The 57272-nt window shown below is 57.0% G+C and carries 52 protein-coding genes (2 of these 52 cut by a window edge); 19 read left to right on the top strand and 33 right to left on the bottom strand.

Annotated features, from left to right (window positions below):
• The 13 genes from ACU6HM_RS01555 to ACU6HM_RS01495 form a co-directional block, all read right to left on the bottom strand.
• A protein-coding gene (locus ACU6HM_RS01555; RefSeq protein WP_009456573.1) for a DegQ family serine endoprotease crosses the window boundary here: on the bottom strand, nucleotides 1-1366 show its 5' portion. Its footprint begins 143 nt before the window's first position; only the first 1366 of its 1509 coding nucleotides appear in the window; its start codon is at nucleotides 1364-1366; its stop codon lies beyond the left edge, outside the window.
• Between the two features lie 24 nt (nucleotides 1367-1390).
• Nucleotides 1391-2416 carry a MucB/RseB C-terminal domain-containing protein gene (locus ACU6HM_RS01550; protein ID WP_230940648.1) on the bottom strand — a complete coding sequence of 342 codons (1026 nt, stop codon included), beginning with the start codon at nucleotides 2414-2416 and terminating at the stop codon, nucleotides 1391-1393.
• A complete protein-coding gene (locus ACU6HM_RS01545; protein WP_446763274.1) occupies nucleotides 2413-2910 on the bottom strand; it encodes a sigma-E factor negative regulatory protein in 498 nt (165 codons plus the stop codon). Before ACU6HM_RS01545 ends, ACU6HM_RS01550 begins: the two co-directional genes overlap by 4 nt.
• A gap of 6 nt (nucleotides 2911-2916) precedes the next feature.
• Nucleotides 2917-3519: an RNA polymerase sigma factor RpoE gene (rpoE, locus tag ACU6HM_RS01540; protein WP_009456579.1), complete on the bottom strand. Its 603-nt coding sequence runs from the start codon at nucleotides 3517-3519 to the stop codon at nucleotides 2917-2919.
• Nucleotides 3519-3704, bottom strand: coding sequence for a hypothetical protein (locus ACU6HM_RS01535; protein ID WP_235484275.1), 186 nt, complete (start codon nucleotides 3702-3704; stop codon nucleotides 3519-3521). Before ACU6HM_RS01535 ends, rpoE begins: the two co-directional genes overlap by 1 nt.
• 274 nt (nucleotides 3705-3978) lie before the next feature.
• Nucleotides 3979-5211, bottom strand: coding sequence for a beta-ketoacyl-ACP synthase II (gene fabF, locus ACU6HM_RS01530; RefSeq protein ID WP_021446869.1), 1233 nt, complete (start codon nucleotides 5209-5211; stop codon nucleotides 3979-3981).
• Between the two features lie 140 nt (nucleotides 5212-5351).
• Nucleotides 5352-5591 (bottom strand): acyl carrier protein, encoded by a 240-nt coding sequence (acpP, locus tag ACU6HM_RS01525; protein ID WP_003800961.1) that lies wholly within the window; start codon nucleotides 5589-5591, stop codon nucleotides 5352-5354.
• A gap of 184 nt (nucleotides 5592-5775) precedes the next feature.
• Nucleotides 5776-6519, bottom strand: a complete 744-nt coding sequence (gene fabG / locus ACU6HM_RS01520) for a 3-oxoacyl-ACP reductase FabG (protein ID WP_021446870.1) — start codon at nucleotides 6517-6519, stop codon at nucleotides 5776-5778.
• Nucleotides 6520-7458, bottom strand: a complete 939-nt coding sequence (gene fabD, locus ACU6HM_RS01515; protein ID WP_446763273.1) for an ACP S-malonyltransferase — start codon at nucleotides 7456-7458, stop codon at nucleotides 6520-6522.
• 46 nt (nucleotides 7459-7504) lie between these two features.
• The gene (locus tag ACU6HM_RS01510; protein WP_009456588.1) at nucleotides 7505-8482 is read right to left on the bottom strand and encodes a beta-ketoacyl-ACP synthase III; all 978 of its coding nucleotides are present in this window, start codon (nucleotides 8480-8482) and stop codon (nucleotides 7505-7507) included.
• A gap of 25 nt (nucleotides 8483-8507) precedes the next feature.
• Nucleotides 8508-9596, bottom strand: coding sequence for a phosphate acyltransferase PlsX (plsX, locus tag ACU6HM_RS01505; protein WP_009456590.1), 1089 nt, complete (start codon nucleotides 9594-9596; stop codon nucleotides 8508-8510).
• Between the two features lie 41 nt (nucleotides 9597-9637).
• A complete protein-coding gene (gene rpmF / locus ACU6HM_RS01500; protein WP_003800968.1) occupies nucleotides 9638-9820 on the bottom strand; it encodes a 50S ribosomal protein L32 in 183 nt (60 codons plus the stop codon).
• A gap of 74 nt (nucleotides 9821-9894) precedes the next feature.
• Nucleotides 9895-10416: a YceD family protein gene (locus ACU6HM_RS01495; protein ID WP_009456592.1), complete on the bottom strand. Its 522-nt coding sequence runs from the start codon at nucleotides 10414-10416 to the stop codon at nucleotides 9895-9897.
• A gap of 340 nt (nucleotides 10417-10756) precedes the next feature.
• On the opposite strand from ACU6HM_RS01495, the gene ACU6HM_RS01490 reads away from it, so the two are divergent.
• From ACU6HM_RS01490 to ACU6HM_RS01480, 3 genes are read left to right on the top strand one after another with little or no spacing between them, the layout of a single operon-like run.
• Nucleotides 10757-11311, top strand: a complete 555-nt coding sequence (locus ACU6HM_RS01490; RefSeq protein WP_254002104.1) for a Maf family protein — start codon at nucleotides 10757-10759, stop codon at nucleotides 11309-11311.
• Nucleotides 11312-11323: 12 nt separating this feature from the next.
• Complete coding sequence (locus tag ACU6HM_RS01485; RefSeq protein WP_137431422.1) at nucleotides 11324-12046, top strand: SAM-dependent methyltransferase; 723 nt, start codon at nucleotides 11324-11326, stop codon at nucleotides 12044-12046.
• Nucleotide 12047: 1 nt separating this feature from the next.
• Complete coding sequence (locus ACU6HM_RS01480; RefSeq protein WP_446763272.1) at nucleotides 12048-12857, top strand: N-acetylmuramoyl-L-alanine amidase; 810 nt, start codon at nucleotides 12048-12050, stop codon at nucleotides 12855-12857.
• Nucleotides 12858-12899: 42 nt separating this feature from the next.
• On the opposite strand, the gene ACU6HM_RS01475 is transcribed toward ACU6HM_RS01480, so the two are convergent.
• The 4 genes from ACU6HM_RS01475 to ACU6HM_RS01460 are packed head-to-tail and all read right to left on the bottom strand — an operon-like array spanning nucleotide 12900 to nucleotide 16134.
• Nucleotides 12900-13508 (bottom strand): sulfite oxidase heme-binding subunit YedZ, encoded by a 609-nt coding sequence (locus ACU6HM_RS01475; protein WP_009456603.1) that lies wholly within the window; start codon nucleotides 13506-13508, stop codon nucleotides 12900-12902.
• Nucleotides 13508-14461, bottom strand: coding sequence for a protein-methionine-sulfoxide reductase catalytic subunit MsrP (gene msrP / locus ACU6HM_RS01470; RefSeq protein ID WP_254498973.1), 954 nt, complete (start codon nucleotides 14459-14461; stop codon nucleotides 13508-13510). The genes ACU6HM_RS01475 and msrP overlap by 1 nt, the downstream gene beginning before the upstream one ends.
• Nucleotides 14462-14515: 54 nt before the next feature.
• Entirely contained in the window at nucleotides 14516-15169 is a 654-nt protein-coding gene (locus ACU6HM_RS01465) for an HAD family hydrolase (RefSeq protein WP_009456607.1), read from the bottom strand.
• A 2-nt stretch (nucleotides 15170-15171) separates the two neighbouring features.
• Nucleotides 15172-16134: an RluA family pseudouridine synthase gene (locus tag ACU6HM_RS01460; RefSeq protein WP_446763271.1), complete on the bottom strand. Its 963-nt coding sequence runs from the start codon at nucleotides 16132-16134 to the stop codon at nucleotides 15172-15174.
• 488 nt (nucleotides 16135-16622) lie between these two features.
• Between ACU6HM_RS01460 and ACU6HM_RS01455 the strand changes: the two genes are divergently transcribed.
• Nucleotides 16623-19964 (top strand): Rne/Rng family ribonuclease, encoded by a 3342-nt coding sequence (locus ACU6HM_RS01455; RefSeq protein ID WP_446763270.1) that lies wholly within the window; start codon nucleotides 16623-16625, stop codon nucleotides 19962-19964.
• Nucleotides 19965-20457: 493 nt separating this feature from the next.
• Here the strand turns inward: ACU6HM_RS01455 and accD are convergent, their stop codons facing one another.
• The 4 genes from accD to ACU6HM_RS01435 form a co-directional block, all read right to left on the bottom strand.
• Nucleotides 20458-21336: an acetyl-CoA carboxylase, carboxyltransferase subunit beta gene (gene accD / locus ACU6HM_RS01450; protein ID WP_026483112.1), complete on the bottom strand. Its 879-nt coding sequence runs from the start codon at nucleotides 21334-21336 to the stop codon at nucleotides 20458-20460.
• Nucleotides 21337-21453: 117 nt separating this feature from the next.
• Nucleotides 21454-22287, bottom strand: coding sequence for a tryptophan synthase subunit alpha (trpA, locus tag ACU6HM_RS01445; RefSeq protein ID WP_009456611.1), 834 nt, complete (start codon nucleotides 22285-22287; stop codon nucleotides 21454-21456).
• A gap of 16 nt (nucleotides 22288-22303) precedes the next feature.
• A complete protein-coding gene (trpB, locus tag ACU6HM_RS01440; protein ID WP_009456612.1) occupies nucleotides 22304-23503 on the bottom strand; it encodes a tryptophan synthase subunit beta in 1200 nt (399 codons plus the stop codon).
• 75 nt (nucleotides 23504-23578) lie between these two features.
• Nucleotides 23579-25873: a RelA/SpoT family protein gene (locus ACU6HM_RS01435; RefSeq protein ID WP_031232614.1), complete on the bottom strand. Its 2295-nt coding sequence runs from the start codon at nucleotides 25871-25873 to the stop codon at nucleotides 23579-23581.
• 83 nt (nucleotides 25874-25956) lie between these two features.
• Between ACU6HM_RS01435 and ACU6HM_RS01430 the strand changes: the two genes are divergently transcribed.
• Complete coding sequence (locus ACU6HM_RS01430; protein WP_250755920.1) at nucleotides 25957-26475, top strand: flavodoxin family protein; 519 nt, start codon at nucleotides 25957-25959, stop codon at nucleotides 26473-26475.
• A 180-nt stretch (nucleotides 26476-26655) separates the two neighbouring features.
• Here the strand turns inward: ACU6HM_RS01430 and pncB are convergent, their stop codons facing one another.
• Nucleotides 26656-27831, bottom strand: coding sequence for a nicotinate phosphoribosyltransferase (gene pncB / locus ACU6HM_RS01425; protein ID WP_035272486.1), 1176 nt, complete (start codon nucleotides 27829-27831; stop codon nucleotides 26656-26658).
• 240 nt (nucleotides 27832-28071) lie between these two features.
• On the opposite strand from pncB, the gene fdxA reads away from it, so the two are divergent.
• The 6 genes from fdxA (at nucleotide 28072) to ACU6HM_RS01395 (ending at nucleotide 33088) form a co-directional block, all read left to right on the top strand.
• The gene (gene fdxA / locus ACU6HM_RS01420; protein WP_009456619.1) at nucleotides 28072-28395 is read left to right on the top strand and encodes a ferredoxin FdxA; all 324 of its coding nucleotides are present in this window, start codon (nucleotides 28072-28074) and stop codon (nucleotides 28393-28395) included.
• A 212-nt stretch (nucleotides 28396-28607) separates the two neighbouring features.
• On the top strand, nucleotides 28608-29831 hold the full coding sequence (locus ACU6HM_RS01415; protein WP_009456621.1) for a polyhydroxyalkanoate depolymerase: 1224 nt from the start codon (nucleotides 28608-28610) through the stop codon (nucleotides 29829-29831).
• A gap of 52 nt (nucleotides 29832-29883) precedes the next feature.
• The gene (locus tag ACU6HM_RS01410; protein WP_321216674.1) at nucleotides 29884-30525 is read left to right on the top strand and encodes an RnfABCDGE type electron transport complex subunit B; all 642 of its coding nucleotides are present in this window, start codon (nucleotides 29884-29886) and stop codon (nucleotides 30523-30525) included.
• Nucleotides 30522-31160 carry an endonuclease III gene (gene nth, locus ACU6HM_RS01405; RefSeq protein WP_446763269.1) on the top strand — a complete coding sequence of 213 codons (639 nt, stop codon included), beginning with the start codon at nucleotides 30522-30524 and terminating at the stop codon, nucleotides 31158-31160. Before ACU6HM_RS01410 ends, nth begins: the two co-directional genes overlap by 4 nt.
• A 244-nt stretch (nucleotides 31161-31404) precedes the next feature.
• Nucleotides 31405-32118: an ATP-binding cassette domain-containing protein gene (locus ACU6HM_RS01400; protein WP_009456627.1), complete on the top strand. Its 714-nt coding sequence runs from the start codon at nucleotides 31405-31407 to the stop codon at nucleotides 32116-32118.
• A gap of 328 nt (nucleotides 32119-32446) precedes the next feature.
• Nucleotides 32447-33088: an OmpW/AlkL family protein gene (locus ACU6HM_RS01395; RefSeq protein WP_009456629.1), complete on the top strand. Its 642-nt coding sequence runs from the start codon at nucleotides 32447-32449 to the stop codon at nucleotides 33086-33088.
• Here ACU6HM_RS01395 and ACU6HM_RS01390 read toward each other — a convergent pair.
• From ACU6HM_RS01390 to ACU6HM_RS01375, 4 genes are all read right to left on the bottom strand, one after another.
• Nucleotides 33085-33867: an ABC transporter ATP-binding protein gene (locus tag ACU6HM_RS01390; RefSeq protein ID WP_250755921.1), complete on the bottom strand. Its 783-nt coding sequence runs from the start codon at nucleotides 33865-33867 to the stop codon at nucleotides 33085-33087. The two genes, ACU6HM_RS01395 and ACU6HM_RS01390, sit on opposite strands and share 4 nt — an antisense overlap.
• Nucleotides 33864-35696, bottom strand: coding sequence for a branched-chain amino acid ABC transporter ATP-binding protein/permease (locus tag ACU6HM_RS01385; RefSeq protein WP_021446877.1), 1833 nt, complete (start codon nucleotides 35694-35696; stop codon nucleotides 33864-33866). The genes ACU6HM_RS01390 and ACU6HM_RS01385 overlap by 4 nt, the downstream gene beginning before the upstream one ends.
• A gap of 5 nt (nucleotides 35697-35701) precedes the next feature.
• A complete protein-coding gene (locus tag ACU6HM_RS01380) occupies nucleotides 35702-36739 on the bottom strand; it encodes a branched-chain amino acid ABC transporter permease (RefSeq protein ID WP_035272757.1) in 1038 nt (345 codons plus the stop codon).
• A 138-nt stretch (nucleotides 36740-36877) separates the two neighbouring features.
• The gene (locus tag ACU6HM_RS01375; RefSeq protein WP_009456635.1) at nucleotides 36878-38047 is read right to left on the bottom strand and encodes an ABC transporter substrate-binding protein; all 1170 of its coding nucleotides are present in this window, start codon (nucleotides 38045-38047) and stop codon (nucleotides 36878-36880) included.
• A 339-nt stretch (nucleotides 38048-38386) separates the two neighbouring features.
• On the opposite strand from ACU6HM_RS01375, the gene msrB reads away from it, so the two are divergent.
• The 4 genes from msrB to ACU6HM_RS01355 are packed head-to-tail and all read left to right on the top strand — an operon-like array spanning nucleotide 38387 to nucleotide 40401.
• On the top strand, nucleotides 38387-38782 hold the full coding sequence (gene msrB, locus ACU6HM_RS01370; RefSeq protein WP_009456637.1) for a peptide-methionine (R)-S-oxide reductase MsrB: 396 nt from the start codon (nucleotides 38387-38389) through the stop codon (nucleotides 38780-38782).
• The gene (locus tag ACU6HM_RS01365) at nucleotides 38779-39345 is read left to right on the top strand and encodes a septation protein A (protein WP_266107980.1); all 567 of its coding nucleotides are present in this window, start codon (nucleotides 38779-38781) and stop codon (nucleotides 39343-39345) included. The genes msrB and ACU6HM_RS01365 overlap by 4 nt, the downstream gene beginning before the upstream one ends.
• A gap of 7 nt (nucleotides 39346-39352) precedes the next feature.
• Nucleotides 39353-39616, top strand: a complete 264-nt coding sequence (locus ACU6HM_RS01360) for a BolA family protein (RefSeq protein WP_009456641.1) — start codon at nucleotides 39353-39355, stop codon at nucleotides 39614-39616.
• An 8-nt stretch (nucleotides 39617-39624) separates the two neighbouring features.
• On the top strand, nucleotides 39625-40401 hold the full coding sequence (locus ACU6HM_RS01355) for a peptidylprolyl isomerase (protein ID WP_026483124.1): 777 nt from the start codon (nucleotides 39625-39627) through the stop codon (nucleotides 40399-40401).
• Nucleotides 40402-40702: 301 nt separating this feature from the next.
• On the opposite strand, the gene ligA is transcribed toward ACU6HM_RS01355, so the two are convergent.
• Genes ligA through smc form a run of 3 tightly spaced genes read right to left on the bottom strand, consistent with a single transcriptional unit; the run spans nucleotide 40703 to nucleotide 47379 of the window.
• Nucleotides 40703-42790, bottom strand: a complete 2088-nt coding sequence (gene ligA, locus ACU6HM_RS01350; RefSeq protein WP_446763268.1) for an NAD-dependent DNA ligase LigA — start codon at nucleotides 42788-42790, stop codon at nucleotides 40703-40705.
• Complete coding sequence (locus tag ACU6HM_RS01345; protein WP_021446882.1) at nucleotides 42787-43809, bottom strand: cell division protein ZipA C-terminal FtsZ-binding domain-containing protein; 1023 nt, start codon at nucleotides 43807-43809, stop codon at nucleotides 42787-42789. The genes ligA and ACU6HM_RS01345 overlap by 4 nt, the downstream gene beginning before the upstream one ends.
• A 45-nt stretch (nucleotides 43810-43854) precedes the next feature.
• Entirely contained in the window at nucleotides 43855-47379 is a 3525-nt protein-coding gene (gene smc / locus ACU6HM_RS01340; RefSeq protein ID WP_446763267.1) for a chromosome segregation protein SMC, read from the bottom strand.
• A gap of 500 nt (nucleotides 47380-47879) precedes the next feature.
• On the opposite strand from smc, the gene lplT reads away from it, so the two are divergent.
• Nucleotides 47880-49190 carry a lysophospholipid transporter LplT gene (gene lplT / locus ACU6HM_RS01335; protein WP_060186478.1) on the top strand — a complete coding sequence of 437 codons (1311 nt, stop codon included), beginning with the start codon at nucleotides 47880-47882 and terminating at the stop codon, nucleotides 49188-49190.
• Between the two features lie 123 nt (nucleotides 49191-49313).
• On the opposite strand, the gene ACU6HM_RS01330 is transcribed toward lplT, so the two are convergent.
• Both ACU6HM_RS01330 and tsaB read right to left on the bottom strand, forming a co-directional pair.
• Entirely contained in the window at nucleotides 49314-50237 is a 924-nt protein-coding gene (locus tag ACU6HM_RS01330; protein WP_446763266.1) for a uracil-DNA glycosylase, read from the bottom strand.
• On the bottom strand, nucleotides 50234-51466 hold the full coding sequence (gene tsaB, locus ACU6HM_RS01325) for a tRNA (adenosine(37)-N6)-threonylcarbamoyltransferase complex dimerization subunit type 1 TsaB (protein WP_446763265.1): 1233 nt from the start codon (nucleotides 51464-51466) through the stop codon (nucleotides 50234-50236). Before tsaB ends, ACU6HM_RS01330 begins: the two co-directional genes overlap by 4 nt.
• 277 nt (nucleotides 51467-51743) lie before the next feature.
• Here tsaB and ompR point away from each other — a divergent pair, with 277 nt between their 5' ends.
• Together ompR and ACU6HM_RS01315 are read left to right on the top strand one after the other, a co-directional pair.
• Nucleotides 51744-52478 carry an osmolarity response regulator transcription factor OmpR gene (ompR, locus tag ACU6HM_RS01320; protein ID WP_003801024.1) on the top strand — a complete coding sequence of 245 codons (735 nt, stop codon included), beginning with the start codon at nucleotides 51744-51746 and terminating at the stop codon, nucleotides 52476-52478.
• A gap of 119 nt (nucleotides 52479-52597) precedes the next feature.
• Nucleotides 52598-53923 (top strand): sensor histidine kinase, encoded by a 1326-nt coding sequence (locus tag ACU6HM_RS01315; RefSeq protein WP_009456663.1) that lies wholly within the window; start codon nucleotides 52598-52600, stop codon nucleotides 53921-53923.
• Between the two features lie 64 nt (nucleotides 53924-53987).
• On the opposite strand, the gene ispF is transcribed toward ACU6HM_RS01315, so the two are convergent.
• Both ispF and ispD read right to left on the bottom strand, forming a co-directional pair.
• Nucleotides 53988-54473, bottom strand: a complete 486-nt coding sequence (gene ispF / locus ACU6HM_RS01310; RefSeq protein WP_021446886.1) for a 2-C-methyl-D-erythritol 2,4-cyclodiphosphate synthase — start codon at nucleotides 54471-54473, stop codon at nucleotides 53988-53990.
• On the bottom strand, nucleotides 54470-55171 hold the full coding sequence (gene ispD, locus ACU6HM_RS01305) for a 2-C-methyl-D-erythritol 4-phosphate cytidylyltransferase (protein ID WP_446763264.1): 702 nt from the start codon (nucleotides 55169-55171) through the stop codon (nucleotides 54470-54472). Before ispD ends, ispF begins: the two co-directional genes overlap by 4 nt.
• A gap of 17 nt (nucleotides 55172-55188) precedes the next feature.
• Here ispD and mfd point away from each other — a divergent pair, with 17 nt between their 5' ends.
• Nucleotides 55189-57272 carry the 5' portion of a transcription-repair coupling factor gene (gene mfd, locus ACU6HM_RS01300; protein WP_446763263.1) on the top strand. The gene runs 1408 nt beyond the window's last position, so the window shows 2084 of its 3492 coding nt (coding positions 1-2084); the start codon lies at nucleotides 55189-55191; the stop codon falls past the right edge of the window.

Here is a 57272-nt window from a genome sequence, read left to right as displayed (position 1 = left end):
TCAGGTCACCAGGCTGCAGACCGGCTTCGCTGGCAGGGGCCGTGGCCTCTGTTACCTGAACCGCACTTTCAACGCCCAAACGCTTCAGATCAGCAGCAGGAACTGCCGTCACTTTCAAGCCAAAGGCATCGGCCGTGCTGGCAGCAGAACTGTCTTTCTCGTCCTTGGCGGCAGCAGTTGGGCTGCTGGAAGGCATTTCTTCGACATCAATCTTGATGGTCTGCAACTTGCCCTTGCGCCAGATTTCCAGTGTGGAGCTTTGACCTGGTTTGGTGCTTCCCACAATACGGGGCAAGTCTGTCATTTGATCAATGGTGCGACCGTTGAACTTCAGGATCACGTCGCCAGACTGAATACCGGCCTTGGCGGCAGGACCGCCCTCTTCCACGCTGCTGACCAAGGCTCCCTTGCTGTCTTTCAGACCCAGTGCGGTAGCGACATCATCGGCTACCGGAGTGATCTGCACACCGATACGACCGCGAGTCACCTTGCCGTCAGACTTGAGCTGCTCGACCACATTCATGGCTTCGTCGATAGGAATGGCCAGGGAAATACCCATGAAGCCACCGCTACGCGAAATGATCTGGGAGTTCACACCCACTACTTCACCATTCAGATTGATCAGCGGACCACCGGAGTTACCAGGGTTCACAGCCACGTCGGTCTGAATGAAAGGCAGGTAATCGCCGGTTTCACGGTTGATGGCGCTGACAATCCCGGAGGTCACGGTGGATTCCAGACCGAAGGGCGAGCCAATAGCCAGAACCCACTGTCCTTTCTTGAGCTGCTTGGAATCACCGATCACCATGGGCTTCAGGTCTTTGGCTTCGATCTTGATCAGGGCCACGTCGGTGCGCTCGTCCGTCCCGATGATCTTGGCTGGATATTCCTTGCCGTTGCTCAGCGTGACGAAAATGCCATTGGAGTCGGCCACCACATGGTTATTGGTCAGGATGTAGCCGTCAGCAGAGATGATGAAACCCGAACCCACACCACGTGGCACTGTGCGCTCTTGAGGCTGCTGGCCTTCATTGCCACCGCCACGAGGGCGCTGCGGCGCCATGCCGGGCGGCATGAAATCGGGCCCAAAGAACCAGCGGAACATATCATAAGGATCCGAACCCGGACCCATGGCGGGGGAGCGCACCCGGACGGCCTCGGTGGTACGGATATTGACTACTCCATCCTCGGTCTTGGCAACAACGCCAGTAAAGTCAGGCAGCCCCAGCGTCGTGCTCTGGACTTGCTCGGTTGTCGTGACAGGCTGAGCCTGCGCGTAGGCCATAGGCGCACCCGCCGCCAGCATCACGGCCGCCGTCAAGGCCGAGAGAACAGGAATACGCATTTTTTGACTCGATTTTTCCATTCAAAGACTCCTGGTGGACGATAGTCAATGTGTCCGGGATAGAGGGGTGAACTGGGTACCTTCCAGCAAGGCGCGCAAGGTCTGTACAGGTACGGCACCCGTGCTGGTCAAAACATAATCATTAATGCGACTGCGGTACATATTCATGGAGCCACGGTGAAAGGCACCCAGGCTGTTTTCTTCTGCTTCAGGGGTCCCTACCTTCTCCAGAAACACGGAAATGGCAGCCAGACCATCAGACAACATCAAATGGGTAACCTGACGCCCCGCACGCATGGGCCGGAGCATTTCGGACCGCAAGGTAAAACCGGCAGGCATGGCCAGATGCCAACCCAGCTCGTTCAAATCTATTTTTCGTACTTCGGGTTCGACCACTTCCCACTTGCTGGGGTTCCAACTGGTACGCAGTTCCTGCAAATCCACCTGCTCGCCAAAGGCAACAGAGGCAAAAGCGATCTGATCCACTACCTCTTGTTGTGGGTCCAGAGTCTGCATTTTCAATAGCAAATGATGATCGGTATCGGCACACACGCGGTAGCCGTAACGCTGATCATCCTTGGGAACCAGCTCGATCAGGTCGCAAGGGCGACCGGCCACGCGCTCGCGCGATGGCAAGCGGCGCATATCGTAAAAATTGGGTAATTGGCTGACATCACCAACCAGAAAACTGGGAAAGCGTTCGTTTTCACGACGCTCGATCACCACCATTTTCTTTTCGGGAATCAGGCATTGGGTGACTTCGTTCTGACGCAGAAACTCGCGCGGCTCGCCGTCCAGAATCTCCAGACGCTCGCGCTCGCCGGTACCATCAATAATGTGGACCAGTTTCATGGACTGGCTGGCCTGATCCTGGGTGTAAATAATGACCCCGGAATAATCCAGGTCACGCGCCGCTTTATGGACTTTCTGCAACCAGGGCAGATCCAGGGGCTCCAGCCCGCTGGCATCCTGAGCCAGTACAGGTGTGCACAGCACCGCCAGAGAAAGGGCAAACAAGCCCTTATAGAGACGCGCCAAGCCCATCTGCGACGGCATACGTACAGACCTCATTGACCCAGGGCTCCACTTTCAAAGGAAACATGGCGTACCGGACCGGCACCAACAAAGTCGCGGTGCAAATCCGCGTAATCATTCCAGAGCTGATCATCCTGGGCGCTGGCCACCAGCGTGCCTGGCACGGAGTTCACCCCCATATACGGCAGGCCTACCCACAAGGCGGCAGCCACGGCAGCCACCACGGCCAGGCCGCTGACACCATAGCGCTGCACCAAGGGTCGTTTCATGGCATTCGGGGCGAGCACGGTAGGCTCTTCGTCAATTGCTTTGGACAGACGCGCGTAAAAGCGATCCGACGTACGGATCGCCAGCGCATCGGTACGCATGACGTCACCAATCAAATGGTAGGTATCCCAGACTTGACGCCCGTAGGGGGAGTCCAGTTCCTCGGGGCGTATTTCAGCCTCGCCATCCACCCAGGAAGACACGGCGGCCTCCCAGGCATTGAGTTGATCATCATCGGAATGGGATTTCAGGGCTTGCATCATCAATCCTTACCACCGTCGTTCACTATCTTCACCATCGAGTATGGGACGCAATTGCGCAGCAATGGCGTCACGGGCTCGAAAGATGCGTGAGCGTACAGTTCCTATAGGGCAGTCCATGGTCTGAGCAATATCTTCGTAGCTCATACCTTCTATTTCACGTAGCACGATAGCCGTCCGCAACTCTTCGGGCAGTGCCTGGATCGCTGTATTTACCGTTTCAGCAATCTGGCGACTGACCATCATCGATTCTGGCGTGCTTATATCGCTTAGGTTGTCGATTCGGTCAAAAGTTTCACCTTCTTCAGTTTCGACGTTCTGCAAAGTATTGGGACGTCGGGCGGCCGAGGCCTGCCAGTTACGGGCCGTGTTGATCGCAATGCGGTACAGCCAGGTGTAAAAAGCACTCTCGCCCCGGAACTGGGGAAGAGCTCGGTACGCTTTGATGAAGGTTTCCTGAGCCACGTCCTCGACTTCAGACGGGTCACGTACCATGCGGCTGAGCAGACGCATGATCTTGCGCTGGTACTTCAGTACCAGCAGGTCAAAGGCTCGCTTATCCCCACGCTGAACACGTGCAACTAGTTCGGCATCGGTATCGCGTTCACTCATTAAGAATCCTTATTCTGAGCACGGACCTGATGAGACAGTCGGTTGGCACATAAAGACAAGGCCCACCAGTCCTGCTGCGACTGGGCGCGGCGCCATACGGTCACGGTACGGCAAGCCTTGGAGCAATCACGGCGCAAACGCAAGGTCATGAACCAGGCACAACGCCAGATCTGCTCTATTTGCACGGACTCCTTTGCAGCCCCCTCGCACTTCAAGGAGTATAGCCCTGCACGATACGCTAGTGTAGCGCGCTCATCCCATGCCCCACGACTGCGAGCATACAAAAAATAAGCCCACAAAGCACCTGCCAATATTGCCAGGGCCCAGGGCCATTGCCAGCTAGACATTGTCCAGGCCAGGGCTGCTGCAAGCAAGGCACAGACAAAAGCGCCCAGTCGGCGCACCGGAGCCGGAGCTCCGATCGACCAGGACTGGGCGTTACGAGTGGGGCAGTCCAGCTTAGCGAAGACGACGAACCACCATCGAACCGTTAGTGCCGCCAAACCCGAAGGAGTTGGACAGAGCGACATCAATCTTCATGTCACGCGCCTGGTTGGCGCAGTAATCCAGGTCGCAGGCAGGGTCCTGGTTGAAGATGTTGATGGTTGGGGGCGAGATCTGGTTATACACCGCCAAGGTGGTGAACACCGCTTCAATACCACCGGCCGCACCCAGCAGGTGACCCGTCATGGACTTGGTGGAGTTGACCACCAGCTTGTAAGCGTGATCGCCAAAAGCCAGTTTCAATGCTTCGGACTCGTTCACATCGCCCAATGGCGTGGAAGTACCGTGTGCGTTGACGTACTGAACTTCGTCAGCGTTGATGCCACCGTTACGCAAGGCATTCATCACGCCACGACGCGGACCGTCACGGTCGGGCGAAGTGATATGGTGAGCGTCAGAGCTCATGCCGTAGCCGGAGAACTCGCCGTAAATGCGTGCGCCACGTTTTTTGGCGTGTTCGTACTCTTCCAGCACCAGCACACCAGCGCCCTCACCCAGCACAAAGCCGTCGCGGTCCATATCCCAGGGACGCGATGCCGTTTCAGGATCGTCGTTACGGGTGGACAGAGCACGCATGGCAGCAAAACCGCCAATACCCAGCGGGGACACGGTGGACTCGGCACCGCCGGCAATCATCACATCGGCGTCGCCATACTCGATCAAGCGAGCAGCGTCACCAATGGAGTGCAGGCCGGTTGTACATGCCGACACAACAGCGTAGCTAGGACCTTTCAGGCCCAGGCCGATGGACAGCTGTCCCGACACCAGGTTGACCAGGGAGCCAGGCACAAAGAACGGGGAAATCCGACGTGGGCCCCGTTCCAGATAATCTTTTTGGGTTTCTTCAATGCGGGGCAAACCACCAATCCCCGAACCTACGATAACGCCGACACGCTCAGCATTGATGCTGTTGATGTCCAGGCCGCAGTCCTTCCAGGCTTGCATACCTGCCACCACGCCGTAATGGATAAAGGTATCCATCTGCTTGGCTTCTTTGGACGAAATGTATGGTGTTAAATCAAAATCCTTGACCTCACCCGCTATCTGGGCTGTTAGGGCCGAAGGATCGAAACGGGTAATACGCCCGATGCCCGAACGCCCATTGACGATGTTATCCCACGCGGTAGGAATATCGTTGCCGACCGGGGAAACAATACCCAGCCCGGTAATCACGACACGTCGTTTCACGGATGACTCCTAAACACAAAAAAAGCGGTTTAAAGGGAATAACTGCGTCTTGCAAGCTAAAGCCGCCGGGCACAGGCTACTCTCTGGAAACCGCTCTGGAGCGAGGGCGTGCACAATGCCGCCCACCCTCTTAATTGAACTTACTGCTTGCTGTGAGAATTGATGTAGTCCACAGCTTGCTGGACCGTCGTGATTTTCTCAGCTTCTTCGTCTGGTATTTCGGTTTCGAATTCGTCTTCGAGCGCCATCACGAGCTCGACCATGTCGAGCGAGTCGGCACCGAGGTCGTCGAGAAAAGAAGATTCGTTTTTGATCTCGGCTTCGTTAACGCCAAGTTGTTCAGCGACGATCTTCTTGACGCGCTGTTCGATGCTTTCCATGCAGATTCTCCAAGTTGGGAAAAATTCCCGCAAATTATAGCCAATCCATACTGCTAAGAGGGATAAGCTATGACAAAAAACGGCGTTCTTGTATGAGGCCCAACGTTATTCTTACAACGCCGGCTCAAGCAATAGGCCCCAAATAATCCCGCAATTTTACCTCAGCCGGGCGCGATGCCAAGCCTTACATGTGCATACCACCATTCACATGGATGGTGCTGCCCGTAATATATTGCGCTTGCGACCCGGCCAGGAAGGCTACCGCATTAGCGATATCTTCAGCAGCACCCAGTCGTCCCAGGGGGATTTGCGACAAAATTGCCGCCGACTGCTCAGGGGTCAGAGAGCGTGTCATGTCCGTATCAATAAAGCCCGGAGCGACACAATTAACTGTAATGTTACGGCTACCGAGCTCGCGCGCCAAGGCACGGCTCATGCCGGCGACACCGGCTTTGGCAGCTGCGTAGTTGGCTTGACCGGGGTTACCGCTCTCGCCCACCACCGAAGTGATGCTGATGATACGGCCCCAGCGGGCTTTCATCATGGGGCGGATAACGGCACGCGACAGGCGGAACACGGCACTTAGATTGGTCTGGATAACGGCATCCCAGTCTTCATCTTTCAAGCGCATGGCCAGATTGTCACGCGTAATACCGGCATTATTAACCAGAATGTGCGGGCCACCGTCTTCTTTGCTCAAAGCCGAAATCAGCGCTTCGCAAGCAGCCGGGTCGTCCACGTTCAAAACATGGCCGTAGCTGCCATTCTGATCCAGCACAGCGGAAATCGCCTGTGCGCCGGACTCGGAAGTAGCGGTACCAACCACCTTGGCACCACGTGCCATCAACTCTTTAGCAATCGCCTGACCGATACCGCGCGATGCGCCGGTTACCAGGGCAGTCTTGCCGCTTAGATCCAATTCTTGCATTTATGCTCCCTCCAGGGCTTCCAAAGTGGCCTGCAAGGACGCAGGGTCGCTGATCGACAAGGCGACCAGATCACGGTCAATACGCTTGACCAGACCCGTCAGCACTTTGCCTGGACCACACTCGACCACGTGGGTGACTCCCTGGGCCTTCATGGCCTGGATGGTCTCAACCCAGCGCACGGGATGCCAGGCCTGACGGACCAGCGCATCTTTAATCTGTTCGGGGTCGGTAGGCGCGGCTACGTCCACGTTATTGATCACGGAAATAGCAGGAGTTTGCACTTGAACCGAGGCCAGAGCCTGGGCCAGCACAGCAGCTGCCGGTTCCAACAGACTGGAGTGGAAAGGAGCCGATACAGGCAGCACCAAGGCACGCTTGGCACCGGCTTCTTTAGCCAGCGCACATGCACGATCTACCGCTTCCACATTCCCGGCTATCACAACCTGAGCAGGCGCATTGTAGTTAACAGCCTGAACAATCTGCTGTCCCTCAGAGGCACGAGCACACACATCGCGCACTTGATCGTCATCCAGACCCAGCACGGCAGCCATGGTACCGACACCCACAGGTACGGCAGCTTGCATGGCATCGGCACGGATGCGAACCAGCGGAACTGCTTGTTCCAGGCTCAGAGCACCGGCAGCAGTCAGGGCCGAGTATTCACCCAGGCTATGACCGGCCATCACGGCAGGAGCGGGGCCACCGGCCTGAATCCAGGCCTGATACATGGCCACGGCGCTAGCCAGCATGACAGGTTGAGTATTGGTAGTCAGGTTCAGAGCCTCGGCAGGCCCTTGTGCCATCAACTGAGCCAGGTCCTGGCCCAGCGACTGGCTGGCTTGTGCAATGGCTTGCTGTACGACAGCAGACTCGACCCAGGCATCGAGCATGCCTACGGACTGCGAGCCTTGTCCTGGAAAGACAAACGCAATTTTCATGGTAGAAAAACCCAAAGAGATGAGGCGGTAATCCGGATCGCGCTACTTAGCAGCGGACCAGCACCGAACCCCAGGTAAAGCCGCCACCCACGCCTTGCAACAGCGCCAGATCACCGGCACGGATACGACCATCCCGGCGAGCGGCATTCAGGGCCAATGGCACACTGGCTGCCGAGGTGTTGGCATGTTGATCAACCGTGATAACCACCTTCTCGGAGGGGATACCCAGCTTACGACCTAGAAAATTGATGATACGAACGTTGGCCTGGTGCGGCACCAGCCAATCGATATCGGCCAGAGAGACGCCAGCCTGTTCGCAGACTTGATTGGCCGAAGCGGCCAGAGAAGTGACAGCCAGCTTGAACACAGCCTGACCATCCATACGCAGGAAGGGATCGCCCACTACCTGACCGTGCGAGACATTGCCTGCCGCGCACAAAATACCCATTTGACTGCCATCTGCATTGAGCTGGGCAGCCAGAACACCGGGTTCATCGCTGGCTTGCAGAACCACAGCGCCCGCACCGTCGCCAAACAGGACGCAGGTAGAGCGGTCGTTCCAGTCCAGGATGCTGGAGAACACTTCGGCACCGATGACCAGCGCATTGCGCGCACGGCCGGCCTTGATCATGGCGTCGGCAGTCGTCAGTGCATAGACAAAGCCGCTGCACACCGCTTGTACGTCGTACGCGGCAGCGCCCTTGTTGCCCAATTCGGCCTGCACCAGACACGCGGTGCTGGGGAAAACGTAATCGGGAGTGGAAGTAGCCACCACAATCAGGTCCAGATCCTGGGCAGCAATGCCCGCATCTTCCAGCGCCTGACGCGCGGCCTGGGTTGCCAAGTGGCTGGTACGGACACCGGGATCGGCAAGATGACGCTGGTGAATACCGGTACGCTCGACAATCCACTGATCGGAGGTTTCGATACCCTTTTGAGCCAGCTCCACCGCTAGATCATCGTTAGACACAATCCGAGGAGGCAGGTAGCCGCCTGTACCGATAATCTTGGCAAATATCGTCATTTTATGTTCCCGATCAAGCCCGTTCTTATGAGGACGAGGGCTCTGAAGTATGGCGTGTATCTGGTTCGCCGCTTTGCTCTTCATGCAAGTTCACACTTTGCATGATGCGTTCGACTGCCTGGCTGGTACCGCTGAGCAGACCATTGAGCACCGCACCGCGGGCCCGTTGCAAAGCATAACCGAAAGCGTAGGCATCGGCAGAACCATGACTCTTGATAACAATACCGCGTAAACCCAAAAGGGCCGCACCGTTATGACGGCGATTATCCACCCTGTCGCGGAAACGATTCAAGACAGGACGAGCCAGCAAAGCGGACACTTTGCTCAAGGGGTCACGGGTAAATTCGTCGCGCAGCATACTGCCGACCATCTTGGCCAGCCCTTCAATGGATTTAAGGACCACATTGCCCACGAAACCGTCGCACACGACCACGTTGACGGTACCTTTGCAGATATCGTCGCCTTCTACGTTGCCGTAAAAATTCAGTCCGCTGGAGCGCAGCAATTCAGCCGCCTTCTTGACGACCTCGTTGCCCTTGATGACCTCTTCACCAATATTGAGCAAGCCCACGGTGGGACGCTCATGACGATCCACGATACTGGCCAGCGCAGAACCCATGATGGCGAACTGCAACAGGTGTTCTGCGGAACAATCCACATTGGCACCCAGGTCCAGCATGATCGTGGCCCCGCCCTTTTGATTAGGGATGGACGTGGCAATGGCTGGGCGATCAATCCCATCCAGAGTTTTGAGTACGTAGCGCGAAATTGCCATCCATGCGCCGGTATTGCCCGCAGAAATGCAGGCATCAGCTATCCCGTCCTTGACGGACTGGGCAGCCACTCGCATGGAGGAGTCTTTTTTGCGGCGCAGGGCCACCTCGACCGAATCGGCCATGGTGACAACTTCGGATGCGGGAAGAATGTCGTACCAGGAGGTATCGACATTACCTTGCGCACGCAATGTTTGCTCGATGGCCTGAGGCTCGCCAACCAATAAGCAGTGCACATCCGGATAGCGCTTGGCAAAAAGCAGCGCTGCAGGGACAGTGACGGATAAACCGATATCGCCGCCCATGCAATCGATGGCAATACGTATTTTTTTGTTAGACATCAAGCATGCAACCTATGTTGCTTGCAACGACAAAGAGACTATTACTCGTCGTTCTTTGTTTTCAGCACTTTACGGCCACGGTAGATGCCGTTAGGGCTGATGTGGTGACGCAGGTGCAGTTCGCCAGTCGTAGGCTCGATAGCCGTCGAAGGACCAGTAAGCGCGTCGTGCGAACGACGCATGTTACGCCGGGACGGGCTCTTTTTATTCTGCTGAACAGCCATGATGACTCCTGTAGATGGACAACCCCGAATAAATGGGTGCAGCCCGAAAAAATTAACGAATTAGTAACAAACAATCAAGACTTCTTGAGCGAGCCCAATACGGCAAACGGGGACGGCCGCTCAAAGGCGGACTCATCCAGGTCGTCAGACTTGGCTTCCATGGACAGCGACTGCGCATCGGGACAAACCTCATGGCGCGGCACATAAGGCACGCTAAGAATCAGCTCGTCCTCGACCAGTCCCAGGACATCCAACTGGCCTTCACACAAGATGCGATCAGGACCTTCCGTATCGTCATCATCCAGCTCAAGTTCGTCCTCGGTTGCCACAATCTGTACTTCGTTGGAAATATCGATGGGCCACTCAAAAGGCTTCACACAGCGCTGGCATTCCAAAATGACACTACCTTTGGCCTGCACATGCACAAAACGACGCCGGGCAGAATCTTCCCGACCCGACACACTCCAGTCAATGCGCAAATCGCCTTGATCGGGCAAATCGGATACCAGACGAGACAAATCTTCCACCAGCACCTGGCCCGACATTTCCTGAGGGGCACGGGCTAGATTCAAGGTGTCGATATACTGTGTCGTCATAAGTATGCTTAGGGCATCAAACCACGGTTTTACCAGGATCTGGAACCGCTTGTTTGTTCTGCTTTATTTGTCGCTTTCGCTTGTTTGCTGCTTGCTTGTTTCACTGCCTTGGTATCGCTTGGGGGCTCTACCACTTTTTCTTGTACTGCTTTTTTTCCTGCCCCTCGGTATTGAAGCATGTAAAGCGCAGTCGGCAAACCGCCAAGCTAGCCCACAACCATTTCAATAACGAAGAAAACATTAGATAATACCGTGCTAAGCACAAGGCAGTCAAACCAAAGCACAGCTAAAACACACTATGCGTCTCATCCTTGCATCAAGCTCAGTCTATCGCCGCGCTATGTTAGCGCGTTTGGGCTTGCCTTTCACCTGTCAGTCTCCTGACATTGATGAAACCCCACTTCCCGCAGAGGCTCCCGCCCAGCTCAGCCTGCGTCTGGCGCGTGAAAAAGCGGCCCGTATCAGCCAGCTGAACCCAGGCGCCCTCGTGATCGGCTCCGATCAGGTCGCCACATCGGGCCAGGATGTTATTGGCAAGCCTGGCGACCATGCCGGTGCGCAGAAACAACTGCGTCGCCTGAGCGGTCAAGACATCGATTTCCATAGCGCTTTATGCGTGACGGATGGCCAGGAATTTCTGTGCAGCGATATTGTTACCAATTGTCGTTTTCGCGCATTGAGTGATGAAGAAATCGAGCACTATTTGCTGCAGGAAAAACCGTATGACACCGCTGGCAGCGCCAAGGCCGAAAGCCTGGGTATTGCCCTGATGGAGTCCATGCGCTCGGACGACCCAACCGCTATCATTGGCCTGCCGCTGATCGAGCTGTGCACCATGCTGCGTCACTTTGGCTTGAACCCCTTGCGCCCCACCCTTTTGCCCCCTTCCGTTTAGGACTGATACGCCATGCCCCAAGCCGCCCCTTTGCACCTGATCCCCGTAGGCTTAAGCGAGAGCCCGATCAGCGGCTGGCTACCCGCCGACGTCAAGGCTTTGACGCGCGAACTGACCGTCTTTATTGCCGAGAACGCCAAAACCGCCCGCGCCTTCCTGAAACTGGTTGAGCCCGTGGTACCTCTGCAAGAAATCACCATTCACACGCTGGACAAGCGCGGCAATAAACCCGGCGAAATGCGTGAGTGGTTGAAAACAGCCCTGCAAGGTCAAGCCATTGGTCTGGTATCGGAAGCTGGCTGCCCCGCCGTCGCCGACCCCGGTGCGCTGGTGGTTGCCATGGCCCACGAAATGAAGATCCCCGTGCGCCCTCACGTTGGCCCCTCTTCCATTTTGCTGAGCCTGATGGCCAGCGGCCTGGACGGTCAGCAGTTTGTATTCCACGGCTATGCGCCTGTAGATGGGGCCGCTCGCGCCAAGCAGCTCAAGCAATGGGAAAGCCAGTCCCAAGCTCTGAAACAAACCCAGATCCTGATCGAAACACCTTATCGCAACCAGGCCATGTACAGCACCTTGCTGCAGTCCCTCAAGCCCACAACACGCTTGTGCCTGGCTCGTGACCTGACAGGTACACGTGAATTGGTCCAGACTGCCACCATTGAACAATGGCGCGAGCGCCAGCCGCCTGCCCTGGACAAAACCCCCTGCATTTTCCTGTTTCTGGCTGGTCGTTAAGATGAAATCCCTGTCTTTTCTTGCACCCGCCTTGAAGCGCAGCGTTCAGATTGGCGTACTCAGCCTGACGGCCTTATTGGCGGCCTGTGGCAGTAGCGGTCCCTTCAAACTTGATGACAGCTATAGCGCTCAGGGCCAGAACAGCCGAGTGCGTTATCTGGTCATGCACTACACCGCTGGCGACCACGCCACCTCCTTGAAGGTGCTGACGCAGCGTGATGTCAGCGCCCATTACTTGGTCAGTGACGAGCGCCGTCCCACTGTCTACCGTCTGGTTCCAGAGGAACGCCGCGCCTGGCATGCAGGTCTGGGCTCCTGGTACGGTTTCACAGACCTGAACACCGGCTCTATCGGCATCGAAATCGTTAATATGGGCCGCTTGGCAGATGGTCGCTGGGCTCCGTATACGTCCGGGCAGATTGAAGCAATCAAAGCACTGTTGAAAGACCTGGCTCAGCGTCATGGCGTGTCTGCCCGCAATATTATTGGCCACAGCGATGTTGCCCCACAACGCAAGCTGGACCCCGGCCCTCATTTCCCCTGGAAGGAACTGGCCCAAGCAGGCATAGGCCGCTGGTACAAGGAATCACAGGCCCGAGCACTGCAGGCGCAGTACGCCACGCGTCCCCTGCCCTCTGCCGCTCAAACCCAGGCCCTGCTGCGCAAAGCAGGCTACGAAACGCCTGACAGCGGCGTGTTTGACAAGGCCACACAAAACGTGATCGCCGCCTTCCAGATGCACTACCGCCCAGCCCGCTACGACGGCACTTTGGATGCCGAAACAGCCGCCATTCTGCAAAGTCTGGATTGATAAAAAAACAGGTAATGGGCTTATGCTCATTACCTGTTTTGCTTAGTGCACTGTCTTATTCAATACGGGCCAGCGGCGCAAAACCAGCAAGCCCACTAGAACCAAACCATAGACATAAACTTCCACCACGTCATTTTTACCAGTACGAATCAGGTAAAAGTGCAGGATGGAAAGGACCGCCGCCAAATACACGGTTTGATGCAAGCGGCTCCAGCCACGACCCAAACGTTTCTGCCAGCCATGCGTGGAGGTCAGGGTCAGGGCCAATAAAATCAGCACAGCCACTACCCCGATCGCAATCAAGGGCCGCTGCACCACGTCCTGCCACATGGACAGCCAGTCGCCCGAGCGATCCCACCAGGCCCAGGCCAGGGTATGCAAAGCTGCATAAAAAAAACTGAACAAGCCCAACATGCGGCGCCAACGCACCAAGGCGGGCTGAGCCAGCAAACGCCTTACAGGACTTAAAGCCAGGGTCAGCAGCAAGAGCACCAAGGCCCAAACCCCACTGGATCGGGTCAAAAATTCAGCTGGATTGGCACTTAGGCCATTGTTGAAACCCAACCATACCCAGCGCCCCAAGGGAAACAAGCCCAGCAAGAATACCAAGGGCTTGAGCCTATCCAACTGCGCAGCCTTCCAGGTACTCATCAGTAATAACGCCTTAAGTCCATATCGGCATAAAGACCTGCCACGTCTTCGGCATAGCCATTAAAAGGCAAAGTCGGCTTTTTGGTGGCGAAGAATCCCGAACCGATGACACGTTCAGTGGCCTGGCTCCAGCGGGGATGCGGCACTTCCGGGTTCACATTGGCGTAAAAGCCATACTCATGCGGAGCCACCTTCATCCAGCTGGACTCGGGCATGGTGTCCGTCAAGGTGATGCGCACCAAAGACTTGGCCGATTTGAACCCATACTTCCACGGCACGATCAGCCGCACCGGCGCTCCATTCTGAACAGGCAGGCTTTTTCCGTACAGACCAGTAGCCAGCAGAGTCAAAGGATGCATGGCCTCGTCCAACCGTAGCGCCTCCACATAGGGCCAGGCCAAGATACGAGAGCGTAGACCCGGCATGGTTTCCGGGTCCGCCGCTGTTTCAAACCGAACAAAGCGGGCCGAACCCTGGGGCGACGCCTGCTTTAGCAAGGCCGACAAGGAATAGCCCACCCAGGGCACCACCATGGACCAGGCTTCAACACAACGCAGACGATAAATACGCTCTTCCAAAGGGGCCAGCTTCAATATCCGGTCCATATCCAAGGTAAGCGGCTTGTTCACCAAACCGTCAATCTGCAAAGTCCAGGGTTCAGTCTTGAATTTCCCCGAATGGCGGGCAGGATCTTCCTTGCCCGTGCCAAATTCGTAGAAATTATTGTAGGAGGTGACATCGGACTCGCTGGTGGGCATATCGTCCAGTTTCCAGCGCTGGGAAGGCGTGAACGACAAGTCCTGCCCTACCGGGACCGCCTGAGCCCGACCCGGCAAGCTGGCCGCCAGGGCCAAGGCGCCGGGAGCCTGCAAAAGCAGGCGGCGGCGCGCCCGCCAGACCGACTCGTCGGTAATTTCAGAGGGACGTATGGGCTGCGAACGTGATTTGAACATCTCCATCTCCTGAACCTGTCTGGCAAGATGGTCGTCAAACCGGCTTGCCGCCTATTAAATCCGTGCCAATACCCAATCGCGCATTTGCGCCACATTATCAACCATGACCGTGGGCTCAGCCTTGGCCAGGGTTTGAGGATCATGCGCGCCGTAAGTGACAGCCACGCTATCCATGCCCGCATTGGCCGCCATATGAATATCGTGCACGGTATCGCCCACCATCAAGACCTGCTCGGGCTCCAACATCAATTCGGCCAGCAATTGATGCAGCATTTCCGGGTCCGGCTTGCTGCGGGTTTCATCTGCACAACGGGTAGCATCAAAAAAAGTGCTGAGATTGACCTGCTGCAGCACTCTATCCAAACCTTGACGACTTTTACCCGTTGCCACTCCTAAGGCAATCTGGCGGCCCCGAAGTTCACCCATGAAAGGCAAAATTCCGTCAAACAGCTTGATATGCGGGTCGCGCTGCATAAAGTGATGCCGATAGCGCTCCAGAAACAGCGGCATCTGCTCGGCAGTCAAATCCGGCACAGCGCGATACAAGGCGCTTTCCAGCGACAAACCAATAACCCAGCTGGCTTGCTGAATCGAGGGCACAGGCAATTGCAGATCCGCACTGGCCAACTGAATAGAACTGGCAATTGAGTACGTCGAATCCATAACTGTGCCGTCCCAATCAAACAGAACGGCGGCGTAACGCGTCATAACTACTTCTCCAAACGCTCAAGAACGGCCTGACAGGCAGCCGGCAAGGCGGCCTCCAGAACCAGAGGCTGTCCGGTGACAGGATGATTGAACTCCAGGCGTCCCGAATGCAGGAACATGCGCTTGAAGCCCTGGCGGGCGAATTGATCGCGAATGGCGTCGTCGCCATACTTGTCGTCGCCCACAATCGGAAAGCCCGAATGGGCCAAATGAACCCGGATCTGGTGGGTGCGGCCGGTTTTCAGCTCCGCCTGTACCAAAGTAAAGCGACCAAAACGGCGCTGCATGGTGATGATGGTATGCGCAGGCTTGCCAGTCGGGTCAACCTTGACGCGCCGCTCCCCACTTTCGGTCAGCCAGCGCAGCAAGGGGAAACGGATATGCTGGCGATCGTTCACCCAATCGCCCTGCACCAGCGCCCAATAAAACTTGCGTGCACGGATTTCGCGGAACATATCGTGCAAACCAACCAGGGCAGCACGACGCTTGGCGATAATCAGCAAGCCGGAGGTATCCCGGTCCAGACGGTGGGCCAGCTCCAGAAAGGGCTCCTGAGGAAGGGCAGCACGCAACTGCTCGATGACACCAAAAGACACACCACTGCCACCATGCACGGCAACACCAGCAGGCTTGTCGATGACCATCAGGTGCTCGTCCTCGAACACCACCGGGAAAACGGCAGCAGGAACATGACGCGGCTGCTCGGGCTCGGGCAGGCGCAGCGGCGGAATGCGCACCATATCGCCGTCCTGCAAACGATAGTCACTGCTGATACGGCCTTTATTCACACGCACCTGACCGCCACGGATCGCTTTGTAAATGTGGCTTTTTGGCACCCCTTTACATTCACGTAACAAAAAATTATCTATACGCTGACCTGCCCGCGTTTCATCAATGCGTAATATTCGCACTTGAGGGGCTGATCTTTGTGATTCATGAGGTTTGCACATAACAAAAAGGGGCATATAATCGCTTCAGCCTATGGAAGCTGAGACTGGGTCCAGCGTAGAGATGCAAAGGGTGCGTCTCCGTTGGATGACCAAGGACTGATAATTGTATCCTTGAGTTCCAGCTTCCGGGTCATAAGGTCGCCGGGGTGAGTCCGAAATAGCGAAAGTCGTGTGGCAAGAAGGCCCGCTTTCCAAGAGATGTTTTCCTCCCGCGTGCGGCGCTGAATTCCTGCACAGATTGTCCCGCTCTTTTGCACCAGCCGCATGATTTATGCGGCTGCCGTTCCCCCAGCAATTTTATATTCGTCAAACACACACCGTGACTCTGACCCCCCTGCTGATTGAACTTCGCGCTTTGGCGCGACTCGTGCCTCCCAGACTATAAGCCGGTAGGCCGATTTTGCCTGCCTGCACCAAACTGATGCAGCTATAGCGCTACACACCTGTGACCCGCGGTCGTGCGCCGATATTTCGGTGCTCCATGACAACGGAGATCCACACTCATGAAACGCATGTTGTTCAATGCGACGCATCAAGAAGAACTACGCGTCGCCATTGTCGACGGTCAAAAACTGATTGACCTCGACATCGAAACAGCCGGGCGCGAACAGCGCAAAGGCAATATCTACAAAGGGGTCATCACCCGCATCGAACCCGGCCTGGAAGCCTGCTTCGTCAGCTACGGTGAAGAGCGTCACGGCTTTCTGCCATTCAAGGAAGTAGCTCGCAGCTACTTCAAAGAAGGGGTTGATGTACGCAGCGCCCGCATCCAGGATGCCCTGGTTGAAGGCCAGGAACTGATCATCCAGGTTGAAAAAGAAGAGCGTGGCAACAAGGGCGCTGCCCTGACCACCTTCATTTCCCTGGCAGGCCGCTATCTGGTTCTGATGCCCAACAACCCCCGTGGGGGTGGCGTATCGCGCCGCGTTGAAGGCGAAGACCGCCAGGAACTGCGCGAAGCCATGGACCAGCTGGACATCCCGCAGGGCATGAGCATCATCGCCCGCACCGCAGGTATCGGCCGCAGCGTCGAAGAGCTGCAGTGGGACCTGAACTACCTGATGCAGCTGTGGACCGCCATTGACGGCGCTGCCCGCGACAATGCAGCTCCTATCCTGATTTATCTGGAATCCAGCCTGGTTATCCGGGCCATCCGCGATTACTTCTCGCCCGATATTGGCGAAATCCTGATCGACACGGACGAGATTCACGAGCAGGCCGCCGCTTTCATGAGCGTGGTCATGCCCGACAATCTGCATCGCGTAAAGATGTACCGCGATGACATCCCGCTGTTCTCGCGCTTTCAGATCGAACACCAGATCGAAACCGCCTACTCGCGTACCGTGCAATTGCCTTCGGGCGGTGCTGTCGTTATCGACCACACCGAGGCCCTGGTTGCCATTGACGTGAACTCGGCCCGCTCCACACGTGGTGCCGACATTGAAGAAACCGCCCTGCGCACCAACCAGGAAGCCGCCGACGAAGTGGCCCGCCAGTTGCGTTTGCGTGACTTGGGTGGCCTGATTGTTATCGACTTTATCGATATGGAAGACAGCAAGAACCAGCGTGCTGTCGAACAACGCCTGCGTGATGCCCTGCACCTGGACCGTGCTCGCGTCCAGATGGGCAAGATCTCGCGCTTTGGTCTGATGGAACTGTCCCGTCAGCGCCTGCGCCCTGCCCTGAACGAAGGCTCCCACATCACTTGCCCACGATGCACCGGCACTGGCGTCATTCGTGATGCCGAATCCAGCGCCCTGCACGTACTGCGTCTGCTGCAAGAAGAAGCCATGAAAGAAGGCACGGCCGCCCTGCACGCTCAGGTGCCGGTGGATGTGGCTACCTTCCTGCTGAACGAAAAACGCGCTGACATCACCAAGATCGAATCGCGCCTGAACATTGCCCTGATCCTGATTCCGAACAAGAATCTGGAAACCCCACACCACATCATCGAGCGCCTGCGCCACGACGACCCCCGTCTGGACGAACTGCGCAGCAGCTACGAGCTGGTCCAGCAGCCTGAGCAGCAAGACAGCTTGGTGCCGCATCGCAGCCACGAAATCAAGCCTCGTCCAGAAGCCCTGGTCAAGAGCACCACACCGGCCCAGCCAGCTCCCATGAGCAAGCCTGCTGCCGCCGCAGCCGCCAGCGCCGCTACTAGCGACAACAAGCCCGGCCTGCTCAAGCGCCTGCTGAACTGGTTGTCCGGCGCACCTGCCGAACCCGTGGCCGAGACCACCAAATCCGAAGGCAGCAAATCCTCCTCTGGCCGCCGCCAAGGTCGTCCCGGCCAATCCAATAGTGGCCGTGGCCAAGGTGGTCGTGGCCGTCGCCAGTCCAACCGCCCGGAAGCGGCTCAGGAAGAAAAAGCCAGCACGGAAAGCACCGGCGGTAATACCCGTGGTCGCCGCCGCAACGCCTCAGCAGGTAACGAATCTGCTCTGGAAACTCCACAAAGCGCCAACACGACGCCCGCCACTGCCGACGAAGGCAGCAGCAACAGCCGCAACCCACGCAACCGCCGTGGCCGTGGCCGTCAACGCCGTGAAGAAGGCAGCGCAGAAAACGTCGAGCTGAACAAAGACGTCGCCAGCACAGAAGCCCAGCCCGAACAGGCTGCTGCCGCAGTGGCCAGCGTGGCCGCAGTTGCTGCCGTGGCCGCCACCAAGCAAGAAGCGCAAAACCGCGCTGAACAGCTGGCCGAGGCCGACAGCGCTGATACCAGCGACAACTCGGATGCCGAAACCGACGAGAACAGCGAAAACGGCGCTCTGGACCCAGAGCGCAAACGTCGCCGTCGTCGTAGCCGTCGTGGTCGTCGCAACACCGACGCCAACGCCGTAGCCGAGAACGAAGAGAACAACGAAGAAGGCAATACCAGCGCCTACGTTGCTCACGAAACACCTAGCTTCAACCCCGCTGCCCTGGATGCCCAGGAACAAGCTGCCGCCCAAACCGCAGCAGCCGAGCCTGAACAGCCACAAGCAGCCGTAGAGGCACCTGCAGCCCAAGAAGCCGCTCCTGTCGCCGTAGAGGCCTCTGAAGAAGCTCCTGCCGCTGCTCAAGCCGCACAACAAGCTGAAGAAGTCGCTACGACCCCGGTAAACGCTGTTGAAACCGCTCCAGCCCAGGAAGAAATAGCCACTCCAGCCGTTCAGGCCGAAGTTGCTCCAGAAGCTCCAGCCGCAGAAGAAACCGTTGCTCCTGTGCAAGCAGAAGCTGCCGCCGAACCTGCCAAAGCAGAAGTGACCGAAGCTCAAGCTGAAGCTGTAGAAACAGCCGCAGCGCCCGCAGAAACGCAAGCCGCAGCAGAAACCCCAGCCGTTGAAGTCGCTCCAGTGGAAACTGCAGCCTTAGAAACCGCTACTGCCCAGGAAGAAGTTGCTGCTCCAGCCGCTCAGGCCGAGGTAGCGCCAGAAGCTCCTGCCGCTGAAGAAGCTGTTGCTCCTGCGCAAGCAGAAGTTGCTGCCGAACCAGCCAAAGCAGAAGCCACCGAAGCTCAAGCTGAAGCCGTGGAGACAACTGCTACTCCCGCAGAAGCACAACCTGCAGTTGAAGCCCCGGCCGTTGAAGCCACTCCAGTGGAAACCACAGCCGTAGAGACTCGCGTTGAGACTCAAACGACTGCAGCTGCAAAAGCCCCTGCTGCCGAACAAGCACAGAAGCCCACAGCCGCCCCTCTGGAAGCCGTACTGAACGCAGCGGGCATCGAACTAGTGGAAACCGTTCGCTCGGCAACACAGGACGACTACCAGCCCGCACCAGTGCGCCTGGGTCGCCCACGCAAGCAACGTGCTGCAGAAACCGAGAACAACGAGCCGCTGCAACAGGTCGAAACGCAGTAAACAGCAAGACTAAAAACGCCGCCCTTTGGGGCGGCGTTTTTTTTCCTCTCGTATCCATAAAGAGCAGCCATCTAGGCTCCGTCTCCCTCTTCTTGAGCCCTCTGCGATATTCCTTTTTTCTTGGTGTGGGGAGTACGGCCCTGGGGCGAGTCAGGGACTTGGCCGCGGGCCATTGAACAATCCAGGGTGCAAGCCCAGTGCTGTTCGAGCCAGACGCTTGTACTTGGTCCGGGGGACCAAGTACCTGGCGAGTTCACTGGGCGCCTGGATTGTTCAATAGCCAAGGGTACCCGTGCGCAGCACGGGCCAGGGCCCCGCCCCAGGGTCGTACTCCCCACACCAAGAAAACCAAGCCAATCTCGCCCTGAAGCTTCAACTCACAAGCCAACGCCTCAATACCAAAAACCGCTTTGCAAAAAAACAAAAACACGGCAGCCCAAAAAAAACGCCACCTAAACCCAGGTGGCGTTCTTCTTTAGCAATTCCTTGGCAATCAAGAATGCCGCGACACAGCCTCAGCCGGCTGACGAGTCAGCAAAGCCAGCAACTCGGCCAGCTCACGCTGCAGCTCGCGACGATCAACCACCATATCGATAGCGCCTTTCTCCAGCAAGAACTCGGCACGCTGGAAGCCTTCGGGCAGCTTCTCGCGCACAGTCTGCTCAATCACGCGAGGACCGGCAAAACCGATCAAGGCATTAGGCTCGGCAATCACCACATCGCCCATAAAAGCAAAACTGGCCGACACACCACCCATGGTGGGGTCAGTCAAAATGCTGATAAACGGCAAACCCGCCTCGGACAATTCAGCCAAAATAGCCGTCGTCTTGGCCATCTGCATCAGAGAGAACAAGCTCTCCTGCATACGCGCACCACCCGAAGCGGCCACGCAAATAAAAGGACTACGGTTGGCAATAGCCGCCTGCACACCACGTGTGAAACGCTCGCCTACCACGGAACCCATGGAACCGGCCATGTATTCAAACTCGAAGCAGGCCACCACGGCAGGCACAGACAGAATCGTGCCGCTCATGACCACCATGGCTTCAGTTTCGCCCGTCTGCTTGGCCGCCTCGGAAACACGCTCGGTGTACTTGCGCGAATCGCGGAACTTCAAGGGGTCCATAGGACGGGTGTTGGAACCAATCTCGGTCTGGCCTTCAGGGTCCAGCAAGGACTTGATCCGGGCACGAGCACCAATGCGCATGTGATGGCTGCATTTGGGGCAGACATTCAAAGTGGCCTGGAGATCTTCCTTGTAGAGCACAGACTCACACGACGGACATTTCACCCACAGCCCTTCGGGAACGCGACGGCTGCTTTCGGGGTTACGGTTAATTCGCGGCGGGAGTATTTTCTCGATCCAGCTCATTGTTAGATCCTGTTTTCGCCTGGCCGGCACCCGGCCCACCAAGCTCTTTATTCTGAAAAAAAGCGCCTGCTCCTAAAGAACAGGCAGATGATTCTATACGCGGAATAGGTATTTAGGCTAATTATCCAGTGCCTGACGTATCTGCGCGAGCCATTGGCTAGCTGCTGCAACCGCAGCTGCATCCATATCCTTTTGCTCTTTGCCAGCGTTCTCCTGCACAGCCTGCTCCATGGTCTGGATCAGCTTGGAGCCAATGACAACTGCATCCGCGCTACGGGAAATGGCTTTGGCGCTTTGCGCGTCCCGAATCCCGAAACCCACTCCGACCGGAATTTTGACGTGCTGACGAATACGCTGCAAGTGGTGTTCCACATCAGCCACATCAATCTGGGCCGAACCGGTCACACCTTTCAGGGACACATAATACACATAGCCCTGCGCCAAAGCGGCTACCTTGGCAATGCGCTCGTCCGTGGACGTGGGCGAGAGCAGGAAAATGGTATCCACGCCTTGCTCGGTCAGCAAACGGGTGAAATCCTCGGACTCCTCAGGTGGGTAGTCCACCGTGAGCACACCGTCCACACCCGCCTTGCCCGCCATGACGGCAAATTCAGCCTGACCGATACGCTCAATAGGATTGGCGTAACCCATCAGAACAACCGGCGTTTCCTCGTCGATCAAGCGAAACTGCTGCACAATCTCCAGCACTTTACGCAAGCCCACACCACGGCTGATGGCACGTTCAGCCGCTTGCTGAATCACCGGGCCATCGGCAGTGGGATCAGAAAACGGTACACCCAATTCAATGACATCTGCCCCGGCCTGACGCAAGGCATGCATCAAGGCCACGGTAGCGGGCACCGAAGGGTCTCCGGCCGTAATATAAGGCACCAGGGCACAGCGCCCGTTCAAACCTTCAAACGTCTTTTTCAGACGCACATTACTCGACATATCCGTTCCCGATTGCTTACAGAGTCAAGCCGCCGTACTCGGCGACCGTGTGCATGTCCTTATCACCGCGACCGGACAAACTGACCAGGATGATTTTATCCTTGGGCAAAGTCGGGGCAATGCGAGCCGCATGCGCCAGCGCGTGCGAGGACTCCAGCGCGGGCATGATGCCCTCGATGCGGCAGCAATCGTGAAACGCTTTCAGGGCGTCTTCATCGGTGCAGGTGGCGTATTGCGCACGGCCACAATCTTTCAGCCAGGCGTGCTCGGGACCCACACCGGGGTAATCCAGGCCAGCGGACACCGAGTGCGTAGGCATGACGTTACCGTCATCGTCCTGCAGCACATAGGTACGGTTACCGTGCAGCACACCCACCATGCCCTTGTTCAGGGAAGCCGAGTGCTCCAGCGTATCCAGACCGCGGCCAGCCGCTTCCACTCCGATCAGCTCCACATCCTTGTGCTCGATGTAGGGGTAGAAAATGCCCATGGCATTGGAACCACCGCCCACCGACGCCAAAACGTAGTCCGGCTGACGACCGGCGTCCTGAGGCATTTGCTCCACGCACTCGTCACCGATCACGCATTGGAAGTCGCGCACCATCATCGGGTAAGGATGAGGACCAGCCACCGTGCCAATAATGTAGAAGGTATTGCTGATATTGGTGACCCAGTCGCGCATGGCTTCGTTCAGCGCGTCTTTCAGCGTGCGCGAACCGGATTCCACAGGAACGACCGTCGCACCCAGCAACTTCATGCGGTACACATTGGAAGCCTGACGGCGTACGTCTTCGCTACCCATGTAGACCACACACTCCAGACCATAGCGGGCGGCGACCGTAGCCGTTGCCACGCCGTGCTGGCCTGCACCGGTTTCAGCAATAATGCGTGGCTTGCCCATGCGGCGAGCCAGCAGAATCTGACCGATACAGTTGTTGATCTTGTGTGCGCCAGTGTGATTGAGATCTTCGCGTTTGAACCAGATCTGAGCTCCACCTAGTTGCTCCGACCATCGACGGGCATGGTACACGGGGCTGGGACGACCGACAAAATGCTTGAGTTCGTAGTGAAACTCACGCAGAAACTCAGGATCGTTCCGATACTGTTCGTAGGCTGCTTTCAACTCGTCCAGGGCGTGGACCAGCGTTTCAGCGACAAACGAACCACCAAACTGACCAAAATGTCCATCCGGGTCGGGCAAGGTATAGGTTTTCAAAGCTCGCTCTCTTGATTGACAAGAACAATCGCGGGCACAACGCCCGCGAGGTTTAGGTTTACCGATTTTAGCAGTTCAGGACGAGTAGCGGCGGGCGCTGACGCCCGATAACTCGTTCAAGGCCGCTAAAGCCTTTTGAATTTGCTCGCCATCACGCACTTCAATAGTAAATATCATGCGCGTCAACGAGCGGCGACTCAAGGTGTTGATACCCGTTACGTTCAAACGCAGGCGGGCAAACACTTCCGAGAGATCACGCAAGAGGCTGGGATGCTCCTGAGCCTCAATGGCCAGATCCACGGGATACTGAGTATCCCCCGTATCGCCCCAATCGACGCTAATAGCCCTTTCAGGTTGTCGATCAGCCAGTTCCTGGTAGGACTTGCAGTCGGCACGGTGTATGGACACTCCCCGGCCACGAGTCACAAAACCAGCAATCAGATCAGGGGGTGCGGGACGGCAGCAACGGGCCAGCTGCGTCATTAGCGAATCTACACCCACTACCAGCACGCCGCTTTTCCCGGTCTTGGAAACACTTTCCCGGGCCGCATCAAACACACGCTGTACGGGTTCTTCCTCCTGCACATCCTCACGGAACAAGGCATCCACCTGGCGCAGGCTGAACTCATCCTTGGCCACGGCAACATACAGGTCATCCGCCTTGGCAAAGCCCAGCTGTTGCGCCATCTGCTCCAGATTCACGGCCGTACGACCCAGTCGTTGTAACTCTTTTTCGACCATGCTCTGGCCTTGAGAGATGCGCTGCTGCAACTCAATCGCGTTGAACCAGGCGCGCACCTTGGAGCGCGAGCGTGGGCTGGCCAGAAAGCCCAACTGCACGTTCAGCCAGTCACGCGATGGACCGCCGGATTTGGCCGCCACAATCTCTACCGTCTGACCAGTCGACAAGCGCGTGGACAAAGGCACCATCTGTCCATCAACCCGCGCACCCCGGCAACGGTGGCCCAGATCGGTATGCAGGTAGTAGGCAAAGTCCACCGGCGTCGCCCCCACAGGCAGCTCGATAACCCGAGCCTGCGGCGTCAGCACATAAATATGTTCGTCTTCCTGAGCCTTCAAAGGCCTGGCAACAGCCGGTTTCTTGCTGGCAACGGGCTCCACTACCTTTTCGGAAGCCGAATCTTTGCTGCTGTCTGCTTGCGGGGCAGGCTCGGTAGCGTTCGAGGTGGACGCCTCCCTGTCCCAGGCCAGCAATTGACGCATCCAGGCGATCTTTCTATCGTCCTCACCATCGGCCACCTGCTGTCCGCCCTGGGCTCCAGCTTCCTTGTAGCGCCAGTGGGCAGCCATCCCGTATTCCGCGAACTGGTGCATGTCGCGTGTGCGGATCTGGATTTCATAGCAGCGCCCCTGTGCATCCGCAATAACGGTATGCAGGGAACGGTAGCCATTGGGCTTGGGCCGGGAGATGTAATCGTCAAACTCCTCGGGCACCGGCGTCCACAGCGAATGCACCACCGCCAGGGTGTGGTAGCAGCTGCGCTCGTCATCAACAATGACACGCAAGGCGCGCAGATCAAACAGCTGATCGAAATCCAGATGCTTGTTGCGCATCTTGTTCCAGATACTGAAGATATGCTTGGGCCGGCCTGAAACCTCAGCCACGATATGCTCGCGTTTCAAGGCTGCCAGCAGTTGGTCGCGGACCTGACTGATCAGGGTTTCGCGCTCTACGCGCTTGTCTTCCAGCTTACTGGCAATATTCTTGTAGACCTCGGGATTCAGAAAGCGAAAGGCCAGATCTTCCATTTCCCACTTGATCTGCCAAATCCCCAAACGATTCGCCAAGGGCGTATAAAGCTCCAGCGTTTCACGCGCAAACTCGACCGGGCAGACGGTCTTGGACTGCCGATACCAGCGCAAGGACTGCAGGCGCGACGCCAGGCGCATCATCACAATGCGCAAGTCAGCGGCCATCGCCAGCAGCATCTTGCGCTTCATTTCCTTTTGATCGCCCCCGCCTGTCTGCTCCTTGGCCTGGCCTGTCAGCGAACCCAGACGGTACAAGGCTCGCGAGCCACGTACCAACGTCATGACTTCGGCACCAAAGGCTTTCTGAACCGGGTCCTGCTTGACCTCCGGCCCAGGAGCAGGAGTGACGGCCAGCAAGGCGCTGGCACGGGTTTGAGCGTCCACACCCAAGCCAGCCAAAATAAGCGCGACCTGAGCGCAATGGCTGTCCAAGGGTTCGCCGGTACTTCCGGCCAGATCCAGCAAAATAGGCCCCGCCCAGTCGGCAGCCGCCTGCAATAGCGTACGCCCTGCTTCATCCAGTCCGTGGCTGGCTTGCGCGAACCATTGAGGATTGAAGGCCGACTCGGCCATAGGGGGAGAAGCGGTGTGATTCATGTGGATTACGTCGATGTGGCCACTCAGCGCTGAAGTGGCTCTCTATACTGTAGACGCTAGTCTATCACCGCGAGTAAGAGCTTATGAGTCTGAACACATGCCGCCAGCTTCTGTTGATTTGGCACTCCCGTACCGGCGCCGCCCGTCAACTGGCCGAACAGGCCGAGGAAGGCGCGCTGCAGGTCCTCAAAGAACTGGGCGAGACAGAGCAGGTCTGTATCAAACGCTTGCATTGTGATCAGGTGCAAGCACAGGATTTGCGCGATTCCCACGCCTATTTGTTCTGCGCGCCCGAGAATCTGGGCAGTCTGAGCGGTGCCATGAAAGAGTGTCTGGACCGGAACTACTACGAGGTGCTGGATCAACTCAACGGGCGTCCTTATTCCGCCCTGATCAGTGCGGGTAGCGACGGGCAAAGTGCACAACGGCAACTGGAACGGATTTGTACGGGCTGGCGGCTGGAGCTGGCCGCCCCCATCCGTATCTTCAATTTTCACGCCCAGACGCCAGAAGCCATTCTGGCTCCCAAGACCTTGAGCGAAGAGCAAATTGCCCAAGCTCGGGAAGCCGGTGGGCATCTGGCAGCACTGCTGTGTCTATGAAAAAGCCCTTTGCGTGTGCAAAAGGCTTTGATTCAAACTTTTAGTGCTATAGCTTTATCGCTTTAAAACGATGCCACCCGCCTGAAATCACGAGCATCACTGACCACGATGCCCTTAGCTCCCCTACCCAAGCAGCATTTGCCTCAAGCAGCAAGGACCTCAAGAAGGGAAGCCCAAGCTCTAAGCCGGAGGCAGCTGAAAAACCTGCCGCAAGTAAGCCAGATACGCCGGATCATCACACATGGTCTTTTCAGGCGCATCCGAGACTTTCGCCACGGGCTGGCCATTGCAACGCACCATCTTCATGACAATCTGCAAGGGCTCATGGCCCAGGTCATTGGTCAGGTTGGTGCCTATCCCGAAAGACACCTTGCAGCGACCTGCAAAACGCAGGGCCAGCTCAATGGCTTTGGGTATGGTCAAACCGTCAGAAAACACCAAGGTCTTGGTACGTGGATCGGTACGGTTGGCCTGATAGTGCGCCAGCAGGCGCTCGCCCCAAATGAATGGGTCACCCGAGTCATGGCGAGCACCGTCAAACAGCTTGCAGAAGTACATGTCAAAGTCGCGCAGGAAGGCATCCATGCCGTAGACATCCGACAAGGCAATACCCAAGTCACCGCGATACTCTTTGGCCCACACTTCCAGAGCAAAAATCTGCGAGTCACGCAAACGGGGGCCCAGAGCCTGACAAGCCTGCAAGTATTCGTGGCCCATGGTGCCCAGCGGCGTCACCCCATACTTCATGGCCAACCAGACGTTGCTGGTGCCCGCAAAGTGCGGCTTCATCTGCTCGATCATGGTAGTGACCACTTCTTCGTGCCACTGCTTGGAGAAGCGGCGGCGCGTACCGTAGTCAGCCACACGAAAGTCGCTCAGGGCCGGATCATCCACCACCAGCCGCATCTTGGACTGCAGACGCTCGCGCCCTTCTGCCCATGGCGGCTGCGGACATTCGTTGCGAAAGTAAACCTCGTTCACAATGGCCAGCACCGGGATCTCGAACAGGATCGTGTGCAGCCAGGGCCCCTGAACCGAAATTTCGATCTCGCCGGGCACATCACCGGCCTGCACCTGAATGCAGCGCTCGGGCAGGTGGAACAGGCCCAGAAAATCGACGAAGTCGCTTTTGATAAAGCGCAGGCTACGCAAATAATCCAGCTCGGCGTCTGAAAAACGCAACTGGCACAGTGCGTGAATTTCCGCCCGAATCTCGTCCAGGTACTGGCTCAAATTAATATTGGGAGTACGGCACTTATAGCGATACTCCACGTGCGCAGCCGGGAAATGATGCAAAACAACCTGCATCATGGAAAACTTGTACAGGTCCGTATCAAGTAAAGAGGTAATGATCATCACAAACCTACCGATTTTGATTGCGCAACCATAGCACGGGCGCCAGTTCTTGCGTACAGCTATCTAGCAGGTGAGCTATTGCGCCATCTCAATAAGCAAGAAGCTGAATATTCGTTAAAATCGAAAGATTCGATTTAAATCCCATTTTTATCGTTCAGGCCCTGTGCGTTGTCGCGCACCCCATCCACGGCCCTTTGCCGTGACTGACCGCCTTAGCGATACCGCAGGAGTGTTACTGAAATGACCCACGTCGTCACCGAAAACTGTATCAAGTGCAAATTCACCGATTGTGTGGATGTGTGCCCCGTCGACTGTTTTCGTGAAGGCCCGAACTTTCTGGTGATTGACCCGGACGAGTGCATTGACTGCGCCGTCTGTATTCCCGAATGCCCGGCCAATGCCATTTTTGCTGAAGAAGATGTGCCGCAGGATCAAGTTCCCTTCATCGAACTGAACGCAGAACTGACGCCTATTTTTGCCAGCATCAACCGCTCCAAGAAACCGCTGGAAGATGCGGACGACTGGAACGGTGTGGAGAACAAACTACAGTATCTGGAGCGCTAAGCCCTTCGCTCGCTCTATAGAAGTCCGACCCGGTGGCTGCGTTCCTATCCAGCCACTCTTGCGCCCAATCTCGCCTTTTGATAAAAAAACTTGCCGCACTGCAGCAAGGGAAAATCCCAAGTACAGAGGAACGGTAAACGTCGTATTGTTTCCCACAGGAATAAGCATATACATTCCTCTGTATCAAATTAGGCAACACCAAGGCGCACACTATGCTTTACGATCTGCACGAACTTCAGCGGTCCTTTCTGGCCCCGCTGGCTGCCTTTACCGGCACCAGCTCCCAATGGTTCTCCAACCCATACAGTCCACTGGCCTACACGCCCCTGTCGCGCCAACTGGCGGCGGCCTCTGAACTGGTACACCGTATCGGCAAGGATTACGAAAAGCCAGCCTGGGGGCTGAACGAAACCCGGATCGACGGCCAGACCGTTGCCGTGCGCGAGGTCGAACACCTGAGCAAGCCCTTCTGCAAGTTGATCCACTTCGAGCGCGATCACCCCAAAGCCGCTCAGGACCCCACAATTTTGCTGGTAGCCCCTTTGTCCGGCCACCACGCCACCTTGCTGCGTGAAACCGTACGCGCGCTGTTGCCCGATCACTCCGTCTATGTCACCGACTGGATTGATGCCCGCATGGTGCCCCGTTCGGCCGGCCCCTTCCATCTGGACGATTACGTTCTGTATGTGCAGGAGTTCATCCAGGCGCTGGGCTCGAAGGTGCACGTCATGTCGGTTTGCCAACCCACAGTGCCAGTACTGGCTGCCGTCTCGCTAATGGCGACCCGCCGCTCGGCCGTGATGCCGCGCAGCATGATCATGATGGGTGGTCCCATCGACACGCGTCAGTCGCCTACGGAAGTGAACCGTCTGGCCACGACCAAGTCCTACTCCTGGTTTGAAAACAATCTGATTCATCGCGTGCCCACCAAGTACCCCGGTGCTCACCGTCGCGTGTACCCCGGCTTTTTGCAGCATGCCGGCTTTGTGGCCATGAATCCGGATCGTCACGTCAGCTCGCACTACGACTTTTATCAGCACCTGATCAAGGGTGATGATGACGACGCACAAGCACACCGCCGTTTCTACGACGAATACAATGCCGTGCTGGATATGCCCGCCGAGTTCTATCTGGACACGATCCGCATTGTGTTCCAGGAGCACCGCCTGCCTAAGGGCCAATGGCACGTGCATGGCGAACAGGTTCGTCCACAAGATATTGATGGCGTAGCCTTGTTCACCATAGAGGGCGAACTGGACGATATTTCCGGCCAGGGCCAGACCCATTCGGCTCAAGCGCTGTGCGCAAAAATTGCCCCTGAACTCAAGCAACAATTCACCGCACCCAACTGTGGGCATTACGGGATTTTCTCCGGAAGTCGCTGGCGCACGCTGATCTGTCCTAAAATCAGGGACTTCATCCGTCAGCACAACTGATATTTGGCTCAGGCCGTTTCTGACGGGGCCAGTTGGCCCCGTTTTTGCATTCATGTCCGACACCTTAATACGGCGCATTGACGCCCTGCTCCCTCAAACCCAGTGCACCCGCTGTGGTTACGACGCCTGTCTGCCCTATGCCCAAGCCATCGCGCTTGAGGGCGAGGCCATCAACCGCTGCCCACCGGGCGGGCAAGAGGGCGTACATGCCCTGGCCGAGCTGCTGGGTCGTGAGGCCCTGCCCCTGGATCCGTCCTGTGGCGAATTCACCGGCCCCAGTCGGGCGGTGATTATCGAAGAACACTGTATTGGTTGCACCTTGTGCATCCAGGCCTGTCCGGTGGACGCCATTATTGGCGCCAACAAGCTGATGCATACCGTGCTGGCCGACCGCTGCACAGGCTGTGAGCTCTGTGTGCCGCCCTGCCCTGTGGACTGCATCAGCATGGTGCCCACCGACGACTGGAGCGCCGAACAGGCCGCTCAAGCACGTCTGGATACCGAACAGCGCCGGGAGCGCCTGCTGAATCGCCACAAGGAAAGCTCGGACCTGGCGGCCCGTACCCTGGCCAATAAACCCGTTCTGGCCAATGATGCCGATCAGGCTGATAAACGCGAGGCGTCCATTGCCTCTGCCCTGGCTCGCGCCCGTGCCCGCCGTGCCAGCAAGACTGCAAGCGGAACCACACCATGAACGCTGCCAAGCGCTACGAGATTTTCAGTCGTTTTCAGGCTGCCAACCCCAAACCCACCACCGAACTGGAATACGCTGACACCTTTCAGCTGCTGATTGCCGTGATTTTGTCGGCCCAGGCCACTGATCGCTCCGTGAACCTGGCCACAGCCCGATTCTTTCCCAAGTATGGCACACCGGAAGGAATTCTGGCCATGGGTGAAGAAGGTTTGCGCGAGGCCATCAAGACCATCGGTCTGTACAAGACCAAGGCAGCCAATATCATCAAGACCTGTCAGATGCTGCTGGACTTGCATCAAGGCAAGGTTCCCTGTGATCGCGCCGCTCTGGAAGCGCTTCCCGGTGTAGGTCGTAAAACTGCCAACGTGGTATTGAACACCGCGTTTGGCCTGCCCACCATTGCGGTAGACACACATATTTTCCGTGTAGCGAACCGCACCGGCATTGCGCCCGGCAAGAACGTGGTCGAAGTGGAAAAGAAGCTGGAGAAAGTCATACCCAAGCCTTTTTTGCTGGACGCTCACCACTGGCTGATTTTGCATGGTCGCTACATTTGTGTAGCCCGCAAGCCCAAGTGCCCCCAGTGCGGCATCTCGGATTTGTGCGACTTCAAACCGAAAACCGTTAACACTTAAGTAACACATACCCGGTTTAACAACATTTGTTTACCAAACAGTGCATTAAACCGGACCATCCTATGACAAACCCGCATAGTCTTGCTTCGTCGGCGCTTCCATACTGAAACGCATGACGGACTCTGCCTATAGTTTGCTGGCGATGGAATCACCGCGGTAAGAGGCAAAGGACGCGTAACGGGTTCCTGCGCCGACCAGCCAACGTACAGGCCCATATTGACGACTCACGACAAGGAGCGTTCTCATGACACGGGCTGCCCTGGATATTGAGAATCTGTACGCCTGGCACCGAGAGTTCCCGCTCTTGCGCGGATTGAATTTGCAGGTCGCTTCCGGCGAAATCTGCACTGTCTTGAGCCGCAACCGGGCCGGCCGCAGTGCCATGCTACGCGCCATCGTGGGTTTAACGGATAGCCGCCGCGGCTCCATCCGTATCCAGGGCACCGAAGCCATTCACCTGAACCAGCATCAGCTGGCAGATCTGGGCGTGGGTTACAGCCCCTACGAACAAAGCATTTTTACCGGCTTGAGCTGCGAGGAAAACCTCCTGCTGCCACCTGCCATAGGAACAACCCTGGGTGGTGGAATGTCGCTGGTACAAATCTATGAACTATTGCCCAGTCTGGAGCAGCGTCGCCACCATATGGCTACCCACCTGTCTACTGGGGAACAAAAGATACTGGCGATTGCGCGCTTGCTGCGCACGGGTGTGAATCTGCTGCTTCTGGACAAGGTATCCGAGGGCTTGGCCCCGGTGCAGGCCCAGACACTGAGCAAGTTGATCTGCACGCTGCGCAATGAGGGCTACACCATTGTGCTGGCCGAACAATGCCCGCAATTCTCGGCAGAGTTCAGCGATCAGTTTCATGTGCTGGAACAAGGGCAAATTATCGAGCGATTCAGCCGCAACGAATTAAGCCATAAATACGAAGCCCTGCACGCACTCCTGAATGTATGAGCACTTGATTCGCCAAGCTCCAAACCTGCGTCTTCCCCCTACTTGTCCTTGCCTGGAAGGCAGGTACAGGATCCCAATAAACAGGCATCCCGAAAAGTGGAAAAACGCCCAGAAATAACCGGACGGGTTCCAAGGTTTTCCATTTCCGGGCTGTTACCAGGTGATGCGAAAAACAGACATAGCGGCCAAATTGGCTCAGCATGAATTCTGCTTACTTGATCTACAACAAGGTCAGGCGACCAACTACCTCTGAAGCTTGCTTTGGATCAAATCCGCGGACCCAGCCCTCATGCACTCTGTAGGCTTTACACACACCTACGGAGCTCCTATGAAATCCCGCCACTTGATTCCAGGTCTGCACCTGTCCTTGCTTGCTGTTGGACTGGCCGCTGTTTTGTACGCGCCTCAAGGCCAAACACACGAAGCGGGTGATTTCTTGCTCAAAGGTGGCGTGACCTGGGTATCCCCAAAATCCAATAACGGCTCTGTGGCTGACGGCACCGTCAAGCTGGACGTAGGCAATAATGCTCGCCCCAGCTTCTCGCTGACCTACATGGCCACCCGCAATATTGGTATTGAGCTGCTGGGCGCTTTCCCCTTCCAGCACAATATCGACAGCAATCTGGGTCGTATCGGCAAGACCAAGCACTTGCCCCCAACCCTGAGTCTGCAATACCACTTCCTGCCTGACAGCGACTTCCAGCCCTACGTGGGCGTGGGCGTGAACTACACCATGTTCTTTGACACCGAGTCGCGCGGTGCTCTGGCGGGTTCCGACCTGAAGCTGAAAAACAGCTGGGGTTTTGCTGCCCAGGTCGGTGTGGATTACAAGCTGGACAAGAACTGGTTCCTGAATGCTGACGTACGTTACATCAGCATCCGCCCAGACGTGAAGCTGAACGGCCAGTCCATTGGCAAAGCCAAGCTGGACCCCGTGGTTGCCACCATCGGGGTCGGCTACCGCTTCTAAGCTGTCGCCTCTTCCTGCTCGCGTTTGCCCTGCCCCAAGCCCAGATAGCTTTCTATCACTCGGGGATTATGAGCCAGGTCAGACGCGGGCCCTTGCAGCACCACATCGCCCGTCTCCAGAACATAACCGTAGTCAGCCACTTGCAAAGCGGCACGCGCATTTTGCTCGACCAGCAAGATGGCCACGCCGGTACTGCGCAGTCGGGCAATGATCATGAAGATCTCCCGCACCACACGCGGCGCCAGGCCCAGACTGGGTTCATCCAGCATCAGCACTTTGGGTTGCGCCATCAAGGCACGGCCTACGGCCAGCATCTGCCGCTCCCCGCCTGACAAAGTCCCTGCCAGCTGTGTACGACGCTCTTTCAAGCGGGGAAACAAGGTGTAGACCTTGTCCATGGTGTCGCGCCAACCGGGATGGCGGGCACGATACAGGCGAAAACCGCCCAGCAGCAGATTGTCTTCTACCGTCATGCTGCCAAACAGCTCGCGGCGCTCTGGCACCAGGGAAATACCGGCCGCAACACGACGCTCCACTTCCCAATGGCTGATCTCCTGCCCTTCGTACTGCACCGAGCCTGTGCTGCGGCCCACGCTGGGCAAAGAACCCATCATGGCATTGAGCAAAGTGGACTTACCGGCGCCGTTGGCACCAATCACGGTCACAATGCTGCCGGCACGCACGTCCAGGCTGGCCCCCATCACGGCACTGACTTTGCCGTACTGAGCCGCCAGATTGTCTACCTTCAAAATAATGTCTTTCGATTGTGCCGAACTCATAGCGCTGCTCCTGCCGAGGCGGGCTCATTGACCTGATCCAGATCCAGGTCGTCATCAATACCACCCAGGTAGGCTTCCAGCACGGCTGGATTTTCCTGAATTTCCTTGGGCAAACCTTCGGCCAGCTTGGTGCCAAAGTCCATGACCACCAGCTTGTCCGTCAAATTCATGACAAAGTCCATGTCATGCTCCACCAGCAGAATGCTCATGCCTTCGCTACGCAGCTGATCCAGCACTTTGGCCAGTTCCTGCTTTTCCTTGTAGCGCAAGCCGGCAGCCGGTTCGTCCAGCAGCAAAAGCAGCGGATCAGAAGCCAGAGCACGGGCAATTTCCAGAATACGCTGTTGGCCCAGGGCCAGATTGCCCGCCTCTTCGTACAGATAGTCACCCAGACCCACACGCTGCAGCTGAACAGCCGCTTCGTGCAACAGCTCGGCTTCGCTGCGACGCTCGGTATGCAGGACAGCGGACACTACACCGACATTCCGACGCAAGTGAGCGCCCAGTGCCACGTTCTCCAACACAGTCATCGTTGGCAGCAACTGCACGTGCTGGAAGGTACGGCCCACGCCCAGACGAGAAATCTCGCGTGCAGGTTTGCCATCAATCCGCTGCCCCAGAAAGCTGACCTGACCACTGGTGGCCGACAGCACGCCGGTAATCAGATTAAAGGTCGTGCTCTTGCCCGCACCGTTAGGACCGATCAGGCCCATGATCTGACCTGCATTCAAGGTGAAGCTGATGTCATTCACAGCGACCAGGCCACCGAACTCCTTGCGGATCTTGTTCACTTCCAGAACCAGCGAACCGGCCTGCGGACGCTCACGCTGCGGCAAAGCCTCGGCTTGTGGAGGAGCAGCCTGATGACGCTTCTGTGCACCGAAAACCTGTTCCCAAGCCTTTTGCAGAATGGGCCACAAACCGTCGCGCGCGTACTGCAAGATCAGAACCATCAAGATGCCGAAAACGATCAGCTCGAAGTTGATGTCGGTATTGAGCAGTTTGGGCAACCAGTTCTGCAACTGGTCTTTCAGGCTCAGCACCAGGGCTGAACCCAGAACGGCACCCCAGACACTGCCAGCTCCGCCCAACACGGCCATGAACAGATATTCAATACCGTAGTTCAAACCGAAGGGGCTGGGCGAGACAGCGCGCTGGTAGTGCGCGTAGAGCCAACCGGACACACAAGCCAGCAAAGCGGCGTAAACGAACACGATGACCTTGTAATTGGCCATGTTCACACCAAAGGACTCGGCCATGCCGCTGCCATGCTTCAGAGCGCGAATAGCACGTCCGGGACGGGAGTTCAGCAAGTTACGCGTACCCCACATGGCCAGCAAGGCAAAGGCCCAGATCAGGTAGTAAATATCCCGACCGGAGGACAGGGAAATACCGAAGAACTCCAAAGGAGCAATACCGGAAATACCATCGTACTGACCCAGAAACTCCAGATTGCCGAACAGGTAGTACAAGGCCAGGCCCCAGGCCAAGGTACACAGAGGCAGGAAGTGTCCGGACAAACGCAGTGTGATCGCGCCCAGAATGTAGGCCACCATCATGGTAATGGCCATGCCAATCAGCAGATTGAACCAGGGCGACCAGCCCAGGCGAGCCGTCAGGTACGCCGTAGTGTATGCACCCAGGCCCACAAATGCAGCCTGACCAAAAGAAGTCAGACCACCCACGCCAGTCAACAACACCAGACCCAGCACGACCAAGCTGGTCAAACCAATATAGTTAAGCTGGGTAATCCAGAATTCGGGCGTTGCGCCCAGCTGCGGCAAAACCAATAGAACCGCAATAAATAGTAGCGTCAGCCAGTGTCTCATGTGATTTACTCCTCATCATCCACGTGCTTGCTACCGAAGGAGCGCCACAACAACACCGGTATCACCATGGTAAATACAATAACTTCTTTGTAGGCACTGGCCCAGAAAGAGGAAAACGCTTCCAGTACACCCAGGAACAAAGCGCCCAGCAGGGTGACGGGATAGCTGATCAGGCCGCCAAAGATTGCAGCCACAAAGCCTTTAAGACCAATCAAAAAGCCCGTGTCGTAGTAGATGGTCGTTACAGGCGCAATCAGCATGCCTGACAAGGCACCGATGGCCGCAGCCAGAGTGAAGGTCAGGGAGCCGGACATATTGGTGCTGATACCCACCAGACGGGCACCACGACGGTTCACCGCCGTTGCACGCAGGGCGCGACCGTAAAGGGTCTTACCAAAAAAGCCCCACAAGGCCAGAATCAGGACCACGCAGGCGCCCATCACAAAGAAGGTTTGAGCGGACCAACTCACTGCCCCCAGGGACACTTCACCTTCCATGAAGGGAGGCGTGCGCCAGCCTTCCGGACCGAAGAACACCAGGCCCAGACCCGTCAGCGCGAAGTGCACGGCGACCGAGGTAATCAGCAGCACCAGCACACTGGCTTCGGCGATAGGCTGGTATACCAGGCGGTAGACCATAGGGCCCAGAGGAATCACTACCGCCAGCGAGAACAGCACGGCCACCCACAATGGCAGCTCCGAGCTGACAATGGCGGGAGCGGCAAAGTAAACCGCGACAGGGATCACGATATTGACCAGAAACTTGCGGGGCATGCCGGCCAGGCTACGGCTGCGCAAGGCAGAGAGCAACTCCAGCAAGAACACCAGCGCACCGGCGATCAATAGCAAAATAACGGTTCCCGGCATGCGGCCATTGACCACAAAGGCCAGGGTCAAGGCGCCAAAGGTGACGAACTCACCTTGCGGGATAAAGATAACGCGGGTAACCAGGAAGACCAGAACCAGGGCGAGCCCGAGCAAAGCATAGATGGCGCCATTCAATATGCCATCCTGCAACAAAATTAAAGCGATGGTGGTATCCATGTCGGACAACATCCTGTACAACAAAAAGGGCAAAGGGCTTACGGCAAACGCAGGCCTGTAGCGGGAACGGGTGCCAGGCTCAGCCAGCACCCGCCTTGGAAAAAACCGGCTCTTGAGCCGGTTTTTGCCTGTCAGATATTACAGATCAGGCTGATACGTCCATTTACCGTCGACCACTTTCACAATCACGTGGGCACGCTTGTCCAGACCGGCGTGGTCCGTTGCAGACATATTGAACACACCTTGGGAAGCAGCCAGTTCCTTGGTTTGCTCCAGAGCATCACGCAGGGCTGCGCGGAACTCGGGGGTACCTGGCTTGGCGCCGGACTTCAGGGCTTCCGGAATGGCTTCGGTCACGAGCAGACCGGCATCCCACATATGGCCACCAAAGGTATTGATGGAGCCAGCGCCGTATTTGGCTTCGTATTTTTCCTTGTAGTCCATGGCGGTCTTTTTCACCGAGCTGCTGTCAGGCAGTTGTTCGGCAACCAGCAATGGACCGGCTGGCAAGATCATGTCGTTACAGTCTTTGCCACACACACGCAGCACGTCGCTGTTGGCGGCACCGTGTGTCTGGTAAATGATGCCAGCGTAGCCGCGACCTTTCAGTTCGCGCTGGGGCAAGGCAACAGGGGTACCGGACCCGGCGATCAGAACGGCATCAGGCTTGGTGCCCAGCAACTTCAGAACCTGACCGGTCACGCTGGTGTCGTTACGGCCATAGCGCTCGGCGCCCAGCACTTTGATGCCTTTGGCTTGAGCGGCTTCGGTAATCACGTTCAGCCAGCCGTCACCGTAGGCGTCGTTGTAGCCGATAAAGCCCAGGGTTTTGACGTTCTGCTTGACCATGGCATCGGCCAGAGCACCGGCCATCAATTGGTCATTCTGAGGGGTCTTGAACACCCAGGTACGGGCGCCTTCCACAGGATCAACAATCTTGGCGTTGGCGGCCACACTGATCATGGGAGTCTTGGTTTCGCCGGCAACGTCCACCATGGCCAGGGAACCGGGGGTCACGGAAGTACCGATCACCACGTCCACTTTGTCATCGGTGATCAGCTTGCGCATATTGCGTACGGCTACGGTGGTATCGGTTGCATCGTCCAGAACGATGTACTCGATTTTCTGGCCGGCCACTTCAGTAGGCAGCAGGCTGACTGTATTGCGCTCAGGAATGCCCAGCGAGGCCGCCGGTCCTGTCGCTGCCACCGTCACACCCACCTTGATCTGCGCGGACACGGCCACGGGCAGGCTCAAGGCCAGGGCTGCAGCCAATGTCGTCAGGCGACCAGTAGTAATGCAGTTCATCCTTTTCTCCCAAATTTTGTTCATTGTTGTGGACCGATTCAACGGTCAAAAAATCGTAATACAGATAATCACCAGCACATACCAGAAACGTATCAAGTCACGAGAATTTCAGATATTGGTGTTTACCTTAAATATTAAAAGTTTAAATAGTGCACTAACTAAAGTGATAGCTCACTAATTAAGTGCCCTGTGCCGCGATTTTCTTCACTGGAGAGCCTACTGGAGGTCAGGAAGATCTGCACTTTGGAACCCTCTGTTCCAAACGCACTCTAATTGTCGATTACTATGTAGGACTGCACCTCCTGTAGGCATTGAACTGTTTTTCATAAGGCAGCACACGTGGAAAAAGTACGTAAAACAGACGCTGAGTGGCGCGCCCAGCTCAGTCCCGAAGAATTCTATGTCACCCGTCAGAAAGGGACGGAGCGCCCCTTTACCGGCCGCTACTGGGACACCACCACGCCCGGCATCTACCGCTGCGTCGGTTGCGGCACACCCCTGTTTGCCTCGGACACGAAGTTTGATGCCGGTTGCGGCTGGCCCAGCTACTTCACGCCCCTGAACCCGGACAATGTGCGCGAGGAGCTGGATACCAGTCACGGCATGCGCCGTACTGAAGTGCTTTGCAATGTCTGCGATGCTCATTTGGGGCACGTCTTTGAAGACGGTCCCCCACCCACTGGGCTACGATATTGCATTAACTCTCTATCCATGACTTTTGAACCCGAAGCATGAAGAAGCTCTTATTTGATCTATTCCCGCTCGTACTGTTCTTTCTGGCGTTTCGCTTCTCCGACATTTATGTCGCCACCGGCGTGGCCATGGCCGCCTCGGTCCTGCAGATACTGTGGCTGAAGCTCACCCGCAAGGCGATCGAGACCTCGCACTGGATCAATCTGGCCGTCATTGTGGTCTTTGGCGGTGCCACCCTGTTTTTCCACAATGATGTCTTCATCCGCTGGAAACCCACGGTGCTGTACTGGATCTTTGCTCTGGTGCTGCTGGGCGGACGTTACCTGATGCATCGCAATCTGATGCAAAAATTCATGGGCACCCATCTGGTCTTGCCCGGCCATGTCTGGGACAAATTAAACCTGGTCTGGGCGAGCTTTTTTGTCGCCATGGGCCTGGTCAATCTGTACGTTGCCTTCTCGGGCCACTTTACCGAATCCCAATGGGTCAACTTCAAGGCCTTCGGCCTGCTGGGTTTGATGCTGGTGTTTGTCGTTGCCCAATCCTTGTGGCTGGGCCGCTACCTGCAAGACTCTTCCGACAACTCCACTCCCCCAAAATCCTGATTTCACCATGACAGACGCACTTGCTTCCCTGATTCACGAACGGCTCCAGGCACTGGAACCGTCGGAGCTGGACATCATCAATGAATCCCATCTGCACGCTGGCCACGCTGGTGCACAAGGTGGTGCAAGCCACTTTCGGGTGATCATCGCCTCGAAACAATTTGATGGAATTTCAACACTGGCACGACACAGACTTGTGTATGATCGCGTCCACGATCTAATGCCTTTCCCGATTCACGCATTGGCTATTCAAGCCAAAACCACCGCTTAAGGATGCTCATGAAACGTATTGCCGCATTTGCCCTGACCTGCGCTATGGCTGCTCCCGTCTATGCACAGACGATTGCCACCGTAAACGGCAAAAACCTCACGCAAAAAGACCTGGATCAGTTCGTCGCCGTTCTGGTCGAGCAAGGCGCCAAGGACTCGCCCGAGCTGCGTGAGCAAGTCAAACAGGAAATGGTCAACCGTCTGGCTGTGGTGCAAGCCGCTGAAAAAGCCGGTATCGACAAGACCAACCAGGTTCAGCAAGAGCTGGAACTGGCCCGCCAGAGCATTCTGGTCCGTGCCCTGATGGCTGACTACCTGAAAAAGAACCCCGTCACCGACGCCGACCTGACCAAGGAATACAACACCATCAAGGCGATGGAAGAAGGTCAGCAGGAATACAAGGTGCGCCACATTCTGGTCAAGGACGAGGCTGCCGCCAAAGATTTGCTGGCCAAGATCAAGTCCAAGAAAATCAGCTTTGCTGATGCCGCCAAGAAAGACTCCATCGACACCGGCAGCGGTCAGCAAGGCGGCGATCTGGGCTGGGCTCCTAGCTCCACCTACGTGCCCGAGTTCGCTCAGGCTGTAGAGAAGATGAAAAAAGGCGAGCTGAGCGCTGCGCCTGTGCAGTCGCAGTTTGGCTGGCACATCATCCAGGTGGACGATGCTCGCCCTGTGACCTTCCCCGCCATGGCCGAAGTGAAGCCTCAGCTGGAAGAAATGATGCGTCAGCGCAAGCTGGCCGAGTACCAGCAGAAAATCCTGAAAGAAGCCAATATCAAGTAATGGCTCTGCAGGCCGCTTTCTCATCCCGATAAGGCGGCTGGCAGGAAAGACAAATATGGCGCCTCAAGGGCGCCATATTTGTTTGTAGTGCAGGTCGTTCATGCGGTAATTAAAAGCCCAGATCACTGCTGAACCACCACCAGGACTATTCAACGCGCATTAAAACAAAAGGCAGTGCGTGCTTAGCGCACTGCCTAAAAGTCGAAAAATAGCTACCAGAGCAAATATCCTGCTGACTCATAGACTCTTGGCAAAAAAGCTAAGCCTGCAAGGTGGCAGAACTTCACTTCTTCCCCCTGCGCTATTCACCCGCCAGTAAAGCCAGGAACTGGGCTTCGTCCAGAATAGTCACGCCCAACTCCTGCGCCTTGGTCAGCTTGGAACCCGCCTCTGCACCTGCCAGCACATAGGCGGTCTTTTTGGAGACCGAGCCACTGGCCTTGCCCCCTGCTTCCAATACACGGCGTGTAGCTTCGTCCCGGCTCATGCTGGGTAGCGTACCCGTAATGACCACCGTTTTGCCCGCCAGCGGCAGATTAGCGCTATTGGCGCGGGCTTGCGCCTGTTGAGGTGTGACCCCAGCCGCCAGCAGCGCATCCAGGGCCTCCCGATTATGCGGCTCCTGGAAAAAGTGCCGTACGGAAGCTGCTACAACCGGGCCCACCTCATTGACTTGCAGCAGCGCTTCTTCATCAGCCTGCTCCAATGCCTGCAAGGAGCCAAAATGCTGTGCCAGATCGCGCGCCGTGGTCTCACCCACATGGCGAATGCCCAAGGCGTAAATCAAGCGATTCAAAGCCGGCTCGCGCACCTTATCAATCGCCTCGATCAGATTCTCGGCCGATTTGCGTCCCATACGCTCCAGTAGCACCAACTTTTCGACTTGCAGCTTGAAGATATCGGCCAAGGTATGCACCAGCCCGGTTTCCACCAACTGATCCACCAGCTTTTCACCCAAGCCTTCAATATCCAGCGCTTTACGGCTGGCGGCGTGAATCAGGGTTTGCTTGCGCTGGGCAGGACAAATCAGACCACCAGTACAACGCCAGGCAGACTCCCCTTCCAGACGCTCCAGTGCCGACTGACAAGCGGGACACTCCTTGACCATCTCGAAAGGCACGCTGCTCTCGGGGCGCTGCTCCAACACCACAGCAACCACTTCAGGGATCACATCACCAGCACGGCGTACCACGACGGTATCGCCCGCTCGCACATCTTTGCGACGCACTTCGTCTTCGTTATGCAGCGTGGCATTAGTGACTGTGACACCGCCCACAAACACCGGCTTCAAACGTGCGACGGGTGTGACAACCCCGGTACGGCCTACTTGGAACTCGATACTCTCCACACGCGTCATTTCTTCTTGCGCGGGGAACTTATGAGCAACGGCAAAGCGCGGCGCACGGGCCACATAGCCCAGAACACGCTGCGCAGCCAAAGAGTTGACCTTGTAGACCACACCGTCAATTTCAAAGGGCAAACCGGGACGACGTTGCTGGGTTTCACCGTAGAAATCCAGCAAGCCCTGCACGCCCTTCACGACTTTACGGTCGCGGCTCAAGGGCATACCCAGGCTTTCCAGCCAGTCCATCATGCCCGATTGAGTATCACGGGGCAGTGCCTCGCCAGCGGGTTCCGCAAACAAGGCACTTTGTGGCTGATTCGCAGCAGGCATGGGACTGACCTGACCCCAACCATAGGCAAAAAAGCGCAAAGGCCGTTTGGCAGTTATTTTCGGGTCCAGCTGACGCAAGCTGCCTGCGGCCGCATTGCGCGGATTCACAAATACTTTCTCGCCACGCTTGGTCTGGTTCTCGTTCAAGCGCTCAAAGTCCGCCCGGTTCATCAGAACCTCGCCTCGCACCTCCAGCACGGCGGGCAATCGTGCCGCATCGCCACGCAAGCGCAGAGGAATGGACTTGATGGTGCGAATATTGCTGGTGACGTCCTCGCCCGTGGTGCCATCACCGCGAGTCGATGCCTGTACCAACAGGCCTTGCTCATAGCGCAAGCTGATCGCCAGGCCGTCAAACTTGTATTCGGCCAGATAATCTACCCGACGGTCCAGTCCCACCACACCTGCCTCGACCAGGGTATCGGCGACACGCTTGTCAAAGGCCTGAACTTCTTCAGCATCAAAGGCATTACCCAAGGACAGCATGGGGACAGCGTGCTGAACCGTATCAAAACCGTCCAGTGGCGCTGCACCCACACGCTGTGTGGGCGAGTCCGGAGTAATCCATTCCGGGTGCTCGGCTTCCAGCGCCAGCAGCTCGTTCATCAATGCGTCGTATTGCGCGTCCGAAATGCTGGGCGCATCCTGAACGTAATAGGCCCAGTTATGCTGGGCCAGTTCTTCATGTAACTGCTGTACTCGCTTCAAGCTCACGAAAAAATCCTGCCTGTACGTTCCTGGCCTGCTGTAAAGCCAGCCTGCTCCAGGCGTTCGTACAGATTACTTAGTTGTTCATCAATGTTTTGGTCGGTGCTCTCGGGCAAGGGGCGACCTTGATCATCCAGCACCACGCCGTCCAGACGGCTGGCCAGATCACGGGCCACCGTTGCCATGCGGCTGAAGGCATGATCGTCCGCCGGGCTGTTGGGCAAATCCAGCAGCAAGTCGATACGCTCAATGCTGGCCGACTGAATATCTTTAGGCTGGACACCATCGAACATGGCGGTGAAACGGGGTTGCCCCGAATCTGCCAACCAGGCCAGTTGCTGGCCAAAGGGCAGAAAACCGGCATCCTTGACCATTTGAATCACGGACGAGGCAGGCATGGGGCCAGGCAAGCGCACCGACACGCCCACCAGGGCATCCAGATCAGCGCAGGTATTATCCAGGGCAGCCGCACGACGCAGCACATCATCCTGTTCCGGACCTTCTACCGAACCATCAAACTGCTGTGCCAGCGCTTGCGCAGCCATCCAGACCTGCGACCACTCGATCGCCGACAAGGGGCCACTACGGTTGGCCAGCAAAACGGCAATCTGCATGCTGGCGTAGGACTCGCCCGAACGCAGGCGAGCACGATGACCGCCCCCTTCGCATTCCGCAAAATAACGCACAGGCTTGGCACCGGTACGCGATACCGATTGCAAGGCCTGAGCCAGATCCTGAGCATCCACGGGCTGGCTGAAACTGATATCGATAACGGCCTCGGTCGTGCAGTCGGCCTCGGCCGCATCGTGCTCACCGTCAGCAGACGCAGAATCGCCGCCACGCGTCATGCTGGGCTCGCGGCGTTCCAGCTCGGTGAGCTGGCTCATCAAGGGATCGGTATCCCCATCCGGGAATTGGCTTTGCATCTGCTGGCGCACTCGGCGGTCTTGCCACCAGTTAAAGACCACCACGAGCAAGATGAGCAAAATGCCCAATAAAATCAGTGCGATTTGCAAATCACTCATTGTCAGTTCCGTCGAATCAACACTAGCGGATTAAAAAAAACAGGCTTACACACTGCTCATTTGCATGGCAGCGTCTACGTCCACTGCCACAATTCGGGATACACCTTGCTCTTGCATGGTGACCCCGATCAGTTGTTTGGCCATCTGCATGGCAATTTTATTGTGAGAAATAAATAAAAACTGGGTTTGATCACTCATGCTGGCCACCAGATTGGCATAGCGTTCGGTATTCGCATCATCCAGTGGCGCATCCACCTCGTCCAGCAAACAAAAGGGCGCGGGATTGAGCTTGAAGAAGGCAAAAACCAGCGCTGTCGCTGTCAATGCCTTTTCACCACCAGAGAGCAAATGAATCGTGCTATTGCGCTTGCCTGGTGGCTGAGCCATGACCTGCACCCCAGCTTCCAGCACTTCATCGCCCACCATCGTCAGTTTAGCCTCTCCACCACCAAATAGCCTTGGGAAAAGCTCGCCAAAGTGCTGATTAACGATGTTGAATGTTTCCATGAGCAACTGGCGCGTCTCGCGGTCAATCTTGCGAATTGCATCTTCCAGGGTCTCGATGGCATCACTCAAATCTTTATGCTGAGCATCCAGATAGGTCTTGCGTTCCTGGGCCGTAGTCAGCTCCTCAAGGGCCGCCAGGTTCACCGGACCCAGGCCTTCAATCTGGCGCGAGATACGCTGCACTTCAGACTGCAACCAGCCCACACGCTGCCATTCCGGTGTCTTTTCCTGTAACAAGCTCCACAGTTCGGAACGGTTCACCTTTCTGCTGTCCAGCTGTTCAGCAAACTGTTCGACCGCCAGACGCGACGCTTGTTCCTGCAACTGCAATTCAGTGACTTGCTCGCGCAAGGGTGCCAGATTCTTTTCGTTCTCGGCACGAGCCTGTTCATGCTCACGCAATTGGGCAGCCAGCGTATCGAGTTGAATTTTTGCCAGACGAACGGCTTCTTCACGTTCGGCACGCAACTCCAGGGCATCTTGCAAACCGGCTTGTGCAGCGGAAGCATCCAGATCCAGCAGTTCGCCTTGCAAACCTTCCAGCTGACCGGCTGTGCGTTGTGCCTGCTCCTGCGCCAGGGCCAGATTGCGCTGCAGTTCGGCCATGCGCTGCACCAAAGCACGCTCGGCAAACTGGGCATCATGCACGGCGCGCTCACGCTCGTGTACGGTACGACGGGCCTGTTCTGCCTGTTCAGCGCCCTTCTCGCCTTCCATCTGCGCTTCGGCAAACACGCCCTGATGTTCAGCCAGCTCTACATCCAGCGTTTCAAAGCGGGCCTCGAATTCCTCGCGGTTCGCCTGCAGCTCTTCGCGCTGTACCGCCAGTTCTTCCAGCTCTTCGTTGATGCGGCTACCACGCTCTTGCGACTGCTGCGCCTGTTGGGCCAACTTGGAGTGCTCCAGCTGCACATCGTGCATCCGAGCTGTCAGCTCGCCCACGCGGGCTCGGGCCGGAACCAGGCCGTTACGCACTTGCTGCAAGGCCATTTCGGCCTGGGTGCTGGTATGGCCCAGTTCATCGACAATCAGTTGAGCGCCGCGCAGCTCGCGCTCCAGATGAGCAATTTCCTGCTGACGTGCCAGCATCCCGGCTTGTTCGGAGTCGGGTGCATAAAAGCGAATGCTGTGCTTATCCACCAAATGGCCGTCACGCACCACGATTGCCATTTGATCTGTCAGTTGATCGCGCAAGCTCAGGGCCTGCTTCAAATCCTGACAGACATAAACCTGGTGCAACCAATTATCCAGCAAGCTGCGCAAGCCACCCTCTTGCTGTCGCAACACCGAAGTCAACAAGGGTAAATCCAGGACAGGCTTGGCCGGCGCTCCCGCTTCGGGCAACTGATAAAAACTTAAACGGGCCGGTGGTGCATCACTGACGAAAGCTGCGGCCATATCCAGGCGGCGCAGCTCCAAGGCCGTCATGCGCTCGCGCAGCACAGCCTCCAGCGCTGTTTCCCAGCCTTTTTCCACGCCCAGGCTTTGCCATAGACGCTTCATGCTCTCCAGTCCATGCTTGGCCAGCCAGGGTTCCAGAGTTCCCTTGCGCGCCACATCCTCCTGCAAACGACTCAAGGCCAGATGACGTGCTTCCAGGCGGGCCATATCCTGCCCGCCTTGCAAGGCTTGCTCCTGCGCCTTCTTGCGCTCCTCTTCCAGTCGAGGAAGTTGGGCTTCCAGTTGCTGCATATGCTCCTGAGCTTGCTGCAACTGGTTTTGCAGCATGTTCAGATCGCCTTGCAGGCGCTCCAGATTGTCCGGGTCCGGAGCATTAAGTTCGCGCAACTCCTGTTTCAAGCGCTCCTGACGCTGCTCCACGCCTTGAATCTGGCGGTCGGCATCACGCTGTGATTGCGCAGCCAGGGCCAAGTTCTGTTCCAGACGCGCCAAAGCCATGCGCATTTCGTCCCGACGCTGGGCCTGTTCGCGTACACGCAGCTCCAGATCGGGCAAGGCGCCTTGCGCCTCCTCCAGCAGAATCTGTAATTCTTCCAGCTTTACCGCGGCTTCTTCGCGCTGCTGCTCACTGTTTTCCAGTTCTTGCTGGCAATGTTCTTGTTGTTCAATCCAGTCATGCTGCTGTTGTTCCAGTTGCTCACGGCGCTGCGCCATGCGGCTGCGCGAATCCAGCACGTGGCGGATTTCCGCTTCCAGGCTGGACACTTGAGAGCCCGCCTCATACAACTGGCTTTGCGCCAGATGCAAGGCATCGCCAGCCTGTAAATGAGCTTGTCGCTGCGACTCCAACGTGGATTCGGCATGCCGCAAACCGGCAATGGATTCTTCCAGCTTGGTCTGAGCCTGTTCAATCGCCAGGAAACGGGCTTTTTGATCGCTCTGTGCATTGGACTCTTTCAGCAGCCACAGCAGGTTTTGCTTGAGCTCACCGTCTTGCTGCAAGTCACGATACTGGCGTGCCACTTCGGCCTGCGCCTGCAGTTTCTCCAGCTGCGCATCCAGTTCTCTTTGAATGTCTTCCACTCGCAGCAGGTTTTCACGGGTATCGCGCAAGCGGCTTTCTGTTTCGCGACGACGCTCCTTGTAGCGCGATACGCCCGCGGCTTCTTCCAGAAACACACGCAGTTCTTCCGGCTTGGCTTCAATCAGGCGGTTGATCATGCCCTGCCCGATGATGGCGTAACCCCGCGCCCCCAAGCCCGTACCCAGGAAGATGTCGTGAATATCACGCCGACGAACCGCCTGATTGTTCAGAAAGTAGCTGCTGGTCCCGTCCCGGCTCAGGACACGCCGTACCGAGATCTCGGCATAGGTGCTCCACTGACCCGAGGCCCGCCCTTCAGAATTATCGAAAACCAGCTCAACCGATGCGCGGCCCGCCGGTTTGCGTTGCGAGGAGCCATTGAAAATCACGTCCTGCATGGACTCGCCACGCAGCTCGGAGGCTTTGCTCTCGCCCAGCACCCAGCGCACCGCATCGATGATGTTGGATTTTCCACAGCCGTTGGGCCCGACAACGCCAACCAACTGACTGGGAGTTGGGATGGAGGTCGGGTCCACAAAGGATTTGAAACCAGCTAGTTTGATCTGGGTTAGACGCACAGGGTAGAAGTCAGCTCAGAAAAGACCAATTTGAACAGGCGCACAGGCGCATCTTGATCTGCCCGGCACCGCGAGTCGTATGATACCGCAGCACCTGCCACCCACAGCAAAACACGCCAAAAAACAAATGAAAACCACGGCACGGCTGCTGGGATGATAAGGCAGTAAACTCCCCCTTGCCGTCAAGTCCTGTTTACCCTGCTTGGCAAGCAGGACAAGAGTGTCAGACAGGGCATTTACAATAGCGCTTTGCCAGCGCCCGCCCGGCCAGAAAATCCGCGCAGACAGATAGCCGCAATGAATTTCTGATACCACTGCCCCCGCAGTCCCTGTTATTCTTGCTCCCCATCTCTCTTCGTAAATTTCACACCGGCTCAGGCTTGGTCAGAAAAACCATGGGGAGCCGCCTTGAAAAAGCTCCCCAGGCCTGACACCTGGCTTTGATTCGTGCTCTGCAGTCCCGAGACTGCACCTGTGGGCACACGTATTCGGGATGTATTTTGAATAAAGGATTTTATCTGGTCATGGCCGCGCAGGCATTGTCGTCAGTTGCCGACAATGCCTTGCTGATTGCCGCCATCGCCCTGATCGCTGACCTGCACGGACCTATCTGGATGGTCCCCATGATGAAATGGTGGTTTGCGCTGTCCTACGTGCTATTGGCCGCTTTTGTAGGGGCCTTTGCCGACTCGTATCCCAAGGGCCGGGTGATGTTCGCCACCAATGCCATCAAGCTGATAGGCTGTATGTTGATGTTCTGCCACCAGTACTTTGGCATGAACGACTCCCAGCAGCTGGTTCTGGTCTTTGTCTCCTACACCCTGGTAGGTATCGGTGCTGCTGCCTACTCTCCCGCCAAATACGGCATCGTCACCGAAATGCTCAAGCCCGAACAGTTGGTCAAGGGCAATAGCTGGATTGAAGGGCTGACCGTTCTGTCCATCATCGGCGGCACCGTGCTGGGCGGCATTCTGATCAACCCGTCGATCGCCAGTTCGCTGGCCGAACACCCCCTGATTGCACCTTTGGCCCAGACGCGTGCCGAAGTCGCTATCTTGCTGATTTCCTTTATCTACCTGTCGGCAGCGCTGTGCAACCTGCTGATTCCCCGCACCAATATCGACTACCCGCCCCAACAAAAGAACCCCATTCTGCTGCTCAAGGAATTCCGTACCTACGTACATATTCTGTGGCGTGACAAGCTGGGCCAGATCTCGCTGGCAGTAACCACTTTATTCTGGGGTGCCGGTGCCACGCTGCAATTCATTGTGATCGAATGGGGCGCTCAGCATCTGGGCTACCGTCTGGACCAGGCCTCGGTTCTGATGGGCGTGGCCGCATTGGGTACGGTCTTTGGCGCCGTTTTTGCGGCCCGCGTTCCCTTGAAGAAATCACTGGCCGTTCTGCCAGTGGGCGTGGCAATGGGCTTTGTGGTTCTGCTCATGCCTTTGGTGCACGAGAAATGGGCGGTCTACACCCTGCTGATGGGCATCGGCGGCTTGTCCGGCTTTTTCGTCGTTCCCATGAATGCCCTGCTCCAACATCGTGGCCACGTCATGTTGTCGGCCGGTCATTCCATTGCCGTGCAGAACTTCAATGAACAGCTGAACATTCTGTTCATGCTGGCGCTGTACAGCCTGCTGTTGTGGCTGCGTTTGCCCATCAACTACATCATTGTGTTCTTTGGCCTGATGGTAGCGTCCTTGATGACGGTATTCATCATCTGGAAAAACGCCAATCTACGCGCGCATCCCGAGCTGGAGGCCTGCATAGGCCAGGAAGGTCATGGGCAGGCCTTGACGGCCAAGTAAGGGACAGCCCCAAAAAGGCACTACACCCCAAAAGTTGGACTTGAATCCAATCTTTGGGGTGTTTTTCCATGATGACGTCTGACGAGGCAACCCAGCGCTAAAAGCCGCCTGCAAGAACTGAGATCAGGACTGGCCCTGCAACTTGCGCAGCAAGGACAAATCCCGCCAGGCATTGGCTTTGTGCTGCGGGCGCAGCAACAGCGAGGCAGGATGGTAAGTCACCACCAAAGGCAGGCTACGACCCTGGGCATCGGTATACGTCAGGGCCTGGCCCCGCAAAGCCTCCAGATCTTCATCACGACCACTTAGTGCCACCGCCGCCAAATGGCCAACGGCCAGCAAGCGACGGGGCTGTACCAAGCGAATTTGTGCATCCAGAAAGGCACGACACGCGGCCAGCTCTTCTTGGGTGGGTGGACGGTTGCCCAAGGGGCGGCATTTCACCAGATGCGTTTTATAGACCGAAGCATCAGGAATCGCGCTGTTAAGCATGGCTTGCAAAAGCAGACCGGCTTTGCCATCAAAAGGCTGGGCGCTGCGATCATCGCTGGTGCCCGGCGCTTCACCAATAATCATCCAGTCCGGCTCGGACAAGAGCTCTGAACCAAATACCACTTGAGCGCGGCCCGTATGCAAACCGCATTCCTGACAAGCCTGTACCTGCTCCAGCAAGCTGGCCATATCCTGGGCTTTTTCGGGCTGAATCAGTACAGCAGGCCGCTGAACCACTTCCTCCACAGGAGCCGCTGCAACAGGTCGAGCGCCGGATTTACGCAAAACCGCCAGCGCCTGATCACGCGCCGACATGGCATCAGTAGCCGCTGCGGGAGCTGAAACAGGCGCAGGGCTGCCTGCATCATCCAGATTTCGGCCTGCAAACTGAGCCGTCTGCGGGGCCGCTGCAGCCTCTTGCGCAGGGGCTGCTGCTATGGCTGCGGATTGCCCAAGCGGCTGTGCCTGCGGCAGACGCGCCAGAAAAGCACGCTCCAGCCCCAACTCCAAAAGCCAGGTGCGTTGCAGAGGGGAGATAGGCTGAAAATCGATCATGCCCCAGCCCTGCTGGCCAGGTTCAGACTCATCAAGACCGCGTCTTCACGCAGTCCATCGCCTAGCGGATAGTAGTTTTTACGCAGGCCATCCGCCTTGAAACCGTACTTCTGATACAGGCCGATAGCCGGAGCATTCGAAGCTCGCACTTCCAGAACCACGCGCTCCAGTTGATGCTGACGAGCCCACTGCAGGCCGTCGTCCAGCAATTGCCAAGCCAGACCGCGCCGCTGCTGTTCAGGGGCCACCCCAATCAGCAAAAGCTCAATCATATCGGGAGCTTGCAGCCAAACGGCATAGCCTTGCACCTGGCCTTGTTTGTGAATGATCCGGGAGCAGTACGCGCTATTGCCCAGGGCATCCGTGAAGTTGCCTGCCGTCCAGGGATGGCTTTCCACACGACGCTCAATATCCAGCACGGCGGACACATGCCCGGCCTGCATGGCTTCAATTTGTAGAGGTTGATCCAGAGCCGCAGGGTTTCCACCCAAGCCCTGCTCACGCTCCTGAATGGTGTAAGCGACTTTCTCGCGCACATACAGCGGCATGGCCAGATCCGGGGAGATACCCCGCCCTTCGTCCAGATCATGCAAAGCCAAATGCGCCACGCTGGCACCTGTTGCACGCCATGCCTGACCCACCTCCCAGCCCTGTGCTAGAACAGCTGGGGCCAGATCAGGAAACTGCTCCAATGCGTCACCGACGACTTGAATAGGCTGCTGCTCTGCGATCAAACCTTCAGCCTGCAAACGGGCGATCCAGGTAGTGACCTGCGCGGCATCCAGCAAGACCGGGCCTTGCAGCACAGACCAGGACTTCTCAGCTGCCCAGCAGTAGACAGCCGCGTAGACCTCTTGCATGCGCGCATCCTGTGCCACCACATAGGCTGTGCCTTCTACCGGCGTACCGCAAGCAGCAGCCGCCAGTAAGGAGGAAACGGGCAGCACCGGCAGGTCCAGAGCAAAAGCCATACCTTGAGCTACACCACAGGCCACGCGCAGGCCGGTAAAACCACCAGGGCCTTGGCCGAAAGCAATCGCCGTCAGGGCGTGCCTATCCAGACCGGCCTGCTCCAGCAGTTGCTCGGCCATGGGCAAAAGGCGTTCGGCATGATCGCCAGTCCCCTCGTGGCTCAGCTCCACCAGCGAAATACCCGCTTGGGTGCGAGACAACAAGGTCAGTTCACAGAGATTGGAGGAAGTCTCCAGGGCAAGAATATGTGCATCCATCGCGCTATTTTAGTTTAAGCAGACTCAAAATAGGCAGCTCCCTGGGATCGGACAAGGACAAAGCAGTCCACCATGGAATTTCGGGTGTATTTGCCCTCTGGCCGCTCTTTTTTTGACCTGACTCAAGCCGGGCTGTCAAACTATTTGCCACCATATAATCTTCTGTGAAGCCAGTCCAAATCCGCTGCAAGGCGCATAAATAGTACAAAACGCTTAATGTGTAATATTTTTCTACACCCCCCTATACGCGGTTTCTGATGCCTGTTACATTTTCGCTATGAATACGCCGACCCCCCCCCTCACCCGCAAAATCCTTGTCGTTGACGACGATCCCCGGCTGCGCGATTTATTGCGCCGCTACTTGTCTGAACAAGGGTTCAACGTTTTCGTCGCCGAAGACGGTAAAGAAATGGCCAAACTCTGGCAACGCGAGCATTTCGATCTGCTGGTACTGGATCTGATGCTGCCAGGCGAGGATGGCCTGTCCATCTGTCGTCGGCTGCGCGGCGGACACGACAACACTCCCATCATCATGCTCACAGCCAAGGCCGAAGAAATCGACCGTATCGTGGGCCTGGAGATGGGCGCCGATGACTACCTCATCAAACCTTTCAACCCCCGCGAACTGCTAGCCCGTGTCAACGCTATCTTGCGACGCCGTGGTACCGAGGAACACCCCGGCGCACCTAGTCAGGAAAATGAATCGATCGAGTTCGGCCCCTATGTGCTGAACCTGTCCACACGAACACTGACACGCAACAACGAAGTCGTCCCCATCACAACGGGCGAGTTCTCCGTGCTGAAGGTGTTTGCCCGTCATCCCAAGATCCCCTTGTCGCGCGACAAACTGATGGAACTGGCGCGTGGCCGCGAATACGAAGCTTTTGACCGCAGCCTGGACGTGCAGATTTCGCGTCTGCGCAAGCTGATCGAACCCAATGCCTCCAAGCCCGTGTTCATTCAAACGGTCTGGGGTCTGGGCTACGTTTTTGTTCCAGACGGCGGTAACTGACCTTGTCTTCCGGTCAGCAAGAAGGGCGGCCCGCCGTGGCCGCCCAACGCCGAGCAACAAAAAACTCAAGTATCCGGCTGGGTTTATTCAGCCGGTCTTTTTTATTGCTCGCAGCGTTGATGCTCGTCAGCCTGGGTGCCTGGCTGCAAGTATTCTTCAGTATGGAAGAAGGCCCACGCGCAGCCCAAATGGCGCAGCGCGTGGCGTCCATTGTCAGCATCACCCGCTCGGCCCTGGTGTACGCGCCCCCGGCGGTACGCCCTGCCCTGTTGCTGGATCTGGCCACCAAGGAAAGTCTGCGCGTGCAACCACGCGAGAACACGGACGAACTGGAACCCCTGCCGCGCTCCAACTACTGGCAGCACGTCTCTACCGAAGTGCGTGGCGCACTGGGCAGCCAGACCTTGATCATGTGGTCGGTCAACAGCGTGCCGGGCATCTGGGTTTCCTTTGATATCAATGAAGATCAGTATTGGCTGGTCTTTGATCGCGAACAATTAAGTCTGACTGCCGGCGTGGAATGGCTTGGCTGGGGCGCTACCGCCTTGCTGCTGGCCTTGATTGGTGCCGCTGTCAGTGTGCGTTTTGTGAACCGGCCTTTGGCTCAGTTGGCCAAAGTGGCTCAGCAACTGGCCCGTGGCGAGACCCCAAGTACCCTGCCTGAAAAAGGTCCGGTTGAAATCCGCGACATGAATATCGCCTTTAACCGCATGGCGCGCGACATTCGCCAGACGGAGGCCGACAGGGAAATCATGCTGGCCGGTATTTCGCACGACTTGCGCACACCGCTGGCGCGCATGCGTCTGGAAATTGAATTAAGCCAGGTCTCGGACGAAACCCGCGCCGCCATTGACGAGGACCTGGCCCAGATTGACCACAGTATTGGTCAGTTGATGGAATACGCCCGTCCCGCTACGGCAGTCCCTGAACATGGCATTGATGTTTCCGCCGTGCTCAATGACGTCTACGAACGCGAACGCACGCATACCGAATCGCTGGGTGGAATTTTGACGGCCTCCGTCGAACCCAATCTGTATGCTCGCATCAGCGCTCACGACTTGAAGCGTATCGTCTCCAACCTGATCGAAAATGCCCGTCGCTATGGACGCAGTCCTGAGGATGATCGGGCACGCATTGAGCTGTCGGCGCATCAGCATGGCAATATTCTGGTGATTGCCGTCAAGGATCAGGGAGCCGGTATTGAAAAGGGCGATATCCAGCGCCTGCTGCGCCCCTTCTCGCGCGGCGTCTCTGCACGCACAGGCGTCAGTGGCGCAGGCTTGGGACTAGCTATTGTGGAGCGTTTGCTGGGACAAGTCGGAGGTCACTTCGAGCTGGTCAGTGCGCCGTCCGAGGGCTTGACCGCGCGCATTCAATTGCCCCGCATCCGTGCCAGTCGTAATGCACCTGGAACGCAAGGCGATAAAGACACCAAAGCCATCTGAGTACCTTGAGCCTTAGGCAGGGGATAGCCCCCCTTGCCCAAGGCCGGGTTCAGTCCCAAGCCGATCAAGCACGGTACAACAGGGCGACTGAGGTCACCGCAATCCCTTCCTGGCGTCCCACAAAACCGATCGCCTCGTTTGTTTTACCCTTGATGTTCACACTGCCGGGTTCCAATTGCAGATCGGCCTCGATATTGGCCACCATCGCCGGAGCATGTGGTGCGATCTTGGGTTTTTGCGCATGAATCGTGGCATCCACATTGCCTACCAACCAGCCCGCCGCGCGTACCTGCTCATAAGCATGACGCAGCAGCACTCGACTATCGGCACCCTTGTATTTTGGGTCCGTGTCCGGAAAGTGACGCCCAATATCTCCCAGACCCGCCGCCCCCAAAATCGCATCGGTAATGGCGTGCAGCAAGGCATCGGCATCCGAATGACCCATCAGGCCATGCGTATGCGGAATGGTGACGCCGCCCAGAATCAAAGGCCGGCCTTCGCACAGCACATGCACATCAAAACCTTGTCCTACGCGAATCGGCATGCTCATAACCATTTCTCCATCAATTCAAAATCTTCAGGCCAGGTGACTTTAAAATTCCGCGCCGAACCCAATATCAATAAGGGTTGGCTGCCCGTCAACTCCATGGCGCTGGCCTCATCCGTCACCGCAAAACCCTGTTCTTTAGCCGCTAGCAGAGCCTCACGCAAAGTATGGCCAGGAAACAGCTGGGGAGTCTGCGCTAACCACAGTCCATCTCTGTCCACTGTTCCCTGCACCGCGACCGGCTCGGCGGGCGTTGCGCGCTTGACGGTATCAGGCACGGGTAAAGCCAGCAAGCCACCGCGTTGCGCCTGCAAGCAGGCATCAATCAGGCGCGCCAAAGCCTTCCTGGGCAAACCGGGACGAGCAGCGTCGTGAACCAGAGCCCAGGCTTGTTCGTCCTTATCCAGGCTCTGCAAGGTATTGAGCACCGTTTCTGCTCGCGTTTCTCCACCACAAGGCAGACAAATCGTGCGCGGCAAGCCTTCCAGGGCGGCGGCGGCCCAGGTATCACCGGGGGCCACGGCCACCCGCACCTGGCTGATGCGCTCATCAGCCAGCAAAGCCTGTACCGAGCGGCGCAACATGGGCTGCCCACCCAGCAAACGGTATTGCTTGGGCAAGCCTTGCGCCTTCGTGGCAGAATCCAGGGCGCGCGAGCCAATACCGGCGGCTGGAACAATTGCAATCAAGGTAGTCTTCATAGGTGGGTGATTTTATAATGACAATCCTGATGGAAACCGAAAAACAGCACTCCCTGTCCCTGCCCAGCACCCAAGATGTGCTGGCTGCCTTACGCCCCGGTCAACGCTACTCGCAGCCCATGCCCCCCGGCTCGGGTGATGCCTGCCTGATTGCCGACCTGGCCCGCCAACATAAAGCGCCTATTCTGGTGCTCTGCGCCGATCCCTTGACGGCCCAAAGGCTGGCCGAGGAGATCCTGTTGTTTGGCCCCGCCCTGCGCGTTCGCCAACTGCCGGACTGGGAAACACTGCCATACGACAGCTTCTCTCCGCACCAGGATCTGATCTCCGAGCGTTTGCGCACCTTGCATGCCCTGACCATGCACGAGGTCGATGTACTGACGGTCCCCGTCACCACCGCCTTGTATCGTCTGGCACCGCCCTCCTTTCTGGCCGCCTACACCTTCTCATTCCGCCAGGGCGACGAGCTGGATGAGGCGCAACTGCGCGCCCAGTTGATGTTGGCCAACTACACCCATATGACACAGGTCAGCGCTCCAGGCGAATTCAGCATTCGCGGTGGCCTGATTGACCTGTTCCCTATGGGTTCAGTGCTGCCTTATCGTCTGGACCTGTTCGACAACGAAATTGAAAGCATACGCAGCTTTGATATCGACACCCAGCGCAGCCTGTATCCGGTCAAGGAAATCCAGCTGCTACCCGGCCGTGAATTCCCCATGGATGAAGAGGCGCGCACGCAATTCCGGGCTCGTTTTCGCGAGTTCTTTGAAGGCGATCCTTCACGCGCCCTGCCCTATAAAGATGTAGGCAATGGCATTGCCTTTGCCGGTATTGAATACTATCTGCCGCTGTTCTTTGAAGAAACGGCCACCTTGATGGACTATGTGCCCCAAGGTAGCCTGGTCATTACTCACGGGGATGCACAAAACGCGATTGGCCGCTTCCAGAGCGATACTCATAGCCGTTTTTCCTTCCTGAAGAACGACCGTGAACGCCCGATTCTGCCTCCAGAAAGCCTGTTTTTGTCAGACGAGCAGTTTTTCAATGGCATCAAGCCTTTCAGCCGCCTGAGCCTGAGCGCCCAGGCTGACAACCAGCCTATCGCTCATCCCGATTTCGAGCCTTTGCCTGTGGTCGCGGTAAACCGACGCGACAAGGATCCATTGTCTCAACTGCGGCAAGAAGTGCTGGACCCGAAAAACCGGACCGTGCTGTGTGCAGATTCGGCAGGTCGTCGAGAAACGCTGCTGCAGATGCTGCGTGAACATGATCTGTCACCCGCAACAGACTGCCAGAGTCTGGCCGATTTCCTGGAGTCAGACGCGGCTTTTGCCCTGGTCGTCGCGCCTTTGTCACGTGGCTTTGCCTTGGTGCATGACAGCCTGAGCCTGCTGACTGAAAACGACCTTTACCCCACCCAGACTCGCACCCAAAGCAGCCGTCGCCGCAACGAGCGCAGCAGCGATGTGGAAGCCATGGTGCGGGACCTGTCCGAGCTACGTGAAGGCGACCCCGTCGTTCACGCCGAGCACGGGATTGGTCGCTACTGCGGCCTGAAAGAAATGGACCTGGGCGAAGGCCCGGTCGAGTTCCTGCACCTGGAATACGCCAAAGGCAGCACTTTATATGTGCCCGTAGCCCAGTTGCACGTGATTGCCCGTTACAGCGGTGCTGATCCCGAGCATGCACCTTTACACCAGCTCGGCTCCGGCCAATGGGATAAGGCCCGCCGCCGTGCTGCGAAACAAGCACGTGACAGCGCTGCGGAATTACTGGCCCTGTACGCTCAGCGCGCCGCTCGTGAAGGCTTCAAGTTCAAGCTGCCGCTCAATGACTATCAAGCCTTCTCCGAAGGGTTTGGCTTTGAGGAAACACCGGACCAGGCTGCTGCCATTGAAGCCGTCGTGAACGACATGACGTCAGGCCAGCCTATGGACCGACTGGTTTGCGGGGATGTGGGCTTTGGTAAAACCGAAGTCGCCCTGCGTGCCGCCTTTCTGGCCGTGGCCAATGGCAAACAGGTTGCCCTGTTGTGCCCAACCACTCTGCTGGCCGAGCAACATGCGCAGACCTTCTCGGACCGTTTTGCCGACTGGCCTAT

Source organism: Alcaligenes sp. RM2, assembly GCF_052931795.1.
Note: the sequence above shows the minus strand (reverse complement) of the source record. Positions and strands in the feature narration are given on the sequence as shown.

What these genes read in the sequence shown, in the direction of transcription:
- ACU6HM_RS01550 (WP_230940648.1), bottom strand. Translation starts at nt 2,416, where the DNA reads ATGAGGTCTGTACGTATGCCGTCGCAGATGGGCTTGGCGCGTCTCTAT.
- ACU6HM_RS01545 (WP_446763274.1), bottom strand. Translation starts at nt 2,910, where the DNA reads ATGATGCAAGCCCTGAAATCCCATTCCGATGATGATCAACTCAATGCC.
- rpoE (WP_009456579.1), bottom strand. Translation starts at nt 3,519, where the DNA reads ATGAGTGAACGCGATACCGATGCCGAACTAGTTGCACGTGTTCAGCGT.
- acpP (WP_003800961.1), bottom strand. Translation starts at nt 5,591, where the DNA reads ATGGAAAGCATCGAACAGCGCGTCAAGAAGATCGTCGCTGAACAACTT.
- fabG (WP_021446870.1), bottom strand. Translation starts at nt 6,519, where the DNA reads ATGCAAGAATTGGATCTAAGCGGCAAGACTGCCCTGGTAACCGGCGCA.
- fabD (WP_446763273.1), bottom strand. Translation starts at nt 7,458, where the DNA reads ATGAAAATTGCGTTTGTCTTTCCAGGACAAGGCTCGCAGTCCGTAGGC.
- ACU6HM_RS01510 (WP_009456588.1), bottom strand. Translation starts at nt 8,482, where the DNA reads ATGACGATATTTGCCAAGATTATCGGTACAGGCGGCTACCTGCCTCCT.
- plsX (WP_009456590.1), bottom strand. Translation starts at nt 9,596, where the DNA reads ATGTCTAACAAAAAAATACGTATTGCCATCGATTGCATGGGCGGCGAT.
- rpmF (WP_003800968.1), bottom strand. Translation starts at nt 9,820, where the DNA reads ATGGCTGTTCAGCAGAATAAAAAGAGCCCGTCCCGGCGTAACATGCGT.
- ACU6HM_RS01495 (WP_009456592.1), bottom strand. Translation starts at nt 10,416, where the DNA reads ATGACGACACAGTATATCGACACCTTGAATCTAGCCCGTGCCCCTCAG.
- ACU6HM_RS01490 (WP_254002104.1), top strand. Translation starts at nt 10,757, where the DNA reads ATGTTAGCGCGTTTGGGCTTGCCTTTCACCTGTCAGTCTCCTGACATT.
- ACU6HM_RS01485 (WP_137431422.1), top strand. Translation starts at nt 11,324, where the DNA reads ATGCCCCAAGCCGCCCCTTTGCACCTGATCCCCGTAGGCTTAAGCGAG.
- ACU6HM_RS01480 (WP_446763272.1), top strand. Translation starts at nt 12,048, where the DNA reads ATGAAATCCCTGTCTTTTCTTGCACCCGCCTTGAAGCGCAGCGTTCAG.
- ACU6HM_RS01475 (WP_009456603.1), bottom strand. Translation starts at nt 13,508, where the DNA reads ATGAGTACCTGGAAGGCTGCGCAGTTGGATAGGCTCAAGCCCTTGGTA.
- msrP (WP_254498973.1), bottom strand. Translation starts at nt 14,461, where the DNA reads ATGTTCAAATCACGTTCGCAGCCCATACGTCCCTCTGAAATTACCGAC.
- ACU6HM_RS01465 (WP_009456607.1), bottom strand. Translation starts at nt 15,169, where the DNA reads ATGACGCGTTACGCCGCCGTTCTGTTTGATTGGGACGGCACAGTTATG.
- ACU6HM_RS01460 (WP_446763271.1), bottom strand. Translation starts at nt 16,134, where the DNA reads ATGCCCCTTTTTGTTATGTGCAAACCTCATGAATCACAAAGATCAGCC.
- ACU6HM_RS01455 (WP_446763270.1), top strand. Translation starts at nt 16,623, where the DNA reads ATGAAACGCATGTTGTTCAATGCGACGCATCAAGAAGAACTACGCGTC.
- accD (WP_026483112.1), bottom strand. Translation starts at nt 21,336, where the DNA reads ATGAGCTGGATCGAGAAAATACTCCCGCCGCGAATTAACCGTAACCCC.
- trpA (WP_009456611.1), bottom strand. Translation starts at nt 22,287, where the DNA reads ATGTCGAGTAATGTGCGTCTGAAAAAGACGTTTGAAGGTTTGAACGGG.
- ACU6HM_RS01435 (WP_031232614.1), bottom strand. Translation starts at nt 25,873, where the DNA reads ATGAATCACACCGCTTCTCCCCCTATGGCCGAGTCGGCCTTCAATCCT.
- ACU6HM_RS01430 (WP_250755920.1), top strand. Translation starts at nt 25,957, where the DNA reads ATGAGTCTGAACACATGCCGCCAGCTTCTGTTGATTTGGCACTCCCGT.
- pncB (WP_035272486.1), bottom strand. Translation starts at nt 27,831, where the DNA reads ATGATCATTACCTCTTTACTTGATACGGACCTGTACAAGTTTTCCATG.
- fdxA (WP_009456619.1), top strand. Translation starts at nt 28,072, where the DNA reads ATGACCCACGTCGTCACCGAAAACTGTATCAAGTGCAAATTCACCGAT.
- ACU6HM_RS01415 (WP_009456621.1), top strand. Translation starts at nt 28,608, where the DNA reads ATGCTTTACGATCTGCACGAACTTCAGCGGTCCTTTCTGGCCCCGCTG.
- ACU6HM_RS01410 (WP_321216674.1), top strand. Translation starts at nt 29,884, where the DNA reads ATGTCCGACACCTTAATACGGCGCATTGACGCCCTGCTCCCTCAAACC.
- nth (WP_446763269.1), top strand. Translation starts at nt 30,522, where the DNA reads ATGAACGCTGCCAAGCGCTACGAGATTTTCAGTCGTTTTCAGGCTGCC.
- ACU6HM_RS01400 (WP_009456627.1), top strand. Translation starts at nt 31,405, where the DNA reads ATGACACGGGCTGCCCTGGATATTGAGAATCTGTACGCCTGGCACCGA.
- ACU6HM_RS01395 (WP_009456629.1), top strand. Translation starts at nt 32,447, where the DNA reads ATGAAATCCCGCCACTTGATTCCAGGTCTGCACCTGTCCTTGCTTGCT.
- ACU6HM_RS01390 (WP_250755921.1), bottom strand. Translation starts at nt 33,867, where the DNA reads ATGAGTTCGGCACAATCGAAAGACATTATTTTGAAGGTAGACAATCTG.
- ACU6HM_RS01385 (WP_021446877.1), bottom strand. Translation starts at nt 35,696, where the DNA reads ATGAGACACTGGCTGACGCTACTATTTATTGCGGTTCTATTGGTTTTG.
- ACU6HM_RS01380 (WP_035272757.1), bottom strand. Translation starts at nt 36,739, where the DNA reads ATGGATACCACCATCGCTTTAATTTTGTTGCAGGATGGCATATTGAAT.
- ACU6HM_RS01375 (WP_009456635.1), bottom strand. Translation starts at nt 38,047, where the DNA reads ATGAACTGCATTACTACTGGTCGCCTGACGACATTGGCTGCAGCCCTG.
- ACU6HM_RS01365 (WP_266107980.1), top strand. Translation starts at nt 38,779, where the DNA reads ATGAAGAAGCTCTTATTTGATCTATTCCCGCTCGTACTGTTCTTTCTG.
- ACU6HM_RS01360 (WP_009456641.1), top strand. Translation starts at nt 39,353, where the DNA reads ATGACAGACGCACTTGCTTCCCTGATTCACGAACGGCTCCAGGCACTG.
- ACU6HM_RS01355 (WP_026483124.1), top strand. Translation starts at nt 39,625, where the DNA reads ATGAAACGTATTGCCGCATTTGCCCTGACCTGCGCTATGGCTGCTCCC.
- ACU6HM_RS01345 (WP_021446882.1), bottom strand. Translation starts at nt 43,809, where the DNA reads ATGAGTGATTTGCAAATCGCACTGATTTTATTGGGCATTTTGCTCATC.
- ACU6HM_RS01330 (WP_446763266.1), bottom strand. Translation starts at nt 50,237, where the DNA reads ATGATCGATTTTCAGCCTATCTCCCCTCTGCAACGCACCTGGCTTTTG.
- tsaB (WP_446763265.1), bottom strand. Translation starts at nt 51,466, where the DNA reads ATGGATGCACATATTCTTGCCCTGGAGACTTCCTCCAATCTCTGTGAA.
- ompR (WP_003801024.1), top strand. Translation starts at nt 51,744, where the DNA reads ATGAATACGCCGACCCCCCCCCTCACCCGCAAAATCCTTGTCGTTGAC.
- ACU6HM_RS01315 (WP_009456663.1), top strand. Translation starts at nt 52,598, where the DNA reads ATGCTCGTCAGCCTGGGTGCCTGGCTGCAAGTATTCTTCAGTATGGAA.
- ispF (WP_021446886.1), bottom strand. Translation starts at nt 54,473, where the DNA reads ATGAGCATGCCGATTCGCGTAGGACAAGGTTTTGATGTGCATGTGCTG.
- ispD (WP_446763264.1), bottom strand. Translation starts at nt 55,171, where the DNA reads ATGAAGACTACCTTGATTGCAATTGTTCCAGCCGCCGGTATTGGCTCG.